General features: G+C 72.8%; 47 protein-coding genes and 3 pseudogenes. 25 read left to right on the top strand and 25 right to left on the bottom strand.

What is annotated here, in order from left to right; genetic code table 11:
• Positions 1-687 (top strand): PP2C family protein-serine/threonine phosphatase (locus ACFWR9_RS27110; protein WP_383846491.1); only part of this gene is annotated, 687 nt, incomplete at its 5' end.
• On the opposite strand, the gene ACFWR9_RS27105 is transcribed toward ACFWR9_RS27110, so the two are convergent.
• Both ACFWR9_RS27105 and ACFWR9_RS27100 read right to left on the bottom strand, forming a co-directional pair.
• Entirely contained in the window at positions 659-1,624 is a 966-nt protein-coding gene (locus ACFWR9_RS27105; protein WP_383846509.1) for an MMPL family transporter, read from the bottom strand. The genes ACFWR9_RS27110 and ACFWR9_RS27105 overlap by 29 nt on opposite strands.
• Before the next feature lie 141 nt (positions 1,625-1,765).
• Positions 1,766-2,926: pseudogene (locus ACFWR9_RS27100) on the bottom strand (MMPL family transporter); the annotation flags it as partial.
• Positions 2,927-3,133: 207 nt separating this feature from the next.
• On the opposite strand from ACFWR9_RS27100, the gene ACFWR9_RS27095 reads away from it, so the two are divergent.
• Complete coding sequence (locus tag ACFWR9_RS27095; protein WP_383846490.1) at positions 3,134-3,355, top strand: hypothetical protein; 222 nt, start codon at positions 3,134-3,136, stop codon at positions 3,353-3,355.
• 34 nt (positions 3,356-3,389) lie between these two features.
• Here ACFWR9_RS27095 and ACFWR9_RS27090 read toward each other — a convergent pair whose 3' ends face one another.
• From ACFWR9_RS27090 to ACFWR9_RS27075, 4 genes are all read right to left on the bottom strand, one after another.
• Positions 3,390-3,899, bottom strand: coding sequence for a DUF5709 domain-containing protein (locus tag ACFWR9_RS27090; protein ID WP_383846489.1), 510 nt, complete (start codon positions 3,897-3,899; stop codon positions 3,390-3,392).
• Between the two features lie 72 nt (positions 3,900-3,971).
• Positions 3,972-5,447: a hypothetical protein gene (locus ACFWR9_RS27085; RefSeq protein ID WP_383846488.1), complete on the bottom strand. Its 1,476-nt coding sequence runs from the start codon at positions 5,445-5,447 to the stop codon at positions 3,972-3,974.
• 186 nt (positions 5,448-5,633) lie between these two features.
• Complete coding sequence (locus ACFWR9_RS27080; RefSeq protein WP_383846487.1) at positions 5,634-7,988, bottom strand: glycoside hydrolase family 65 protein; 2,355 nt, start codon at positions 7,986-7,988, stop codon at positions 5,634-5,636.
• On the bottom strand, positions 7,985-8,725 hold the full coding sequence (locus ACFWR9_RS27075; protein ID WP_383846486.1) for a beta-phosphoglucomutase family hydrolase: 741 nt from the start codon (positions 8,723-8,725) through the stop codon (positions 7,985-7,987). The genes ACFWR9_RS27080 and ACFWR9_RS27075 overlap by 4 nt, the downstream gene beginning before the upstream one ends.
• Before the next feature lie 54 nt (positions 8,726-8,779).
• On the opposite strand from ACFWR9_RS27075, the gene ACFWR9_RS27070 reads away from it, so the two are divergent.
• Positions 8,780-9,430, top strand: a complete 651-nt coding sequence (locus ACFWR9_RS27070) for a nucleoside/nucleotide kinase family protein (protein ID WP_383846485.1) — start codon at positions 8,780-8,782, stop codon at positions 9,428-9,430.
• 36 nt (positions 9,431-9,466) lie between these two features.
• Here ACFWR9_RS27070 and ACFWR9_RS27065 read toward each other — a convergent pair whose 3' ends face one another.
• Positions 9,467-9,628: a hypothetical protein gene (locus ACFWR9_RS27065; RefSeq protein ID WP_383846484.1), complete on the bottom strand. Its 162-nt coding sequence runs from the start codon at positions 9,626-9,628 to the stop codon at positions 9,467-9,469.
• Positions 9,629-9,855: 227 nt separating this feature from the next.
• On the opposite strand from ACFWR9_RS27065, the gene ACFWR9_RS27060 reads away from it, so the two are divergent.
• Positions 9,856-10,773 (top strand): MurR/RpiR family transcriptional regulator, encoded by a 918-nt coding sequence (locus ACFWR9_RS27060; protein WP_383846483.1) that lies wholly within the window; start codon positions 9,856-9,858, stop codon positions 10,771-10,773.
• Positions 10,774-11,113: 340 nt separating this feature from the next.
• Complete coding sequence (locus ACFWR9_RS27055) at positions 11,114-11,497, top strand: hypothetical protein (RefSeq protein WP_383846482.1); 384 nt, start codon at positions 11,114-11,116, stop codon at positions 11,495-11,497.
• A 14-nt stretch (positions 11,498-11,511) separates the two neighbouring features.
• Here ACFWR9_RS27055 and ACFWR9_RS27050 read toward each other — a convergent pair whose 3' ends face one another.
• The gene (locus tag ACFWR9_RS27050) at positions 11,512-12,000 is read right to left on the bottom strand and encodes a flavin reductase family protein (RefSeq protein WP_383846481.1); all 489 of its coding nucleotides are present in this window, start codon (positions 11,998-12,000) and stop codon (positions 11,512-11,514) included.
• Between the two features lie 10 nt (positions 12,001-12,010).
• Positions 12,011-12,871, bottom strand: a complete 861-nt coding sequence (locus ACFWR9_RS27045; protein WP_383846480.1) for a hypothetical protein — start codon at positions 12,869-12,871, stop codon at positions 12,011-12,013.
• 128 nt (positions 12,872-12,999) lie between these two features.
• Between ACFWR9_RS27045 and ACFWR9_RS27040 the strand changes: the two genes are divergently transcribed.
• On the top strand, positions 13,000-13,746 hold the full coding sequence (locus tag ACFWR9_RS27040) for a TetR family transcriptional regulator (protein ID WP_383846479.1): 747 nt from the start codon (positions 13,000-13,002) through the stop codon (positions 13,744-13,746).
• 137 nt (positions 13,747-13,883) lie between these two features.
• Positions 13,884-14,297 carry a Zn-ribbon domain-containing OB-fold protein gene (locus tag ACFWR9_RS27035; protein ID WP_125491774.1) on the top strand — a complete coding sequence of 138 codons (414 nt, stop codon included), beginning with the start codon at positions 13,884-13,886 and terminating at the stop codon, positions 14,295-14,297.
• A 7-nt stretch (positions 14,298-14,304) separates the two neighbouring features.
• Here ACFWR9_RS27035 and ACFWR9_RS27030 read toward each other — a convergent pair whose 3' ends face one another.
• Complete coding sequence (locus ACFWR9_RS27030; RefSeq protein WP_383846478.1) at positions 14,305-14,700, bottom strand: PPOX class F420-dependent oxidoreductase; 396 nt, start codon at positions 14,698-14,700, stop codon at positions 14,305-14,307.
• 58 nt (positions 14,701-14,758) lie between these two features.
• The gene (locus ACFWR9_RS27025) at positions 14,759-15,937 is read right to left on the bottom strand and encodes a MalY/PatB family protein (RefSeq protein WP_383846477.1); all 1,179 of its coding nucleotides are present in this window, start codon (positions 15,935-15,937) and stop codon (positions 14,759-14,761) included.
• Between the two features lie 153 nt (positions 15,938-16,090).
• On the opposite strand from ACFWR9_RS27025, the gene ACFWR9_RS27020 reads away from it, so the two are divergent.
• Positions 16,091-17,452 carry a S1 family peptidase gene (locus ACFWR9_RS27020; protein WP_383846476.1) on the top strand — a complete coding sequence of 454 codons (1,362 nt, stop codon included), beginning with the start codon at positions 16,091-16,093 and terminating at the stop codon, positions 17,450-17,452.
• Positions 17,453-17,538: 86 nt separating this feature from the next.
• Here ACFWR9_RS27020 and ACFWR9_RS27015 read toward each other — a convergent pair whose 3' ends face one another.
• On the bottom strand, positions 17,539-17,724 hold the full coding sequence (locus tag ACFWR9_RS27015; protein ID WP_383846475.1) for a hypothetical protein: 186 nt from the start codon (positions 17,722-17,724) through the stop codon (positions 17,539-17,541).
• A 150-nt stretch (positions 17,725-17,874) separates the two neighbouring features.
• Complete coding sequence (locus ACFWR9_RS27010) at positions 17,875-19,038, bottom strand: ROK family protein (protein WP_383846474.1); 1,164 nt, start codon at positions 19,036-19,038, stop codon at positions 17,875-17,877.
• Positions 19,039-19,201: 163 nt separating this feature from the next.
• Here ACFWR9_RS27010 and ACFWR9_RS27005 point away from each other — a divergent pair, with 163 nt between their 5' ends.
• The 4 genes from ACFWR9_RS27005 to ACFWR9_RS26990 all read left to right on the top strand — a co-directional run bounded on the left by ACFWR9_RS27005 (position 19,202) and on the right by ACFWR9_RS26990 (position 23,720).
• A complete protein-coding gene (locus ACFWR9_RS27005; RefSeq protein WP_383846473.1) occupies positions 19,202-20,101 on the top strand; it encodes a carbohydrate ABC transporter permease in 900 nt (299 codons plus the stop codon).
• 16 nt (positions 20,102-20,117) lie between these two features.
• Positions 20,118-21,089, top strand: a complete 972-nt coding sequence (locus ACFWR9_RS27000; protein ID WP_383846472.1) for a carbohydrate ABC transporter permease — start codon at positions 20,118-20,120, stop codon at positions 21,087-21,089.
• 10 nt (positions 21,090-21,099) lie between these two features.
• A complete protein-coding gene (locus ACFWR9_RS26995) occupies positions 21,100-22,443 on the top strand; it encodes an ABC transporter substrate-binding protein (RefSeq protein ID WP_383846471.1) in 1,344 nt (447 codons plus the stop codon).
• A gap of 74 nt (positions 22,444-22,517) precedes the next feature.
• Positions 22,518-23,720 carry a Gfo/Idh/MocA family protein gene (locus ACFWR9_RS26990; protein ID WP_383846470.1) on the top strand — a complete coding sequence of 401 codons (1,203 nt, stop codon included), beginning with the start codon at positions 22,518-22,520 and terminating at the stop codon, positions 23,718-23,720.
• Positions 23,721-23,751: 31 nt separating this feature from the next.
• Here ACFWR9_RS26990 and ACFWR9_RS26985 read toward each other — a convergent pair whose 3' ends face one another.
• The 3 genes and pseudogenes from ACFWR9_RS26985 to ACFWR9_RS26975 form a co-directional block, all read right to left on the bottom strand.
• The gene (locus ACFWR9_RS26985) at positions 23,752-24,447 is read right to left on the bottom strand and encodes a L,D-transpeptidase family protein (protein WP_383846469.1); all 696 of its coding nucleotides are present in this window, start codon (positions 24,445-24,447) and stop codon (positions 23,752-23,754) included.
• Positions 24,448-24,597: 150 nt separating this feature from the next.
• A pseudogene (locus tag ACFWR9_RS26980) lies at positions 24,598-24,999 on the bottom strand (SDR family NAD(P)-dependent oxidoreductase); the annotation flags it as partial.
• A gap of 187 nt (positions 25,000-25,186) precedes the next feature.
• A pseudogene (locus tag ACFWR9_RS26975) lies at positions 25,187-25,585 on the bottom strand (SDR family NAD(P)-dependent oxidoreductase); the annotation flags it as partial.
• Between the two features lie 49 nt (positions 25,586-25,634).
• On the opposite strand from ACFWR9_RS26975, the gene ACFWR9_RS26970 reads away from it, so the two are divergent.
• Positions 25,635-26,174 carry a hypothetical protein gene (locus tag ACFWR9_RS26970; protein WP_383846468.1) on the top strand — a complete coding sequence of 180 codons (540 nt, stop codon included), beginning with the start codon at positions 25,635-25,637 and terminating at the stop codon, positions 26,172-26,174.
• On the opposite strand, the gene ACFWR9_RS26965 is transcribed toward ACFWR9_RS26970, so the two are convergent.
• From ACFWR9_RS26965 to ACFWR9_RS26955, 3 genes are all read right to left on the bottom strand, one after another.
• Entirely contained in the window at positions 26,158-27,084 is a 927-nt protein-coding gene (locus tag ACFWR9_RS26965; RefSeq protein ID WP_383846467.1) for an SDR family oxidoreductase, read from the bottom strand. The genes ACFWR9_RS26970 and ACFWR9_RS26965 overlap by 17 nt on opposite strands.
• A 326-nt stretch (positions 27,085-27,410) precedes the next feature.
• Positions 27,411-28,040 carry an MBL fold metallo-hydrolase gene (locus ACFWR9_RS26960; protein WP_383846466.1) on the bottom strand — a complete coding sequence of 210 codons (630 nt, stop codon included), beginning with the start codon at positions 28,038-28,040 and terminating at the stop codon, positions 27,411-27,413.
• Entirely contained in the window at positions 28,040-29,128 is a 1,089-nt protein-coding gene (locus ACFWR9_RS26955) for an S-(hydroxymethyl)mycothiol dehydrogenase (RefSeq protein WP_376361461.1), read from the bottom strand. Before ACFWR9_RS26955 ends, ACFWR9_RS26960 begins: the two co-directional genes overlap by 1 nt.
• A 129-nt stretch (positions 29,129-29,257) precedes the next feature.
• Here ACFWR9_RS26955 and ACFWR9_RS26950 point away from each other — a divergent pair, with 129 nt between their 5' ends.
• A complete protein-coding gene (locus ACFWR9_RS26950) occupies positions 29,258-31,012 on the top strand; it encodes an ABC transporter ATP-binding protein (RefSeq protein WP_383846465.1) in 1,755 nt (584 codons plus the stop codon).
• A gap of 214 nt (positions 31,013-31,226) precedes the next feature.
• Positions 31,227-31,592 (top strand): nuclear transport factor 2 family protein, encoded by a 366-nt coding sequence (locus ACFWR9_RS26945; RefSeq protein ID WP_383846464.1) that lies wholly within the window; start codon positions 31,227-31,229, stop codon positions 31,590-31,592.
• Between the two features lie 87 nt (positions 31,593-31,679).
• Here ACFWR9_RS26945 and ACFWR9_RS26940 read toward each other — a convergent pair whose 3' ends face one another.
• The gene (locus tag ACFWR9_RS26940) at positions 31,680-32,180 is read right to left on the bottom strand and encodes a metallophosphoesterase family protein (RefSeq protein WP_383846463.1); all 501 of its coding nucleotides are present in this window, start codon (positions 32,178-32,180) and stop codon (positions 31,680-31,682) included.
• 39 nt (positions 32,181-32,219) lie between these two features.
• Here ACFWR9_RS26940 and ACFWR9_RS26935 point away from each other — a divergent pair, with 39 nt between their 5' ends.
• Positions 32,220-32,357, top strand: coding sequence for a hypothetical protein (locus ACFWR9_RS26935; protein WP_383846511.1), 138 nt, complete (start codon positions 32,220-32,222; stop codon positions 32,355-32,357).
• Here ACFWR9_RS26935 and rfbB read toward each other — a convergent pair.
• From rfbB to ACFWR9_RS26920, 3 genes are all read right to left on the bottom strand, one after another.
• On the bottom strand, positions 32,332-33,297 hold the full coding sequence (gene rfbB / locus ACFWR9_RS26930; RefSeq protein ID WP_383846462.1) for a dTDP-glucose 4,6-dehydratase: 966 nt from the start codon (positions 33,295-33,297) through the stop codon (positions 32,332-32,334). The two genes, ACFWR9_RS26935 and rfbB, sit on opposite strands and share 26 nt — an antisense overlap.
• 86 nt (positions 33,298-33,383) lie before the next feature.
• Positions 33,384-33,563: a hypothetical protein gene (locus ACFWR9_RS26925; protein ID WP_383846461.1), complete on the bottom strand. Its 180-nt coding sequence runs from the start codon at positions 33,561-33,563 to the stop codon at positions 33,384-33,386.
• A 114-nt stretch (positions 33,564-33,677) separates the two neighbouring features.
• Complete coding sequence (locus ACFWR9_RS26920) at positions 33,678-34,625, bottom strand: LysR family transcriptional regulator (protein WP_383846460.1); 948 nt, start codon at positions 34,623-34,625, stop codon at positions 33,678-33,680.
• A 154-nt stretch (positions 34,626-34,779) separates the two neighbouring features.
• On the opposite strand from ACFWR9_RS26920, the gene ACFWR9_RS26915 reads away from it, so the two are divergent.
• Complete coding sequence (locus ACFWR9_RS26915) at positions 34,780-35,475, top strand: type 1 glutamine amidotransferase domain-containing protein (RefSeq protein WP_383846459.1); 696 nt, start codon at positions 34,780-34,782, stop codon at positions 35,473-35,475.
• Between the two features lie 15 nt (positions 35,476-35,490).
• On the opposite strand, the gene ACFWR9_RS26910 is transcribed toward ACFWR9_RS26915, so the two are convergent.
• Both ACFWR9_RS26910 and ACFWR9_RS26905 read right to left on the bottom strand, forming a co-directional pair.
• On the bottom strand, positions 35,491-37,965 hold the full coding sequence (locus ACFWR9_RS26910; protein WP_383846458.1) for a SpoIIE family protein phosphatase: 2,475 nt from the start codon (positions 37,963-37,965) through the stop codon (positions 35,491-35,493).
• Between the two features lie 105 nt (positions 37,966-38,070).
• Positions 38,071-39,438 carry a S1 family peptidase gene (locus ACFWR9_RS26905; RefSeq protein ID WP_383846457.1) on the bottom strand — a complete coding sequence of 456 codons (1,368 nt, stop codon included), beginning with the start codon at positions 39,436-39,438 and terminating at the stop codon, positions 38,071-38,073.
• Between the two features lie 579 nt (positions 39,439-40,017).
• Between ACFWR9_RS26905 and ACFWR9_RS26900 the strand changes: the two genes are divergently transcribed.
• The 8 genes from ACFWR9_RS26900 to ACFWR9_RS26865 form a co-directional block, all read left to right on the top strand.
• Complete coding sequence (locus ACFWR9_RS26900) at positions 40,018-40,233, top strand: type A2 lantipeptide (RefSeq protein WP_383846456.1); 216 nt, start codon at positions 40,018-40,020, stop codon at positions 40,231-40,233.
• Between the two features lie 132 nt (positions 40,234-40,365).
• Entirely contained in the window at positions 40,366-41,172 is an 807-nt protein-coding gene (locus ACFWR9_RS26895; protein ID WP_383846455.1) for an HlyD family efflux transporter periplasmic adaptor subunit, read from the top strand.
• Positions 41,169-43,391: an NHLP family bacteriocin export ABC transporter peptidase/permease/ATPase subunit gene (locus tag ACFWR9_RS26890; protein ID WP_383846454.1), complete on the top strand. Its 2,223-nt coding sequence runs from the start codon at positions 41,169-41,171 to the stop codon at positions 43,389-43,391. The genes ACFWR9_RS26895 and ACFWR9_RS26890 overlap by 4 nt, the downstream gene beginning before the upstream one ends.
• Position 43,392: 1 nt before the next feature.
• Positions 43,393-46,215, top strand: a complete 2,823-nt coding sequence (locus ACFWR9_RS26885) for an NHLP bacteriocin export ABC transporter permease/ATPase subunit (protein ID WP_383846453.1) — start codon at positions 43,393-43,395, stop codon at positions 46,213-46,215.
• Between the two features lie 84 nt (positions 46,216-46,299).
• Entirely contained in the window at positions 46,300-47,310 is a 1,011-nt protein-coding gene (locus ACFWR9_RS26880; protein ID WP_383846452.1) for a Ppx/GppA family phosphatase, read from the top strand.
• A gap of 39 nt (positions 47,311-47,349) precedes the next feature.
• Positions 47,350-47,532 (top strand): hypothetical protein, encoded by a 183-nt coding sequence (locus tag ACFWR9_RS26875; protein WP_383846451.1) that lies wholly within the window; start codon positions 47,350-47,352, stop codon positions 47,530-47,532.
• Positions 47,533-47,585: 53 nt separating this feature from the next.
• Entirely contained in the window at positions 47,586-48,614 is a 1,029-nt protein-coding gene (locus ACFWR9_RS26870; RefSeq protein ID WP_383846450.1) for an iron-containing redox enzyme family protein, read from the top strand.
• A 30-nt stretch (positions 48,615-48,644) separates the two neighbouring features.
• On the top strand, positions 48,645-48,935 hold a 291-nt coding region (locus tag ACFWR9_RS26865), incomplete at its 3' end, for a methyltransferase domain-containing protein (RefSeq protein WP_383846508.1).

Raw genomic sequence — 48,935 nt, 5'->3', positions numbered from 1 at the left:
GGGGGGGGGGGGGGGGGGCGGTGCCCGGGGTTGTCCCGGCGGGCCCCGCCCGGGACGCTGGTCGGGGGCGACTTCTTCGACGTGCGGGACGGCCCGTTCGGCGTACGGGTCGTGACGGGGGACGTGCAGGGGCACGGGCTGTCGGCGGTGTCGACGGTCGCCTCGCTGCTGGGGGCGTTCCGTGAGGCGGTGCTGGACCGGCCGGACCTCGCCTCGGTGGCGGGCCGGCTGGACCGCAGGCTTCTGGTGGACTCGGCTGACGCGCGGCACGCGGAGCTGTTCGCGACGGCCGCGCTGCTGGAGTTCTCCGCCGACGGCCTGGAGGTGCGCGTCGTGGTCTGCGGCAACCCGCCGCCCCTGCTGCTGCGGGACGGGAAGGCCACGGAGCTGGAGGTCGCCCCGTGGACGCCGCTCGGGCTCGGGCTGGCGGACGCGGGGGCCATCGAGGCGTGCACGGTGCCGCTGCGCCCCGGTGACCGCCTCTTCCTGGCCTCCGACGGCGTGGTCGAGGCCCGCGGCGACGGCGGCGCCTTCTATCCGCTGGCCGAACGGCTGGCCGCGCTCGCGGGCGCCGATCCGTCCGCGCTCCCCGGGCTGGTCTGGGTGGACCTCCTGCGGTTCTGCCCGGACGTGCAGGACGACGTCACGATGCTGGTCCTCACTCCTTCGCCGCCCGCCCGGGGCTGACGCCCTCTTCGTGCTCGCCCTCCGCGTCGATGTGCGGGAGGATCCGGTCGAGCCACCGGGGCGTCCACCAGGCGTGCCGTCCGAGCAGTGTCATCACGGCGGGCACCAGGAGCAGGCGGACGATCGTGGCGTCGATGAGCACGCTCACGGCGAGGCCGAGGCCGAGCATCTTGACCACGATGTTGTCGCTGATGACGAAGGCGGCGAAGACGCTCACCATGATCAGGGCCGCGCAGGTGATGACCCGCGCGGTGATCTCCAGGGCGTGGGCCACCGAGTCCTTCGCGTTCCCCGTGCGCAGCCAGGCCTCGTGGACCCGGGAGAGCAGGAAGATCTCGTAGTCCATGCTGAGTCCGAAGATGATCGCGAACATCATCATGGGGACGTAGCTCTCGATGGGCACCGTGCCGGAGACCCCGAGCGCGGGTCCGCCCCACCCCCACTGGAAGACGGCCACCACGACGCCGTACGAGGCGGCGATCGACAGCACGTTGAGGACGGCGGCCTTGAGGGCGACCAGCGGGCCGCGGAAGACCGCCAGGATGATCAGGAAGGCCAGCGCGACCACGACGCCGATGATCAGCGGCAGGCGTTCGGCGACGATGTCGCGGAAGTCCACCTGGGAGGCGGTGGCCCCGGTGACGTAGCCCTCGGCGTCCGTGCCGGCCACGGCGTCGGGCAGGGTGCTGTCGAGCAGGCGGTTGGCCAGGTCGGTGGTGGCGGCGTTCTGCGGGGCCTCCTTCGGGTACACCGTGGCGAGCAGCACGTCGCCGTCCTGGGTGGGGGTCACCGGCGTGACCGCGGCCGTGCCGGAGACGCCGTCGAGGCTCTTGGTGACCTGCGAGGAGAGGTCCGAGCGCTGCGACTGGGGTACGCCGCTCTGGTCGACGACGACGGTCAGCGGGCCGTTGGAGCCGGGCCCGAAGGCGTCGGACATCAGGTCGTAGGCCCGCCGGTCGGTGAAGGACGTGGGGTCGGCGCCGTCGTCGATGTGGCCGATCTGGAGGGAGAACACGGGGACGGCCAGCACGACGAGCGCCGCCACGCCCGCGGCCAGGAAGCGCCACGGCCGCCGCTCCACCCGCCGTGCGTAGCGGTGCCAGGTGCCGTGGGGTTCGGTGCCGGGCTCGGCGTCGGTCTCGGCGACCGGGCGGCGGACCCGCAGCCGGTCGATGTGCCGGCCGACGAGGCCGAGGAGGGCGGGCACCAGGGTCAGGGCGCCCAGGACGGCCGAGACGACGGTCACCGCGGCGGCGATGCCGAGCTTGCCGATGAAGGACACCCCGGACGCGTACAGGCCCAGCAGCGCGACGATCACCGTGCAGCCGGAGACGAGGACCGCCCGGCCGCTGGTGCCGGTGGCGTGGCCGGCCGCCCGCACCGGGTCGGCGCCGTTCATCAGGTTCTGCCGGTGCCGGGTGATCAGGAACAGGGCGTAGTCGATGCCGACGCCCAGGCCGATCATGGTCGCCAGCGTCGGGGACACGGTGGCGAAGGTGAACGCCGCCGCGAGCAGGCCGAGGCAGGCCAGCCCGCCGACCACCCCGATCAGCGCGGTCACCAGGGGCGCGACCGCGGCGAGCACGCTGCCGAAGCCGATCAGCAGGACGACGATGGCGACGCCGAAGCCGATGAGTTCACTCACCCGGTCGTCGACCGCCGGACGGGCCAGCTCACCCAGCGATCCGCCGTACTCGACCTCGGCTCCCGCCGAGCGCAGCGGCGCGACGGCGTCGTCCACTCCGTCGAGGTAGCCGTCGCCCAGTTGCGCGGGCTGGATGTCGAAGCGGACGGTGATGTAGGCGGTGCGGCCGTCCGTCGAGACGGGGCCCACGTTCTGCTGGGAGGAACCGGACTGCGGCGTGGCGGTGAGCGGGTTCTGGGCGGACAGGACGTGCGGCAGCTTCCCCAGATCGCTCACGGTGGTGGACATCTGGGAGCCGAACGAGGTCAGCGCCTTGTCGTCGTCGTGCACCACGATCTGGCTGCTGTAGCCGCCGGCCGCCGGATCGTGCCGCTCCAGGACGTCCAGGCCCTGCTGGGACTGGGAGGAGGGCAGGTTGAAGTCGTCGGCGTAGTCGCCGCCGAAGGAGCGGTTCGTCAGGGTCAGCGCGACCAGTGCGGCCAGCCAGGCGACGACGACGATCACGCCGTGCCGGGCGCACCACTCGCCCCATCGCCGCAGTCCTCCCCCGCCGCCTGTCCCCCGTCTCCCGGCGCCGGTGCGCCTTCGTGCCATGGCCGTGGTCCTTCTGCCGGGCGACAGGTTCGATCGGTCCGATGTCGCGGGCTCTCATTACACGCCGGGGCGCCCTGGGCGGCACGTCGGATCGTCCGTCGCTCCGGATGCGCGGGCGGATTCCGCATTGAATGGTGTTATCGGGATATTCGGGACCGACAACAGCACGGCACCGAAGCAGCGATCCGGATCCGAGGAGCACTGATCATGTCGACGTCACAGCCCGACGCCTCCCGACCGTCCGAAGCCCGTACCGGCGACGACCGCGCCACGCCGGACGACCTGCTCCACGCGCGCACCGGCACGGAGGTGTCCCCGGAGGACGTCGTCCTGGCGGCCGGCCGGGACGTCACGCCGAAGAACCTGGAATGGGCCAGGCGGAAGCTGGCCGAGGAGGGCCCCGCGGCCCTCGACAAGCTGCTGCCCTGACCCCACGGTCCCGGGCCGGCCGGGCCCCGGCGGGTCAGCCCGTCCGGCCGGGGCCCGCCCCGTCGTCCTCGGGGTCCGGCAGCTCCGTCTCGTCCGGCACGACGTGCATGGCGGCCTCCTCGGCGCCGGCGGCTCCGCCGTCGATGCCCACGTCCTCGGCGACCGTCTCCTTGGTGGTGTCGGCGCGTACGCCCTCGTCGGGGGCGACCAGGCGCCCCGAGCGCTCCGTGCCCGCCTCCGGGTCGACCGGTTCGCCCTCGCCGCCGGGTTGGTCGCCTACGCCGTCGCCGTCCGGTACCGCGACGTCGGGCACCTCCTCGGCGAGCCGTTCGTCGAGGCTCTCGCCGTCGTGCTGCTCGGCGGCCGTGGTGCCGTGCCGGTTCACGCCGAGGGGCTTCTCCGGCGGGGAGTAGCCCTCGTCGAGCGTGTCGTCGTAGGTCCGCTCGTCGACGGCGTCCTGGAGGTCGAGGGGCGCGGCGTCGGCCTGTTCCTCGTTGGTTCCGGTGGGCTGGTAGGCGTCGTCGGCCATGGGGTCGGTGCCCATCGCTGCCTCCCTCTCGCGCTGCGTCGGCCAGGTCGTCTCGTTGCCCGGTTCGCGTTTCCCGATACGCGATCTCTAACCCGGGGGTGCGACGCGGATGCTCAGGTCGGTGATGCGGTGCGGGGTCCAGTCGCGGGCGTAGCCGGGCGGGGTGCCGCCCGGGCCGGTGATCGCGGCGACCGGGATCCTCGAGGCGGTGTCCACTATCTCGGCGACGGTGGTGTTCCCGTTGTTGCCGCTGGTCTCGCCGGACGAGCAGCCGGTGTAGTAGCCGATGGGGATCGACTCGTGGCCGGTGATCAGGCAGGGCGGGCGCACGCCGAGCCGGTGCAGCTCGTCGGCGACGCGGGTCCAGTCCTGGCGGCTGTCGACGTTGCGGTTGACGGTGCCCACGAGGACGGCCGTTTGGACCGCCAGATGCCCGGCCAGGGCGAGTGCCACCAGCGGCGCGAGCACCGGCCGCCACCGGCCGCGCCCGTTCCTGGCCAGGTGCCACAGCGCGTCGGCGACCGGGACGGCCAGCAGGGCGTAGGCGGGCTGGAGGAAGCGGGGGGCCGCGTACCCGATCATGAACAGGTACGGCAGCGCGGACGTCACCGCGCAGGCGAAGGGGACCAGGGCCGGGGCGGTCCGCCGGGCCCGGACCGCGACGGCGACTCCGAGGGCGGCGACCAGCGGGAGCGCCAGCCACCACAGGGTGACCAGCGGGTTCGGTATCGATCCGGTGCACGGGCGGCACAGCCCGCGTCCGCCCAGGCTGCGCATCTGGTCGTCGACGGCGAAGTTCCAGCCGAGGCCCCCCTGGATCTCGGAGGCCCGCGACAGCCTCTCCCCGAAACCCCCGTACCAGGCGTACGCCTCGATCACCCACTCCACTCCCCCGGCCGCCAGGCCCCCCGCCAGTGCGAGCAGCAGCGGCCAGTGGCGGCGTAAGAGGACGAGCAGCAGCAGGGGTACGGCCGCCCAGACGGCGTCGGTCGGCCGCATCAGGGCCATCAGGACGGCGCCGGCCGCCACGCCCCACAGCGCACGTCGGCCGGGCTCGCCCCGCAGGGCCCGGAGGAAGCAGCCCACGCAGATCAGGGCGCCGATGGCGACCCAGTAGTTGGGCATGGCCTGCGGACCGTAGAAGAGGGTCACCCACAGGGTGGCGAAGAAGGCGCCGGCCGTGGCCAGGACGTGTGACGGAAACAGGCCGCGCCAGGCGCGCAGCGCGAGATACAGGCCCAGGCCGGACAGCACGGCCAGGTAGACGCGCAGCAGTTCGGTGGAGGCCGACCAGGACGCGACGGGCGCCACCAGTAGGGGGACGCCCCGGGAGCGGGGTGCGCTGAAGAAGGCGGCGGGGTGATGGGTGGTGACCTGGCTGACGTACACCGTCTCGTCCCAGCCGAGGCCCATCGAGGGGTGGACCAGGACCAGTTGGGCGACGGTGAAGACGGCGGCCACCGCCGCGAGCAGGAGGTCCACGGGCGGGCGCCGGGGAGTGCCGGACGTCGCCGTCTCGCCCCGCCGTCCGCCGACGAGAATGGCGTTCGAGCCGTCGGCCATCGTGCACCCCTCACCCCCGCACCTCGCGGGGCCGCTCGGTCCTCACCTCCTGCCGCCCGTGGCGGGAGCCCGGATACCCGGAAAACAAGGTCAAACTAACCCGCGGCCCAGCGAAGTGCAGGGCGGAACTCGGCCGTTCGTGCCGTGTCGTCCGTCACTGGGGTCCGGGACCTCGCCGCCATCCGGTCAGAGTTCGTTGGGGCGGCGGTGCGGGGGCTGTTCGGGTGTGGGGCGCCGCTTCGGTGGGGCGACGGGGAGGGTGACGGGGCCGTCGCCGTTCACGTGTACCTCCGTCCCGTGGTGACGGATCGTCAGAGGATCGCCGGTCAGCAGCTTGTACGTCGCCCGGTCGGAGTCGATCTCCACGCTCAGGCACCGGCCGCGGAACTGGAGCCGAAAGGCGAGACGGCTGAACTTCTCGGGCAGTCGTGGCGTGAACCGGAGGCTGTCGCCGTCCCGGCGGGTGCCGCCGAACCCGGCGACCAGCGCCATCCACGTACCGGCCAGCGAGGCGATGTGGAGTCCGTCGCGGGTGTTGTGCTCCAGGTCGGCCAGGTCCATCAGGGCGGCCTCGGCGGCGTAGTCGTAGGCCAGGCGCAGGTGTCCGGTCTGGGCGGCGACGACGGCCTGGCAGGCCGCGGACAGGGAGGAGTCCCGCACGGTCAGCGGCTCGTAGTAGGCGAAGTTCGCGGCGATCTGGTCCTCGTCGCAGTGGGTGTCGAACCAGCTGCCGCAGGTGTACATCGCCAGCACCAGGTCGGACTGCTTGATGACCTGCTTGCGGTACAGGTCGAAGTAGGGGAAGTGCAGCATCAGCGGGTACTGGTCGGCGGCGGTGGCGGCGAAGTCCCAGCGCTGGTGCCGGGTGAAGCCCGCGTGCTGCTCGTGGACGCCGATCTCGTCGTTGTAGGGGATGTGCACGGACTCGGCGGCGTCCCGCCAGGCGGCGCTCTCCTCGTCGTCGACGCCGAGTTGGGTCGCCTCGTCCGGGTGGCGTTCGCAGGCGTCGGCCGCGGCGAGGAGGTTCGAGCGGGCCATGAGGTTGGTGTAGGTGTTGTCGTCGGAGATGGCGCTGTACTCGTCCGGGCCGGTGACGCCGTCGATGTGGAAGACGCCGTGGTGGTCGTGGTGGCCCAGGGAGCGCCACAGGCGGGCCGTCTCCACCAGGAGTTCCAGCGCGGTGTCGCGTTCGAAGTCGGTGTCGCCGGTCGCCGCCGTGTAGCGCACCGCGGCGTGCGCGATGTCGGCGGCCACGTGGAAGGCGGCGGTGCCGGCCGGCCAGTACGCCGAGCCCTCCGACCCGTCGATGGTCCGCCACGGGAACGCGGCGCCGCGCAGTCCGAGCTGGGTGGCGCGGTCCCGGGCGGCGGGCAGGGTGTCCTGGCGCCAGCGCAGCGCCTCGGCGACGGCCTTGGGGGCGGTGTAGGTGAGCACGGGCAGCACGAACATCTCGGTGTCCCAGAACGCGTGTCCGTCATATCCGGAACCGGTGAGTCCCTTGGCCGGAATCGCCCGCTGTTCGGCGCGGGCCCCGGCCTGGAGCACGTGGAACAGGGCGAAGCGCACGGCCTGCTGGATCTCCTCGTCGCCGTGCACCTCGACGTCCGCGCTGGCCCAGAAGTCGTCGAGGTAGGCGCGCTGTTCGGCGACCAGGCCGTCCCAGCCGCCGTGCGCGGCGGCGGCCAGCGCCGCCTCGACCTGGTCGCTCATCGCGGGCCGGGAGCGGGCGCCCGACCAGCCGTGGGCGACCGTCTTCTGTACCCGCAGCCGCTGCCCCGGCTCCAGGACGGAGGTGATGGTCAGCCGGGCGACGTCGTCGTTGCTCTCCACGCCGGTGTTGGTCTCCCCGGGGGCGTCCACCACGTGGTCGGCGGCGACGGCGACCCTGAGCCCGCTGCGCCGGGTGCGGTGGACCAGCCGCAGCCGGGACCCTTGGGCCAGGTGCTCCTCCGGCTCCAGCGGGGACTGGAGCGCCCTGGCCGCCCTGGGGTCGCCGTCGGGGTCGGGGAGGCTCTCGTTGGTGACGAGTTCGGACTGGATGACCACCCGGATCCGGCTGTCGAGGGGCTCGACCTCGTACTCCACGGCGGCGATGGCGCGCTGGGTGAGGGAGACCAGCCGGGTGGAGCGCACCCGGATGGTCGTACCGGCCGGGGAGGTCCACTCGCAGGTCCGCTCCAGGACGCCGCGCCTGAGGTCCAGGGTGCGTTCGTGCTTGCGGAGCCGCCCGTAGCGCAGGTCGAAGGGCTCGTCGTCGACGAGCAGCCGCAGCAGTTTGCCGTTGGTGACGTTGATGACGGTCTGGCCGGCCTCGGGGTAGCCGTAGCCCGCTTCGGCGTACGGCAGCGGGTGCAGTTCGTAGACGCCGTTGAGGTAGCTGCCGGGCAGGCCGTTGGGTTCGCCCTCGTCGAGGTTGCCGCGCCAGCCGACGTGTCCGTTGGACAGGGCGAAGACGGACTCGCTCTGGGCCAGGAGGTCGAGGTTGAGGGAGGTCTCGCGCACGCGCCACGGTTCCACGGTGTACGTCCGGTTGGTGATCACGCGCGGCCTCCCAGCTCGGCGAGGTCCTTGACGACGCGGTCGGCGCCGTGGGCGTAGAGGGCGTCGGTCCGGCCGACGCGGTCGACGCCGACGACGAAGCCGAAGTGGCCGGAGCGGCCCGCGTCCATGCCGGCCAGCGCGTCCTCGAAGACGGCGGCGCGGGACGGGTCGACACCGAGGTCGTGGGCGGCGGCGAGGAAGGTGTCGGGGTGGGGTTTGCCCGGCAGTTTCCGTTCCCGGGCCACCACGCCGTCGATCCGCACGTCGAACAGGCCCTCGGCGTCGATGGAGTGGAGCACGTCCCGGGTGTTGGCGCTGGAGGAGACGATCGCGGTGGCGAGGCCGGCGGCGCGGACCGCGTCGATGTAGCGCAGGGTGCCCTCGTACGGCTGCACGCCGTCGGTGCGGATCTTCTCCAGGAGCAGTTGGTTCTTGCGGTTGCCGACGCCGTTGACGGTGGGCGCGTCCGGTGGGTCGTCGGGTCCGCCCTCGGGCAGCTCGACGCCCCGGGAGGCGAGGAAGGAGCGGACGCCGTCGGCGCGGGGGCGGCCGTCGACGTACTCGTCGTAGTCGGAGTCGGTGAAGGGGCGGAAGTCCGCGCCGTCGCGCTCGCGCAGGAAGGCGTCGAACGTCTCCTTCCAGGCGGCGGCGTGCACCACCGCCGTCCTGGTGACGACCCCGTCGAGGTCGAAGAGACAGGCCTGGATGTCGTCGGGAAGTCCCAGCTGCGTACTCATACACCCCACAGTTCCCCGCCGGGGCACGTCCCTTCGGGTGACACACTGTGCGGTGTGCCGCTGACCTTCGACGACCTCCTCGCCCGTGCCCGTGCCCTCCCGTCCGGCGGACGGCGCGCGGTGCTGGGCATCGCGGGCTCTCCCGGCGCGGGGAAGTCGACGCTGGCCGAGCGTCTGGTGCGGGAGCTGAACGGCGCGGGCGAGCCCTGGGTGGCCCACGTCCCCATGGACGGCTTCCACCTCGCGGACGCCGAACTGGACCGGCTCGGCCGCCGGGACCGCAAGGGCGCGCCGGACACCTTCGACGCGGCCGGGTACGCGGCGCTGCTTGGCCGGCTGCGCGAGGAGGACGGCGACGGCGGCATCGTGTACGCGCCCGGCTTCGAGCGGGTGCTGGAGCAGCCCGTCGCCGGCGCCGTGCCCGTGCCGCCGTCGGCGCGGCTGGTCGTGACGGAGGGCAACTACCTGCTCCTCGAGACCGGCGCGTGGGCGCGGGTGCGGTCCCGGCTCGACGAGGTGTGGTTCTGCGGGCTCACCGAGGCGGAGCGGATCCGCCGGCTCGTCGCTCGGCACGAGCAGTTCGGCAAGTCCCCCGGACAGGCGCGCGACTGGGCCCTCGGCACCGACCAGCGCAACGCCGACCTGGTCGCCGCGAGCCGGCACCGGGCCGACCTGGTGGTGCCGGCGGGGGCGGTGGGCGGCTAGGGCCGGGGTCGCCGCCGGTCGGCCGGGCGGGGTGGGTCATTCTTCGGCGTAGTCGTCGGGGCGGACGTGCGCCTCCTCCAGGGCCTCGCGCAGGGTCCGGCCGGTGCCGCCCGGCGGGCGGGGCGGCTCGTCCTCGCGCCGGTCGGGGGTGACGTCGGCGGGGTCGGTCTTCGGCCGGTTCTCTTCCGGGACGGTCATGACGGAGGCTCCTCGTCCGTGTCCGCGTGCTGTTCCGCGTCCGCGGGCCGCACAGGCCCGTGGGTCCTTCCGTGGCGGCGGGCCGCACAGGCCCGTGGGTCCTTCCGTGTCCGCGGGTTCCCGGACGGCGCGCCGCTATCCCCCGTCGGGCGGGCTCGTCGGACCGCCGTGCCGACCACGGGGGGTGAGCTATGTTGACCTTCGTGGGAGACAAAGGAGGCGCACCCGTGCCATCGCCGCAGCAGGCACGCGCACAGGCATCGGCGATCACCTCGGGACGGGCGGCCCCGGAGGCGGCGGCCTCCCCCACCTCCCGGCTCCGGACGCTGTTCGACCGGCCCCGCCTCTCCCCGGGCCAGCGGCGCATCGCCCAGTACCTGATCGAGCACCTGCACGAGGCGGCGTTCCTGTCGATCACCGACCTCGCCGACCGGGTCGGGGTGAGCCAGCCCTCGGTGACGCGGTTCGCGTCGGCGGTCGGCTTCAGCGGTTACCCGGCGCTGCGGGAGCAGCTCCAGTCGATCGCGCTGGGCAGCCGCGGCACGGTCGCGGCCGAGGAGAACCGGGGGAACGAACTCCAGGCGGCCGTGGACGCCGAGATCGAGAACCTGGAGAACCTGCGGCACGACTTCGCCGACGCGGACCGGGTGATCGACGTCGGCCGCAAGCTGGCCGCCTCGGCGCCGCTGACCGTCCTCGGGCTGCGCATCTCCGTCTCGCTCGCCGAGTACTTCGCCTACGCGGCCCGCCGGGTCCATCCCGACGTTCGCCTGGTGACCCGGGGCGGCACCGTCGCCTACGACGCCCTGCTCCAGTCCCGGGAGGCCGGCGGCACCTGGGTGCTGGCCTTCTCCATGCCCCGGCACGCCCACGAGACGCTGGGCGCCGTACGTGTGGCACGCGGTGCCGGGCTCAAGGTGGCGCTGATCACCGACCTGGCGCTCGGCCCGGTCGTGGACGAGGCCGACGTCACCTTCGCCACCGGCACCGGTTCGCGGCTGGTCTTCGACTCCTACGCGGCGCCGGGCGTGATGTGCGCGGCCCTGCTCCAGGCCATGACCGACGCCGATCCGGAACGGACGCAGGCGCGGCTGGAGGAGTACGAGCAGGTCGCCGACCAGCACCACTTCTTCCTGCGGGACTGAGCCGCCGGGACCGAGCCGCCGCCTCGACGAGGGGGCGGCGTGGAGATTGGTCGGCGCATACGGGGGCCATCCCCGGCAAAGCAGGCATGAATGTTTCCATACGTCTTGCAAACCGGATGGCATATATAAATACTGCTCACGGATCGCGACCCGGCCGTCCCGGACCGCGTCCACACCTGCCGCGAACATCTCCGGACGCCGATTCCTACCCGCTCCGGCGCACCGGGATGTTCCGGTCGGGCATCGCCTGCGCGAGCGCCCGCGGCGGTCCCGGTCATCCCCTGGACCGGGACCGCCGACACCCGTCGCCCACCCCGTCGACGCCGCACACCCGGAAGCGATGATCATGCACCTGACGACCACGCGCATCAGCCCGGACTGGCCCTGCCAGGTCAAGACACCCGGCAGCTACGACTGGGAACGCTCGGCGGCCAAGTGGCTGCGTGAACTGGTGCCGGCCCGCTACGCCGGCTATCCGGCGCTGATCCGGCACCCCGTGCTGCTCGCCCGCCACGCGCAGATCCAGGTGCAGCACGAGATCCGGGTGGCCCGCACCGCGCTGCAGACCGCACGGGCGGACCTGCCGCGGCTCGGTCTGCACGAGGGGGTCATCGAGCACACCATCAAGCTGTACGCGGCGGAGGTACTCCAGTTGCAGCACATCGCGCGCAGCGTGCGGGCGGTCACCGAGGCCCTGGTCGAGCGGGGCTCCGCCGGACGCTGAACCCCGCGCCCGCGTCAGTCCACCGGATGGCCGGGGCGGATGGCGCCGGCGTCGCCGAGGCGCAGCAGCGGTCCGGCGGACGTCTCGCGCCCGCCCCACTCGACCGGTTCGAGGACAAAACCGACGTGGTCGCCCCCGGGGGCCCGCGCCACCACCCGCCCGACGAACCACGCCTCGGCGTCCTCCAGCACGACGGCCCCGGCGTACCCCTCGCGCCGGCGGACCCCCTGGAACTTGTCGACGTCGTCGCCGGTGCGCCCGCCGAACAGCTCGGCGGTCCCGAGCTGGTCGCGGGCGAGGAGATGCACCGCCAGGACGTCGGCGGACAACGCCACCCGGTAGGTCCGGTTGATTTCCGAGAGCCACACGACATAGCGGACGGGGTCGAGGGAGCACTGCGAGGAGAACCCGACCAGGCAGCCCGCCCGCTCCCCGCCCGCCGCGGCCGTCACCACACACATGTCGGGGTCGAGCCGGTGCAGGAAGACGTCCATGGCTGCCATGACCGCCATGCTAGGACCTGTCGGCCCCGGCGGGCCGGGTCGCCAGGAGGCGCCGCAGGGCGGTGCGCAGGGCGCCGACGAACGCGTCGCGGCCCGGTTCGTCCAGGGCGTCGAGCGACAGGTACGGGTTGAGGTCCTCCAGCTCGACCAGCAGCAGCTCACCACCGGGCGCCCGGCAGGCGTCCACGCGCTGGACGCCGTGGTCGAGGCCGTTCCATTCGATGAACCGCCGCGCGAAGTCGAGGTCGGCCACGGTGGCGCCGTACGGCTCCAGTTGCCAGCGGCGTTCGGGATGCGGCGCGTACAGGGCGTACTGGAAGTCGTGGTCGACGAAGTAGAAGGACACCTCGTACGCGAAGTCCACGCGCGGCTGCACGAGCAGGTCCCCGGCGCCGGCGCCCAGTGCCTCGCGCACCCGGCTCGCGGGCACCATCCGCAGTCCCGCCGAGTCCGCGCCGAGCCTGGGCTTGACGACGTACTCGTCCGCGGCGGGCAGCCGCTGCAGGTCCTCGGCCCGGTCGGCGGTGGGGATGACCGGGAATCCGGCGGCGGTCAGGTGGAGCAGATACTGCTTGCCGGCCATGTCGGCCCTGCCGGTGAGCTGGTTGTAGACGAGGGTTCCGCGCTCGGCGGCCCGCTCGCGGAAGGCGTCGTACGCGGCCTTGTGGCCCAGCACCGGGCCGCTGTTGCGGACGACGACGGCGTCGAAGGCGTCCAGCAGCGCGGCGGCGTCCCGCGGATGGCACAGGGCCAGGTCGAACTCCTCGCGCAGCCGGGAGGTCAGGAAGATGTCCTCGTCGCAGTAGCGCCGTCCGCGTGCCTCGTAGGCCAGGTCGGTGACGTACAGGAGGCGGGGGCGGGCGGACGGCATGCGGACTCCTCGTTGCTGATCGGAAGTGATCGTATGCGACCGAGACTGCCAGGTGATGAATGCACTCAGTTCCCTCTTCGAGCTGCACTCAGTGCCATGATCGTCGGTGAGCTGCTACGTTCCCCCTCATGAGCACCAGCAGTGCGGCGCCCCGCCGCGGGGACGGGACGGACGCGGCGGGTGCCCGGCCGCCGATGCGGGAGGCGCTGGTCGCGGCGGCCTTCCGGCTGTTCCTGGAGCGCGGGTACGAACAGACCACCGTCGGCGACATCGTCGCCCTGGCCGGCGTCGGACGGCGGTCCTTCTTCCGCTACTTCCCGTCCAAGGAGGACGTGGTCTTCCCGGACCACGAGCGGTGCCTGGCCGACATGACGGCCTTCCTGGCGGCCTCGCCCGACGACGCCGACCCGGTGCGGCGGGTCTGCGACGCGGCCCGTCTGGTGCTGCGCATGTACGCCGAGAACCCGGACTTCTCGGTGCAGCGCTACCACCTCACCAAGCAGGTCGCGGGGCTGCGCGCGTACGAGTTGTCGGTGGTGTGGCGCTACGAGCGGGCCCTCGCCGAGTATCTGCGCGGGCGCCTGGGCGGACGGCCGGACGGCCGCCTGCGCGCCGACGTGATCGCGGCCGCGGTGGTCGCGGCGCACAACAACGCCCTGCGGAGCTGGCTCCGTTCGGGCGGGCGGGACGACGCGGGCGCCGCGGTGGACCACGCGCTGGGCTACGCCCAGTCCACGTTCGGCGACGTCCCGGTGGCGCCCCGGGGCGGGTCGCCCGACGACCTGGTGATCGTGGCCGCGCGGCGCGGGACCCCCCTGTGGCAGGTCGTCCGGGAGATCGAGACGGCGTTCACGGGCGACCGACCGCTCAATTGAGGGTACGGAGTGCCTTTACGTGTGACACTGAGTGCCATACGCTCTGTGGCGTGCGCGGTGGCACGGCGAGCCGCGCACACGCGTGCCCGGTGACCGCGCACGCGGGATTCCGGCCCGAGTGCAGGGAGTTGACCAGCGTGTACCACCACTCAGGAAACGTCGCTCAGCGGACAGCCGGCTCCCCGACGGGCGTGCTCGACCCGCAGGCGCCCGACACCGAGGCCGTCTTCTTCCAGCGCTGCACCTGGTGCGGCACCGCGATGTACCACCGGGTGCTGTGCCCGGTCTGTCGCGGCAGTGAGCTGCGGACCGAACGCAGCGAGGGCACGGGCACGGTGCGCCACGCCACGGTGGTGCACCGCAACAGCCCCGCCGCGCGCAACGTGTCCCTGATAGAGATGGCCGAGGGTTTCGTGCTGCGCGGCCGGGTCATGGGCCCGCTCATCGGCATCCACAGCGGCGACCGGGTGCGGCTGTCCACGGCCAAGGACCCGGTGCGGGGCGAGCCGGTCTTCCAGCTGGTCGACGAGCCGTACCGGGCCTGGACCTGAGGGCCGGTCAGGGCGCGGGCGGCGTGGGCGTGATGCGGATGCCCAGGGTGCCGTCCAGTCCCCGGCGCAGCCGGCTGCCGAAGAGGGTGAGCCTGCCGAGGACGCCGTACTTGCGGGCGAGCAGCTTCCGGTAGCGGGCGGTGGTGGCCGGGTCGCAGATCTCGGCCGTGCCCGGCACCTGGTCGCCGGTCGGCCGGCCGCGCACGTCGCAGGGGCCGATCAGGACGTCGGCGCGGTTGCGGACGCGCTTGACCTTCCAGGAGTCGGCGGCGGTCCAGACGCCGAGCCCGTCCCCGTCCCGTACGACCCACACCGGGGTGGCGACCTGGGTGCCGTTCTTCCGGTAGGTGGTGACCAGCAGGTACTTGCCGGCGCCGAGCAGGTCCAGTGACGCGTCGTCCATGGTCCCGAAGTCTAGGCCCAGGCCCCCTGTTCACACCGTCCACCCGTCACCCCGTCCCTCACTCCAGGGCCGCCCGCATCCGCTGCACCGCCTCCGTGATCACCTCCGGCGAGGTCGCCAGGTTGAGCCGCAGGTGCCCCGCCCCACCGGTGCCGAAGGGGATGCCGGAGCTGAGGGCCACCCGCCCCCGGTCGAGGAAGACCCGCGCCGGGTCGTCGCCCAGACCGAGCGCGCGGCAGTCGAGCCAGGCCAGGTAGGTCGCCTCCCCGGCACGGTGGACGACCCCGGGCAGCTGCTCGGCCAGCAGGCCGGTGAGCAGCCGCCGGTTCTCGTCGAGCCCCGCGAGCACGGCGTCCAGCCAGTCGGTGCCGTCGCGCAGGGCGGCGGTGTGGGCGAGCACGCCCACGTGGCTCGGGCCGTGGCCGACCTCCTCCGGCATCCGGGCCAGGTCGTCGGCGGCGCCGGGTCCGGCGAGGGCGAGCGCCGCCTTGAGCCCGGCCAGGTTCCAGCCCTTGGACGCGGACATCAGCGCGAGGCCGCGCCCGGCGCCGGGCACACTCAGGTAGGGCACGAACCGCGCGTCCCCGGTGACGACCGGCGCGTGGATCTCGTCGGCGACGACCCGGACGCCGTGGCGTTCCGCGAGGGCGGCGACGGCGGCCAACTCGTCGGCGGTGTGCACGGTGCCGGTCGGGTTGTGCGGGCTGCACAGCAGGTAGGCGGCCCGCCCACCGCCGGCCACCGCCTCCCGGAAGGCCTCCTCCAGTCCCCCGAAGTCGATCCGCAGGTCCGGACCCAGCGGCGCCTCGACAACCCGCCGGTCCATGTGCGTGACGAACGGGTAGAACGGCGGATACACCGGTGAGTTGACGATCACCGGGTCGCCGGGCCCGGTGACGAGCTTGAGCATCTCGACGATGCCCAGCATCACGTCGGGCACGATCGCCGTGCGCTCCACCGCCAGGTCGTCCCAGCCCCACCTCTTGCCGGCGAAGTCCGCGAGGGCCTCGGCGTAGGCGGTGCCGGCGGGGTAGCCGGTGTCGCCGAGTTCCATGGCGTCGGTGACCGCGCGCACGACGGCGGGGGCGAGCGGCACGTCCATCTCGGCCACCCACAGCGGCAGTACGTCCGCGGGGTGGGTGCGCCACTTCATGCTGGTACGGCGGCGCAGCTGGTCCAGGGTGAGCGCGTGCAGCGGGTTGGGGTCACCGGGCCGGTCGTGCGGGATGCGGGTCATGGGCACAAGATAGGGCGCCGTGACGGAACGGGGAAAGGTGACCACCTGCCCGGGTGAACACCGTGGTGTCCGCCCTCGTATGGGAGGAGGGCGCTCGACGTCCGGAGGCCCCCGCGGTGGTGACACCGCGTGTCGGGGTTCGGGAGCGCACGCATGAGGCACGCACGACGACGCATGGTCCGGCGAGTGGCACGGCTGGCGGCAGTCGGCGGACTCCTGGTCGGGGGGACCATGGTCACCCGGGCCGTGGCGAGCGAACCACCCGACGTGTCAGCGGCGCCGCACACCCTGGCGCAGACGGCGTCCGGCGCCGGTGCCGGCCTGGTGTCGGAGCTGGGCACCGAGCGCACGGCGGGCCACTGGGTCGGCGCCGACGGGCGGCCGGTCGTCGCGGTCACCGACGAGCGCACGGCCGAGACGGTGCGGCGGGCCGGTGCCGAGGCGAAGGTCGTGCGGCACAGCATGTCGGAGCTGAGGTCGGCGACCTCGACGCTGCGTTCGGCACCCCGGGTGCCGGGCACGGCGTGGGCGCTCGACTACCGGTCGAACGAGGTGGTGGTGCGCGGTGACCGCACCGTCTCCACGTCGGACTGGTCACGGCTGACGGGGGCGGCGGAGGGCATCGGCGGTTTCGTCCGCATGGAGCGCACCGAGGGCACGTTCACCACGCGTCTGAACGGCGCGGAGCCGATCCTGTCCACGGCGGGGCGCTGTTCGGCGGGGTTCAACGTGACCGACGGGCGCAGCGACTTCATCCTGACCGCCGGTCACTGCGGGCCGACGGGGTCGGTGTGGTTCGGTGACGGCGGGGGTGACCGGCAGGTCGGCAAGACGATCGCGGGCAGCTTCCCCGGGGACGACTTCTCCCTGGTGGAGTACGCGAACGGCAAGGCGGGGGACGGCGCCGACGTGGTGGCGGTGGGCGACGGCAAGGGGGTGCGGATCACCGGCACCGGTGAACCGGCCGTCGGGCAGCGGGTGTTCCGCAGCGGCAGCACCAGCGGGCTGCGCGACGGGCAGGTCACGGCGCTGGACGCGACGGTCAACTACCCCGAGGGCACGGTCACCGGTCTGATCGAGACCGACGTGTGCGCCGAACCCGGGGACAGCGGTGGGCCGATGTTCTCCGAGGGTGTGGCGCTGGGAGTGACCTCGGGCGGCAACGGCGACTGCGCGAAGGGCGGTACGACGTTCTTCCAGCCGCTGCCGGAGGCCATGGAGTCGCTCGGCGTCCGCCTGATCGTCGCCGGGCAGCAGGGGTCCGGGCCGGGCGCCGCGCCCTCGGCGCCGGCCGCCGGTGGCGGCGCGCCCGGTGCCGCGGCACCGGGGGCGACGGCTCCCGTGACGGGCGTCGACGGCTCGACGCTGCTCGCCCGGCTGACGGACCGCCGCAACGTGGGCCCGGGTCTGCTGGTCGTGGCGGGCAGCCTGCTGGCCCTGGTGGCCACGCGGTGGATCCGTGCCGAGGCGGACCGCAAGGCGTACCGGCGGCACTACTCGGCGACGTGGGGCTGAGCCGGGGGTGCAACGAGAAGGGCGTCCGCTTGGTGCGGATGCCGCGGGCCGGGGGCTCCGATGCGCCGAGGAGCCTCAGACGGCGGTCAGGCTGCCTTCACGGACTCAGGGGCCGCGCCGGCCCACTCCGTGACGAGCCGCTGGTACTCCGCGCGCTGCTCGACGCTCAGTGTCCCGCCCGACCGGAGCCAGAGGGCCCGGATCTCCTCGTTGACCTCGGCAGCCGATCGCTCGGAGGAGGGTTCAACAGTGGTGGACATGCTGTGAAGCATACGGCGCCGGGCGTGAAGACGATGTGAGTAATCGCGAGCCAAACGGACATATCGGACCGTGTTGCTGGTCACGTCGATTTACTCATCTGTCAAGGCCCACCTGCGAGTTCGTTACCGCCGCGTGTGTTCCACCGCACACGGGTGCCGACTTCAGGCCTGCGCGGCCCCCAGCACCAGTACCTGGATGGCCAGCACGGCCGCGCCGCGCGCCCAGTCGTGGAAGTCGGACACCTTGGTCTCCAGGGCGACCGGTGCGGCCTGCGGGTGCCGGTTGTCGCGGACGGCGTCCTCCACCGCCTTTCCGGCCACGTCCATCAGCCCCACCCCCTCCCCCGCGAGCAGGATCTTCTGCGGCATCACGAAGTTGGCGATCTGGGCCACCAGGGTGCCCAGGGCGCGTCCGGCCTCCGCGATCACCCGGGCGGCCATGCGCTCCCCAGCGGCGGCGGCCGCGAGGATCTCCTCCCAGGTCAGGTCACGTCCGGTGGCCGCCCGGACCTGGTAGCGGATGTTGGGGATGGTCAGCAGCGACACGGCGCTGCCGCGCCGCCCGTCGGGGGTGAGCGGGCCGTGCGGGTCGACGATCCAGTGCCGCCCGAAGCCCCGGTCCTCGTCCCCGGCGTACGGCACCCGCCTGCCGCCGAGCACGAGCCCGTAGCCGATGCCGGCGCCGATGGTGAGGACGACGAACCGGTCCAGACCGCGCCCCGCCCCGAACCAGGTCTCGGCCTCCACGAAGGCGGCCGTGTCGTTCTCCACGACGACCGGCAGCCCGGTCCGCTCCTCGACGAGTGCGGCGAGCGGCACGCCCCGCCAGCCCAGAAAGGGTGACTCGCCGACCACGGCACGGTCCTCGACGAGTCCGCCGACGCCGATGCCGATCCCGGCGACCCCCGGGCGCCCGCGCGACAGCTCGTCGGTCATCCGGGCCAGCAGCGCGGCGGCCTCGCCGGGGTCGCGGGTGGTCAGCGGGCGGTCGTGCCGGGCGACGATCTCGCTGCGGAGGGTGGTGACGACGCCGTAGACCATGTCCTGGGTGATCTTGAAGCCGACGAAGTAGCGGGAGTCCGCGACCACGTCGAGCGGCTGGGAGGGGCGCCCCTGCCGCACCCCGGCCACGGCGCCCGCCTCGGGGACCTCCACCAGCAGGCGCGACTCGATGAGCGGCTTGGTCAGCCGGGTGAGGCTGCCGGGCGACAGACCCAGCCGCCGGGCGATCTCGGTCCGGGACAGCGGGCCGTGCACGAGCACCTCGATCGCCACGGAACGCTCACCGGGGCTCAGCGGAGGCCAGCTGGAGGCGGCTACGGTCATGACGATCGAACCCCTTTTTTCTGCACCGGAAACAACGTGGCCAGACTACGACCGAGATGTTGGCCCGCAAAAGATGGTTGCCCACCTCTTGACGAATTAATTGTTCCGCACCAAAAGTAAGTGGCGCCAGGACGAGCCGCCGCCCCTGCGAGGGAGTCCCACGATGACCGTCGTCTCCAACAGTCCGCCGTCCCGCCCTCGGGGTGACGGACGCCTCGCCGCCCTGTTCGTCGCACCGGCGCTCCTGGGCTTCGTGGTCTTCCTCCTCTGGCCGACCCTGCGCGGCGTCTATCTCAGCTTCACCAGCTTCAACCTGCTGACTCCGGCGGAGTGGGTGGGCCTGGACAACTACGTACGGATGGTCCACGACCCCATCTTCTGGGACTCGCTGCGGGTGACCGTCGTCTACGTGGTCATCAACATCGGCGTGCAGACGGTCTCGGCCCTGGCCATCGCCGTCCTGCTCCAGCGGCTGACGCAGTCCTCGGTGCTGCGCGGGATCGTGCTCACGCCGTACCTGATGTCCAACGTGGTGGCCGGCATCGTCTGGCTGTGGATCCTGGACACCCAGCTCGGCATCGGCAACGAGATCATCGCCGGCCTGGGTCTCGACCGCATCGCGTTCCTGGCCGACGAGACCTGGGCGGTCCCGGTCATCGCGCTCATCAACGTGTGGCGGCACGTGGGCTACACCGCGCTGCTGCTGTTCGCGGGGCTCCAGGCCATCCCGAACGACATGTACGAGGCCGCGAAGGTGGACGGCGCGAGCGAGTGGCGGATGTTCTGGCGGATCACGATGCCGTTGCTGCGGCCGGTCCTCGCGGTCGTCCTGATCATGACGGTGATCGGTTCGTTCCAGGTCTTCGACACGGTCGCCGTGACCACCGCCGGCGGCCCGGCGAACGCCACCAACGTGCTCCAGTACTACATCTACGGCGCCGCCTTCGGCCGCTTCCAGTTCGGCTACGCCTCGGCCATGTCCGTCGCGCTGCTCGTCGTGCTGAGCGCCATCACCTTCGTCCAGTACCGGCTCACCCGGGCCGGACAGACCGACCTCGGCTGACGGAGAGGAGACCGAGATGACCGAGACGACCGAGACGACCTCCGTGGCCGGCACGCCCCCGGTGGCCCGGACGGCCCCCGCGGCCGGCCCGGCGACGCCACGGCGCGACGGGCGCCGCCTCGCCCCCGGGCGGATCGTGGCCTGGACGGTGCTGGCCGCGATCGTGCTCATCACCCTGCTGCCGTTCTACTGGATCCTGCGCACCGCGCTGTCCACCAACACGGGACTGGCCGCGCACCCGGCCGACCCGCTGCCGGTCGACCCGACCACCGGCGGCTTCGAACGGGCCCTGGGCCTGCAGTCCGCCGAGGAGGCGATCGCGCAGGGCGGAGCGGGCGGCGGGCTCAAGTTCTGGCGGTACCTGCTCAACTCGGTGCTCGTCTCGACCCTGATCACCGTCTCCCAGATCCTCTTCTCCGCGATGGCCGCCTACGCCTTCGCCCGGCTGCGCTGGCGGGGCCGGGACAGGGTGTTCGCCCTGTTCCTGGCCGGGCTGATGGTGCCGGCCATCTTCACCCTGCTGCCGAACTTCGTACTCATCAAGGAACTCGGCCTGGTGGACTCGCTGCTGGGCATCGCCCTGCCGACGATGTTCATGACGCCCTTCGCGGTGTTCTTCCTGCGGCAGTTCTTCATGAACATCCCCCGGGAGGTGGAGGAGGCGGCCCTGCTGGACGGCGCGGGCAAGGTGCGGGTCTTCTTCCGGGTCCTGCTGCCGATGGCCTCGACACCCGTCCTGACACTGTCCGTACTGACGTACATCACGTCCTGGAACGACTACTTCTGGCCGCTGATGGTCTCCTACAGCGACAGCTCACGCGTGCTGACCGTGGCGCTGGCCGTCTTCCGCGCCCAGAGCCCGCAGACCGGCACCGACTGGTCGGGGCTGATGGCGGCCACGCTCATCGCGGCACTGCCGATGCTGCTGCTCTTCGGCGTCTTCGCGCGCCGCATCGTCAGCACCATCGGCTTCACCGGCATCAAGTAAGGGGACGGGCATGCGATTTCGTACGGTCGCGGCGCTGACCGGGGCGCTGACACTGTCCCTGGTGAGCGGCTGCGCGCAGGGCGGCTCCACCGGGGCCTCCGGGAACACGGTCACGTACTGGCTCTGGGACGCCAACCAGCTGCCCGCGTACCAGGCGTGCGCGAAGGGCTTCGAGCGGCGCAATCCGGGCCTGGACGTGAAGATCACCCAGATGGGCTGGGACGACTACTGGACCAAGCTCACCGCGAGCTTCATCGCGGGCACCCAGCCGGACGTGTTCACCGACCACGTCCAGAAGTTCGGCCAGTTCGCCGACCTGGAGGTGCTGGAACCGCTGGACGGCCTCGGCATCGAGGACGCCGACTACCAGCCGGGCCTGGCCGCCGGCTGGCTGGGCCGGGACGGTCACCGCTACGGCGCCCCGAAGGACTGGGACACCGTCGCCCTCTTCTACAACGAGCGGATGGCGAAGGACGCGGGGCTCGGTGCCCAGGACCTGAACGGCCTCTCCTGGAACCCGGAGGACGGCGGCACCTTCGAGAAGGCCGTCGCGCACCTGACCGTGGACGAGCGGGGCAGGCGGGGCGACGAACCCGGCTTCGACAAGGACAACGTCAAAGTCTACGGCCTCGCCTCGGGCGGCGGCGGGGACGGCGACGGCCAGACCACCTGGAGCACCTTCGCCGCGTCCGCGGGCTGGACCTACACCGACAAGGAGCGGTGGGGCACCGAGTACCGGTACGACGACGCCACCTTCCAGTCGGTCGTCGACTGGTACTTCGGGCTGGCGGACAAGGGCTACATGGCCCCGCTCAGCGACTACAGCTCCCAGTCCAACCCGGCCAACGCGCAGGTGGCCGCGGGCCGGGCGGCGGCGGCCTTCGACGGGGCGTGGATGATCTCGACGTACGCCGGTCTCCCCGACATGGACATCGCCACCGCCGTCAACCCGGCCGGCCCGACCGGCGAACGGGCCACGATGATGAACGGCCTCGCGGACTCCGTCACCAAGAACGCCCGCAACAAGCCGGGCGCCCTGAAATGGGTGAAGTACCTGGCCTCCGACGAGTGCCAGCGCACCGTGGGCCGGTACGGCATCGTCTTCCCGGCCACGCCGGAGGGCACCGACGCGGCCGTCGCCGCGTACGAGAAGAAGGGCGTCGACGTCTCGGCCTTCACCCGGCCCGTCGACGACACGGAGAGCTTCCGGACCTTCACCTACCCGATCACGGACAACGCCGCGGACGTGCTGGCCCTCATGCAACCCGCCATGCAGGACATCTACGGCGGCGGCAAGCCGGTCGGCAGCCTCGACGCGACCAACGACCAGATCAATCTCATCCTCGACCAGTGACGCGACCAGTGACGCGACCAGTGACGCGACCAGATATACGACCAGATATACGACCAGTGAAGGGCACGCCATCCATGACGTTCTCCCTCGGCATCGTCGGTGCCGGCCAGTTCTCCGGCCAGTTCGCCAGGCTGTTCCTGGCCCACCCGGGCGTGCGCGACGTGTACGTCACCGACCTGCTGCCGGAGCGGGCCGAGCGGCTCGCCGCCGCCGAAGGCCTCGCCGGCACCTTCCCCGGCTACGAGGCGATGCTGGAGTCCCCGGCGGTCGACGCCGTCGCGGTCTTCACCCAGCGCTGGACCCACGGCCCGCTGGTCCTCCAGGGCCTGGCCGCGGGCAAGCACGTGTACTCGGCGGTCCCCATGGCGATCAGTACGCAGGAGATCGCGGAGATCATCGACGCGGTCAAGGCGACCGGGCTGGCGTACATGATGGGTGAGACCAGCCAGTACAACCCGGCGACCGTGCACGCCCGCAACAAGATCGCCGAGGGTGCCTTCGGGCGGCTGTTCTACGCCGAGGGCGACTACGTCCACGACATGGACCTGGGCTTCTACGAGGCGTACCAGTACAGCGGTGGCGAGGGGTGGAAGGCCACCGCCAGCTATCCGCCGCTGCTGTACCCCACGCACTCGGTGGGCGGGGTGCTGGGCGCGTGGGGGACGCACGCGGTGAGCGTCTCGGCGCTCGGTGTGGTGGACGAGCGGGGCGACGGTGTCTTCGACCGGTCGGTCAGCCGGTTCGACAACGACGTCTCCAACGCGACGGCGCTGTTCGAGGTGGCCGGCGGCGGGTCGTTCCGCACCAACGAGTTCCGCCGGGTCGGCTACCCCTCGCACATCCGGGAGTCCCGTTTCCGGTTCTTCGGCACGGAGGCGAGCATGGAGCAGCTGGCGACCGTGGCGCTGTGGCAGGACAAGACCGGGGTCGAGGACATCAGCGAGCTGCTGGAGCCCAAGCCGACCATGGCGCCGGACGACCCCTCGCTCCAGCACATCGCGCCGGAGCTGCGGGCCGCCTTCACCTCGGGTTCGGCACCGGTGCACGACCGGGCGCGGCTGCCCCGGGCGTTCGACCACATGCACAACGGCCACGAGGGCAGCCACCACTTCCTGGTGGACGACTTCGTGACCGCCGTGAACTCCCGGACCCTGCCGTCCGTGAACGCGTGGGCCGCCGCCCGCTACACCCTGCCGGGCATCGTCGCGCACGAGTCCGCGCGGCAGGGCGGGGTCAGGCTGGAGATCCCGGACTTCGGGGACGCGCCCCAGCCGTGAGGCCGCCGCGCGAGCCGGGTGCCCGTCCCTCTCAGGTGCCCGGCTTGCGGCCGTACACGTAGACGTCGTCGTTCTTCTTCAGCAGCGACCAGTACTTCTTGGCGTCGGTCTTCGTCATGTTGACGCAGCCGTGCGAGCCCGGCGGGCTCCACACACTGACGCCCACGGAGTGGAAGGCCTGGCCGCCGTCGAAGAACTGGCTGTAGGGCATCGGCACGTCGTAGATGGTCGAGTGGTGGTTGAGATTGCGCCAGTAGACCTTCTTCAGGCCGGTGCGGGTCTCGTAGCCGTTGCGCCCGGTGCGGACCGGCACCGGGCCGTACACCAGCTTCTTGCCGTCCTGGATCCAGCTCAGCTGAAGGGTGAGGTCGACGCAGGCGATACGGCCCTTGTTGACCGGGCATTTGCCGGATTTGTTCGGGTTCTTGCCGACGGCCTTCTGCTTCGTCATCAGGTCCATCACGCCCCAGGTGATGGGTCCCGCGTAGCCGGCGTTCGGCGTGATGCCGTGCTTGGTCTGGAAGGCGCGGATGGCCTTGCAGTCGGCGGTGGACTGCTTGCCGTCGGCCGGGCGGCCGAGGAACTTCTCCACCTTCTTCTGGTGCGTACCCGTCGTCGCGGTGCAGCTCGCGGCCTGGGCCGGCGCGGCCGTGAGCACGAGTGTGAGCGGTGCCACCAGTGCGGTGACCCCGAGTGCGACGACTGCTCGTCTGCGTATGTCCCCCATGGCCGGCCTTTCGCGAAGAAGCGGTGACGTGGTGGGAAGTCGCCGTGGTGCGCCCCCGGTCTGATAGACAGCCGCCGGGCGGATTCGGTTGCCCTGGCGCGCCCACTCGCCACGAAAGCGTGACAAACGCCACCGGGGTTCCGGCGCCCGTCAGTCCGTCTCGCCCCACTCGCGCATGGCCTGCCGGAACCCCGTGTTGACCGCGGTCAGGCCGCCGTCGACCGCCAGTGTGGTGCCGGTGACCCACGACGCGTCGCGCGAGGCCAGGAAGGCGACGGCCGCCGCGATGTCCTCCGGCTCGCCGACCCGGCCCAGCGGGTACAGGTCCCGTACCGCCGCCAGTTCCTCGTCCCGGCCCTCCCAGGCCGTGGTGCGCACCGTGCCCGGCGTCACGAGGTTGACGCGGACGCCGCGCGCGGCGGCGTGTCCGGCGAGGGTGCGGGTCAGCGAGCCCAGGCCGGCCTTGGCGGCGCTGTAGGCGTGGTTGCCGAAGTCCTGGACGCCGTTGACCGAGCCGACGCTCACGATCGCGCCGCGTCCGGTGGCCGCCAGGGCCTGTCCGGCGGATCAGGTCGCAGGAAAGCCGGGGCACCTCTTCGACGTCCGTGAGCGGGGTCTGGTGCGTCCATCTGCAAGGCGGAGGAGGGCGGCAACGCGGAGCGTTGACAACCGACGACAACGCCGCAGATGGGCGTGCCAGACCCCGCGTCTGCGGCATGATCCGCCGGACAGGCCCTGGGTGGGGCAGTGCGGCCCGGCAGCAGCGGTAGGCGCCGGTGAGGGTGACGTCGAGGTCGCGGGCCCAGACCTCGTCGGGTTCGTCCTCGAAGAGCGGGGCGTCGGGGGTGCAGGCGTAGGCGTTGTTGACCAGTACGTCGAGTGCGCCGAACGTGTCCACGGCGTGCGCGACGGCCGCTTCGACGGACGCCCGGTCGCTCACGTCGCAGGCGAACGCCTCGGCGGTGAGCCCCTGTTCGGTCAGCGCGTCCGCCGTGCGCCGGGCCGCGGGCAGGTCGACGTCGGTCAGCAGCACCTTCGCCCCCTCGGTGGCCAACCGGCGTGCGGTGGCCGCACCGATGCCCCGGGCGGCGCCGGTGACGAGTACTCCGTGGTCCGTGAAGCGCCTGATGTCCGTCATGGGCCCGACCGTAGTACCGCGGCGATCATCGGGCGGCTACCGTGCCGCCATGTCCGAATTCCTGCAGCAACTCCCCGCGCTCCTGGGCGTCGTGATCGGCGCGCTCGGTTCGTATCTCGCCGTGGTCCGCAGCGACCGGGCCCGGCTCCGGCGGGAGACCGAGGCCCGCTGGGAGGAGCGCAGGCTGGCGGTGTACGCCGACTACGCGCGGGTCCTGAAGACCTCGGTCACGCTGACCTACCGGATAGCCGCCCACCTCGGCAACGACCCGCACCCGCACCCCCTCGCCCCGCGCGATGCCGCCGCCGCGCAGGCCGAGGCGGCGCTCTCGCGGGATCCCGCCGGGGAGGCGCTGCTTCTGCTGGGCAGCAGGCAGGTGGTGGAGAAGGCGCGGGTATGGGTCGTCGCGGTCCTCGACATGGAGCGTTTCCTGCGCGAGGAGACGCGCGACCCCGCCGCCTGGGAGACGCTCCTTGAGCGGCACCGTGGCGCGCGGGAGGGCTACTACGCTGCTGTGCGCGAGGATCTGGCCCTGCCGCCGGGTCACGGGGCCCGGTGGCCGCTGCCGCCCGTCAGCGATACCCGGTGACGTCGGCCGGCCGGTCGGCGTCCTGGACCTCGACGAGGTAGCGCCAGGCGTCCGGGCGGCTGCCGTCGAGGTCGGTGAAGCCGTACTCCTGGGCGAGGCCCCCGCTGGAGAGGGAGCGGCCGTTGAACCGCGCCACGTCCGGGTCGGCGGCCAGCGCGGCCACGGCGCGGCCCACGTAGCGGGGCGTCTCGGAGATGGCGAAGTGGGGGACGCGGTCGAGGGCGTCGCGCCAGTTCTCCTCGCGCACGCCGAAGTGGTCGAGCATGAGCTCCGAGCGCAGCCAGCCCGGGGTCAGCGCCACGGCCGTGGCGCCGCGCGGTCCGAGTTCGTGGCCCAGGGCGAAGGCCATGCGCAGGACGGACGTCTTGGCCAGGTCGTAGAAGAAGGAGACTCGGTAGTGGTCGCGGTTGTAGTCGTCGGTGCCGTCGGTGACCTCTACGACCAGTCCGCCGGAAGCGCGCAGCAGCAGCGGCAGGGCGTGGTGGCTGGTGACGGCGTGCGTCTCGACCGCGAGGCGCAGCAGCCGCAGCCCCTTGTCGAGGTCGTGCTCCCACACGGGGCTGTCCCATTCGAAGAGGTTCTCGCCGCCCCAGATGTCGTTGACCAGGATGTCGAGGCGGGCCTGCTCGCGGGCGATGCGGTCGACGAGCCGGGCGACCTGCTCCGGGTCGAGGTGGTCGGCGGGCACCGCGATGCCGTGCCCGCCGGCCTCGGTGACCAGGTCGGCGGTGTCCTCGATGGTCTCGGGGCGGTCGTACTCCGAGCGCCGGGCGCGGGTGCTGCGGCCGGTGACGTAGACGGTGGCGCCCGCCGCGCCCAGTTCGACGGCGATGCCGCGTCCGGCGCCCCGGGTGGCTCCCGCGACGAGTGCGACCCTGCCCGCCAGCGGCCTGTTCGGTGACCCTGCCATGTCCGTTTCCTGTTCCTCTCCCGCACGAGTGCTGTCGTGTTCGAGAGTGCACGGGAAGCCGGACATCTTCTGTCACCTTTTCCGCGTGTCCGCTAGGGCCTGTCTGACAATTCCCGTCGTCGCCCGGAGGGCGGCCTCGCGGCGTCAGGTGCGTGCTCTGGGGGTCCCCCCGGCCGGAGGCTGGGGGAGTGCCGGGCGTAGAGCCTCGTACTGGATGTACTTGGCTCTGCGCCCGGTGCGGCGAGAGTGCGTGCATGGCGTCGCGAGGCTGGGGGCACCACCCGGCCGGAGGCTGGGGGAGGGAATTGTCAGACAGGCCCTAGGGGTCAGTGCCCCCGGTCGATCCACTCCTTCAGGTGCGGTGCCTCGGCGCCGATGGTGGTCGGGTCGCCGTGGCCGGTGCGGACCTCGGTCTCCGGCGGGAGCACCAGCAGGCGGTCGCGGATCGAGTCGATGATGGTCGGGAAGTGGGAGTAGGACCGTCCGGTGGCGCCGGGGCCGCCCTGGAAGAGGGTGTCGCCGGTGAAGACGGTGCCGAGACCGGGGTCGTACAGGCAGACCGCGCCGGGGGCGTGTCCGGGGGTGTGCAGGACGGTCAGGTCGGCGCCTGCGGCCTCGATGACCTGGCCGTCGGTCAGCCAGGCGTCGGGGTCCCGGTCGGGGTGGGTCTGCCGCCACAGCGGCAGGTCGTCGCGGTGCAGCCAGATGGTGGCGCCGGTGCGGTCGGCCAGGGCGGGCGCCGCGCCCACGTGGTCGTTGTGGCCGTGGGTGCAGACGATGGCGGTCAGGCGCCGGTCGCCGACGGCCTCGGCGATCGCGTCGGCGTCATGGGCGGCGTCGATGACGACCACCTCGTGGTCGTCGCCGACCAGCCAGACGTTGTTGTCGACGTCCCAGGTGCCGCCGTCGAGCATGAACTGGCCGGAGGTGACGAGGCGTTCGATGCGGGCGGACATCAGAGCACCACCACCGAGCGGAGCACGTCGCCGGCGTGCATCCGGTCGAAGGCCTGCTCGACCTCGTCGAGCCGGATGGTCTCGGTGACGAACTTGTCCAGCGCGAGGCGGCCCTGGAGGTGCAGGTCGATGAGCATCGGGAAGTCGCGGGAGGGCAGGCAGTCGCCGTACCAGGACGACTTCAGCGAACCGCCGCGCCCGAAGACGTCCAGCAGCGGCAGTTCCAGCTTCATCTCGGGCGTCGGTACGCCGACCAGGACGACCGTGCCGGCCAGGTCGCGGGCGTAGAAGGCCTGCCGGTAGGTCTCGGGACGGCCGACCGCCTCGATGACGACGTCGGCGCCGAATCCGCCGGTCAGTTCGCGGATCGCCTCGACGGGGTCGGTCTCGCGGGAGTTGACGGTGTGGGTGGCGCCCATGGAGCGGGCGGTCTCCAGCTTGCGGTCGTCGATGTCCACGGCGATCACCTTCGCCGCCCCGGCCAGGTGGGAACCGGCGATCGCCGCGTCGCCGACGCCGCCGCAGCCGATGACGGCGACGGTGTCACCGCGGCCGACGTTGCCGGTGTTGATGGCGGCGCCGATGCCGGCCATCACCCCGCAGCCCAGCAGACCGGCCACCTGCGCGGAGACGGCCGGGTCGACCTTGGTGCACTGTCCGGCGGCGACCAGGGTCTTCTCGGCGAAGGCGCCGATGCCGAGGGCCGGGGACAGCTCCTGGCCGGTCGAGGCGAGGGTCATCCTCTGCTCGGCGTTGTGGGTGTCGAAGCAGTACCAGGGGCGTCCGCGCAGACAGGCCCGGCAGGTGCCGCACACGGCACGCCAGTTGAGGATCACGAAGTCGCCGGGGGCCACGTCGGTGACGCCGGCGCCGACCGACTCCACGACGCCCGCGGCCTCGTGGCCGAGCAGGAAGGGGTAGTCGTCGCTGATGCCGCCCTGCTTGTAGTGCAGGTCGGTGTGGCACACCCCGCAGGCCTGTACCTTGACCACGGCCTCGCCCGGGCCGGGATCGGGCACGACGATCGTCTCGATCCGGACCGGCTCGTCCTTGCCCGGTGCGATCACGCCGCGTACTTCCTGCGCCATGCTTGTGACCCTTTCCTCGGCCGTTCAGCGTCCCTCCCGACCCTACGCGCAACAGATCGGTGAGGGGCGCTTCGGCGGCGTGCCGGGCCCACGTAGCCTGAGGCGTCGCCCGCCTGCCGAAGGAGTCCCGTGAGCGCCGCCGATCCGGAAGCCGGTCCGCCCGTCTGGCGGCTTCTCCTGTCGTACGTACGGCCGCACCGGCGCGCCCTGTTCGCGGGCGCCCTGCTCTCGCTGGTCACGGGCGGCACGGGCCTGCTGCTGCCGCTGGTGGCGCGGGAGCTGATCGACGACCTGGCGCACGACCGGGCCATCACCGGTGCGCTGCTCGCCATGTCGGGGCTCGTGGTCGCCAACGCGGCGCTCGGCGCGCTCGGTTCGTACGTGCTGCGGCGCACCGCCGAGTCGGTGGTCCTCGGGGCGCGGCGCACGCTGTCGTCGTATCTGCTGCGGCTGCGCGTCCCGGCGGTGGACCGCACCGAGCCCGGCGACCTGATGGCGCGGATCACCTCCGACACCACCCTGCTGCGCGAGGTCACCACCGACTCCCTGATCGGCCTCGGCACCGGCGGGCTCACGCTGGTGGCGACGCTGGTGATGATGGGCGTGGTCGACCCGGTGCTCCTCGGGGTCACGCTGGCGGTGGTCGTGGGGGCCGGCATGGTGCTGGGCCTGATCGTGCCGCGCATCAACCGGGCGAGCCGGCAGGCGCAGGACGCGGTCGGGGTGATGGGCGCCGCGCTGGAGCGGATCCTGGGCGCGCTGCGCACGGTGAAGGCGTCCGGCGCCGAGCCCCGGGAGGAACGGGCGCTGCACGAGGCCGCCGAGGAGTCGTGGCGGCAGAGCGTGCGGGCCGCCAAGTGGTCGGCCGCCGCGGGCAATACCGCGGGGCTGGCGATGCAGATCGCGTTCATCACGGTGCTCGCGGTGGGCGGGGCGCGGGTGGCGACGGATGCGATCGACGTCGGCACGCTGGTGGCGTTCCTGCTGTTCGTCTTCTATCTGATGTCACCGATACAGCAGGTCGTCGGCGCGGTCACGCAGTACCAGACGGGGCGGGCGGCGCTCGCCCGGATCCAGGACGCGATGCGGCTGCCCGCGGAGCCGACGCTCCGCCCCGCCCCGCTGCCCTCACCGGGCGCGGAACCGGCGTCCGTCTCCTTCCGCGACGTCCGCTTCCGCTACGCCGAGGATCTGCCGTACATCCACCACGGGGTGACCTTCGACGTGCCGGGCCGGGGGCTGACGGCGTTCGTCGGCCCTTCGGGCGCGGGGAAGACCACCGTGTTCTCGCTCATCGAGCGGTTCTACGACCCGGGGTCCGGGGAGATCACGCTGGACGGCCGGAACCTGGCGGAGTGGGAACTGGCCGCGCTGCGGGCCTCGATCGGCTATGTGGAGCAGGACGCCCCGGTGCTGTCCGGCTCACTGCGGGACAACCTGCTGCTGGGCAGTCCCGAGGCGGACGAGGACGCCGTCCGTACGGTCCTGAAGACCACCCGCCTCGACACTCTGGTCGGCCGGCTGCCGAACGGTCTGGAGACGCTGGTGGGGCATCGCGGCACCAAGCTGTCCGGCGGGGAGCGTCAGCGCGTGGCCATCGCCCGCGCGCTGCTGCGCCGCCCCCGGCTGCTGCTGCTCGACGAGGCCACCTCGCAGCTGGACGCGGTGAACGAGGCGGCGTTGCGCGACACCGTGGCCGAGGTGGCCCGGACGACGACGGTGCTGGTCGTCGCCCACCGGCTGTCCACGGTGACGACGGCCGACCGGATCGTGGTGATGGACGCGGGGCGCGTCCGCGCGGTCGGCACACACAGGGAACTGGTCACCGCGGATCCGCTGTACGCGGAGCTGGCGGCGACCCAGTTCCTGGCGGCCGGCGGCTGAGCGCGCCGGCCGCGGGGGGTCGGCCCAGGGCGGGGACGGCGCCGAACAGCGGCGAGACCAGGCCGGTGACCTGCTGAAGCTGCCCGGACCACTCACCCGTGAGGAGCAGTGGCCCGGCCGCGATTGCCCCGGGCGCCGGGACGGAGGAAGCTCGGAGGGGAGGGCCACGACGGCCCGTTCCCCCTTCGGGCCGCGTCCCTCGAAGGAGGTCGCCATGGGTACCACGGCAGGCCGGGGCTTCGACGCCGAAGCGCTGCGCCGGGGCATCGAAGGAGACACGGCGGCACCTCTCCTGTCCCTGTACGCGCGGGACGCCCAGGTCCGCGTCGTCGACCGGTACGACCAGCCGAGCCGTCCCAAGGTCCTGCACGGCCGGCAGGAGATCGCCGAGATGCTCGACGACGTCTACAGCCGCGACATGACCCACCGGATGGAACGCTGTGTCGTCCAGGGCGACCACGTCGCGTTCACCGAGGAGTGCACCTATCCGGACGGCGTGCGGGTCCTCGCCGAGTCGATGCTGTCGTTGCGGGACGGCGAGATCGTGGAGCAGACCACCGTCCAGGCGTGGGACGAGTAGCCCGGGTTCCGCGGTCAGCGTGTCCAGGCGCGGTAATGGAGGAGCGGTACCGGGCGCTGCGGCGGCGGTTGCCGGCCACGCGACGGCTCAGCGCCGGGGCAGCCGGTGCAGTTCCACGTGCCCGAGCCGGCCGTCGGCGGCCGTGGCCGTCATGTAGGTGCAGTACGGCTGGCGGCGTCGGTCCGTCGGCGAGCCCGGGTTCAGCAGGCGCAGGCCCCCGGGCGCGGTGGTGTCCCAGGGGATGTGACTGTGCCCGAAGACGAGGACGTCGAGGCCGGGGAAGCGGTCGGCGCAGCGGGCCTCGCGACCCTGGGCCGCGCCCGTCTCGTGGACGACGCCGAAGCGCAGGCCGCCGAGGTCGGCGTACGCCACCTCGGGGAGGCGGGCGCGCAGTCCCGGGCCGTCGTTGTTGCCGTACACCGCGACGAGCCGGTGGCTGCGGCTCTCCAGCAGGTCGAGGGTGGCCGTGTCGACCCAGTCCCCCGCGTGCAGCACGATGTCGGCGCGCGGGATCTCCGCCAGCAGGGGCGCCGGCAGTTCCCTCGCCCGCCTGGGCAGGTGCGTGTCGGACATGAGCAGCAGACGCACGGGTCCAGGGTAGCAATCAACAGGTAAAACTGTGCAGCCTTGGCTGTAGAAATTAGCGACATGGACGCGGAGGCGCACCGCAACAGCGTCGAGCGGATCTTCCCGCGCCTCGGGGAGACGGGCACGACGGCGGAGATCCTGGAGCTGCTCCTCACTCCGCGCCGGCGCGCCGCTTGAGCCAGGCCCGGTTGTCCCGGTACCAGGCGACGGTCCGGGCCAGCCCGGCCGTGAGGTCCGGGCGGGGACGGTAGCCCAGCTCGTCGCGGGCCTTGCCCCAGTCGACCGAGTAGCGCAGGTCGTGCCCCTTGCGATCCTCGACGTGCACGACCCGGTCCCACCCCGCGCCGCAGGCGTCGAGGAGCAGGCCGGTGAGGTCGCGGTTGCTCAGCTCGGTGCCGCCGCCGATGTTGTAGACCTCGCCGGCCCGGCCCCGGGTCCGCACGAGGTCGACGCCCCGGCAGTGGTCGTCGACGTGCAGCCAGTCGCGTACGTTGCGCCCGTCGCCGTAGAGCGGCACGCTCAGCCCGTCCAGGAGGCGGGTGACGAACAGCGGCACGATCTTCTCGGGGAACTGGTGCGGGCCGTAGTTGTTCGAGCACCGGGTCACCCGTACGTCCAGGCCGTGGGTGCGGTGGTACGAGAGGGCCAGCAGGTCGCCCGCGGCCTTCGAGGCGGAGTAGGGGGAACTGGGCCGCAGCGGGTGCTCCTCGGTCGCCGAGCCGGCGTCCACGGAGCCGTAGACCTCGTCGGTGGAGACGTGCACGAAGGGGCCCACGCCGTGGCGCAGGGCCGCGTCCAGCAGGGTCTGGGTGCCGACGACGTTGGTGAGGACGAAGTCCGCGGCGGCGTCGATCGAGCGGTCCACATGGGACTCGGCGGCGAAGTGCACCACCTGGTCGGTGTCGGCCATCAGCTTGTCGACGAGTCCGCCGTCACGGATGTCACCGTGCACGAAGTGCAGCCGGGGGTGGCCCACTTCGAGGTTGGTGAGGGTGCCCGCGTAGGTGAGGCCGTCCAGCACCGTGATGTGCGGCGCTCCGGGAGAGTCGGAGGCGAGGAGCGTCCGGACGTACCGGGAGCCGATGAAGCCGGCGGCGCCGGTGACCAGGAGGTTCATGGACGGTGCCTTGCTGTGGTCGAGAGGCGGTGCGGGACGGTACCGACGTTACCCACGTGTCCCGTGCGGCTCGCGGCCGGGCGGCCTCAGTCCTCGCCCCGGACGATGTTCCACTCCTGGCCCGTTCGCGGTGCGCGGGGAACGGCGCGGTCCTCGACGGCGGGTACGCAGGTGCGCATGGCCCCCCTGGCGCGCAGCCGACGGGCCTTCGACCAGCCCGTCTCCGGCCTCCGGACGACGGTGTGCTCGCTGGTGTCGGTTCTCACGGGGTTTCATCCTCCTTTGGTGCGTTGCCTACGTTCTTCGGGTCCCCGGGCACGGCACGGCGAAACACCGGGCACACGGGCCACACGGCCGCCCCCGGTCCGTGCGGCGCGGTCTCACCAGTCGCGTGCGGCGTGCAGCAGGTGGTCGCGGACGAGGGGCACGTGCGGGTTGTCGAAGGCGCCGGGGCGGTGCACCAGGAAGGCGGTGTTGATCGGCGCGTCCTCGGGTTCGTCGAGAAGGGCGAGCACGCCGGAGGCCAGTTCGGCGGCGCACAGGTAGCGCGGCAGGACGCTGAACCCGGCGCCGGCGGCGACCATGGCGACGACCGCCCGCAGGTCGGGGACGGAGACGGCGGCCCGGCAGTTCAGGCGCCGGCCGAAGACGTGGCGCCAGTATCGGCGGACGATCGGAAGGTCCTCGGCGTAACTGATCAGCGGGACCTCGTGCAGGACGCCGGGGCCGTCGGCGGCGAGGGCCGGCCGCAGCCGGTCGGCACGGGCGGGGGCGGCGACCAGGACGAACTCCTCGTCCGCCAGGGGCACCGCGGACAGACCCCGGCCTCGGGGGCGGCTCGTGGCGATCACCAGGTCGTGCCGGCCGGCCCGCAGTTCGTCGAGGAGCGGGTCGGTCAGGCCGGCACCGACCCGCAGCCGTACGCCGTCGGCGACGAGGCCGGAGAGCGCGGGCAGGGCGCGAGTGGAGAGCAGCTCGGCGGGCCCGGCCAGGTGGACCGGTCCGGGCCGGGTGCGGCCGGTCGGGTCGTGGCCGGCGGCCGCCGCGAGCGCGTCGAGGGGTGCGGCGACCCGCGCGGCGAGTTCGTCGGCCACCGCGGTCGGGGCGACTCCGCGCGGCAGTCGCTCGAACAGTTCGCGGCCGGTCTGCCGCTCCAGGGCGCGGATCTGCGTGGTGACGGTCGGCTGGGACAGGCACAGGAGCTGGGCCGCGGCCGTGAAGGACCCGGAGCGGTGGACCGCGAGGAAGGTCCGCAGCAGGTTGAGGTCGGGCGGCGCGGCGGCCGGGGTCGCGGCCGCGGGGTCCGCCGAGGGGGCGCTGTCTCGCACTCCTGAACCCTACGGCGGTACGGCAGGACGCTGCCATACGGATTCCTATGGCTGTCATCGGCCGTGGCATTGGCGATACGAAGAGGTCGGGTCCTAGTTTCGGACGCAGCGCCGCGTACGACGGATCGCGGCCCGTCCTTCCGGGAGACCTCACATGTCGAAGATCCTCTTTGTCCTCACCGGCGCCGACCACTGGACGCTGGCCGACGGCACCCGGCACCCGACGGGCTTCTGGGCGGAGGAGGCCGTGGCACCGTACGAGGCGTTCACGGCCGCCGGTCACGAGGTCGTCGTGGCCACGCCGGGCGGAGTGGTGCCGCCCGTCGACCGGGCGTCGCTGGCCCCCGAGGTCAACGGCGGTCAGGAGAACGCCGACCGGATCGCCCGCGCGCTGGACGGCTTCACCCAGCTGCGGCACCCGGTGAGCCTCTCCGACGTCCGGCTCCAGGACTACGCGGCGGTGTTCTACCCCGGCGGCCACGGCCCCATGGAGGACCTGGCCGTCGACGCCGGCTCCGGCCGGCTGCTGACCGAGGCGCTGCGCGCCGGGACTCCGCTCGGGGTGGTCTGCCACGGCCCGGCCGCGCTGCTGGCCGCCGTGGACGCCGACGGTGCCAACGCCTTCGCGGGCCTGAAGGTGACCGCGTTCACCAACGACGAGGAGACCCAGGGCGGTCTGGCGGAGCGGGCCTCGTGGCTGCTGGAGGACCGGCTCGGCGAGGCCGGGATCGTCGTGCGCGCGGCCGAGCCGTGGGCCCCGCACCTGGTCGCCGACCGGAACCTGGTCACCGGCCAGAACCCGGCGTCCGCCGCCCCGCTCGCCGAGGAGCTGCTGAAGCGGCTCGGCTGAACCGGCCGGGGACGCTCACGGCTCCAGCGGGATCTCGCTCCAGACCAGCTTGCCCCCGCCGACCGGCAGCGTCCCCCACGCCGCCGACATCGCCTCGACCAGGAGGATGCCGCGCCCGCCCGTGGCCTCCCAGCCGATGCTGGTCGGTTTGACCGGCGTACGCGGTGAGGCGTCGGCGACCGCCACCCGCATCCGGCCGCCGATCAGGGCGAGGTCGAGCCGGACCCGGCCGTCGGTGTGCACCAGGGCGTTGGTGACCAGCTCGGAGACGATCAGGAGCACCGCGTCGATGCCGTCGTCCGGCACGCCCCAGGAGCGCAGGGTGCGCCGGGTGAAGCGGCGGGCGTGCCGCACGGCCTCCGGCAGCCGCCACACCGACCAGCTCTCCCGCAGCGGGCGCAGGTCCATGCCGTCGTAGCGGACCAGGAGCAGGGCGACGTCGTCGCTGCGGCGGGCGTTGCCGAGCAGCGCGTCGGCGACGAGCCCGAGGTGGACGGGGTCCAATACGGCCAGCGCGTGCGCGAACCGGTCCATGCCCTCGTCGATGTCGGCGTCGGGGGACTCCACGAGGCCGTCGGTGGTGAGGGCGATCAGCGTGCCGGGCCGCAGCCGCAGCGGGCTCATCGGGAAGGCAGCCTGCGTCAACACGCCGAGCGGTGGGCCGCCCGGCACCTCGGCGATGTCCGTGCTGCCGTCGGGGTGGCGCAGCACCGGCGGCAGATGACCGGCCCGGACGCACCAGGCGGAGCCCTCCTCCATGTCGAGGTCGACGTAGACGCAGGTGGCGAAGAGGTCGGTCTCCATGCCGGTCAGCAGCCGGTTGGCGCGGGAGACCACGACGTCCGGCGGGTGGCCCTCGACGGCGTAGGCGCGCAGGGCGGTGCGCATCTGGCCCATCAGGGTGGCCGCGCCGGCGCTGTGGCCCTGGACGTCGCCGATCACGAGGGCGACGTGGTGGTCGGGCAGCGGGATGACGTCGTACCAGTCGCCGCCCAGCTCAAGGCCGGCCGTGCTGGGCAGGTACCGGGCGACGGCGACCGCGCCGGGCAGTTTCGGCAGCCGGCGCGGCAGCAGCTGGCGCTGGAGCATGCCGACGAGTTCGTGTTCGGCGTCGAAGGCACGGGCGCGGGTCAGGGCCTGTCCGGCGAGGCCGGCGGAGGCGGTGAGCAGGGCGCGTTCGTCGGGGCCGAAGTCGTGCGGGGTGTCCCAGCCGATCAGACAGGCGCCGGCCATGCGGCCGGCGGCGGGCAGCGGCAGTACGGCGAGGCCGCCGGGGCCGACGTCGGCCAGGGCGGGTTCCAGGTCGCCGGTGCCGGCGGGCCAGATCCGGGCGCGGCCCTCGCGCAGCGCGGCGGCGAGGGTGGGCATGGCCCGGACCGGCGCGTCCGGCCACTCGGTGCGCCACTCCAGCCGCCACAGCTCGGGCCAGGACTCCGGTTCGGGCGGGTCGAGGACGGTGACGACGAGCCGGTCGTTCTCCAGCTCGGCCAGGGCGATCCGGTCGGCGCGCAGCGGTCTGCGCAGGGCGGCGACCACCGCCTGGCTGACGTCGCGGACGGTACCGGCGGTGGCCAGCGCGGCGGCGAGCCGCTGCACGCGGGCCACGTCGGTCACGTCGGGGCGCAGGGTGGAGGCGTCGGCGACGGTGCCGACCAGACGGGTCGGACGCCCCTCGACGCCGGGCAGCAGGCGCCCGCTCAGGCGCAGCCACTTCGGCGGGCCGGCCGGTTGCAGCACCCGGAACTCCAGCTCGCGCTCGCCGATGGTCATGTGGTCGGACTCGGTCACCGACATCAGGGACGGCAGGTCCTCGGGCACGGTGAGGCCGAGCAGCGTCTCCACCTTGCCGTCGAACTCGCCGGGGGCGAGCCCGAACAGGCGCAGGATGTCGTCGCCGACCTCGACCCGGCCGGTGTCCATGGCCAGGCTGAAGGACTCCGGCAGCAGCTCCTCGTCCTCGGCGGCCTCGGCCGGGGCGGGGCAGGTCAGTGCCGCGGCGACCAGTTCGAGGCAGGCCCGGTCCTCCGCGTCGAACCCGTCGGGGCGCTCGGTCAGGGCGAGCAGGCAGCCGCCGCCGTCCCCGCGGACCGGCAGGGTGGCGAGGGAGAAGCCGCTGGACGGCACGTGCCGCGACTCGGCCGATCCGGCGAACTCCTCAGGGCCGATCCACACCGCCTCGCCGCCGCGGTGGGCGTCGGCGACCGGGGACCCGCCGGACGCCGGGTAGCTGTCGCGTACTCCGTACAGGGTCCGCGGCACACCGGCCGAGGCGGCCAGGCAGAGCAGGTCGCGGTCGTCGCCGGGTGTGTAGAGGGCGGCGAGGGAGGCGCCCGCGAAGACCAGCGCCTGTTCGAGGATCCGGCGGGGCCGCTCCTCCTGCTCCGGGCCGGACGCGATCGCCTTCAGGGCACCCTCGGCACGCAGCGTCCTCGATCCGCGTTCCGCAGCGCCCTGTCCGACCACCTCGCCATTACAGCGCTTATAGGACATCCGCGCAGCCCCTACGGGCCGGGTAACGGCGATCAGCGGCCCCGAAACCCACGACGGGCGGTCCGATCCTCCCGCCGGAGGTCCGGACCGCCCGTCGGTATGCGGTCAGCCGGTCAGGCCGGAGCCGTCCTCGGCGCCGACGCCCGTGCCGTCGTCCGAGCCGCCGACGCCGGTGCCGGTACCGTCGCCCGCGTCACCGGCACCCGCGTCGCCGCCGGCCTCGTCCCCGGCGCCCGCGTCACCACCGGCCTGCTCGCCGCCCGCCTCCTCACCACCGCCGACGGCGTCGCCGCCCCCGGCCTCCTCGCCGCCGGCCTCCTCGCCGCCGGCCTGGTCGCCCGCGCCTCCCGCCGCGTCGCCGCCGAGGGTGGCGCCGACCGCCTCCAGGGCGGTGGTGACCGGCTGGAAGAACGTCTCGCCGCCGACGGTGCAGTCACCGCTGCCGCCGGAGGTCAGGCCGATCGCCTGTCCGTCCTGGGTGAACAGGGAACCGCCGCTGTCGCCGGGCTCGGCGCAGACGTCGGTCTGTATGAGGCCCGTGACCGTGCCCTCGGGGTAGTTGACGGTGGCGTCCAGGCCGAGGACCTGACCGTCCGCCAGCCCGGTCGTGCTGCCCATGCGGAAGACCTGCTGACCGACCGTCGCCTCGGCGGCCTGGCCGATCTGGAGGGTCTGGTCGCCGAGATTGACCTCGCTCGGCGCCTCGGTCGCCGGGTCGTCGTACTTGACGAGCGCGAAGTCGCCCTCGCCCGGGAAGACCGCCTGGTCGACGGTGCCGATCGGCGCCCCGTCCTGGGCGTCGGACCACTGTTCCGTGGCGACCCCGCAGTGACCGGCCGTCAGGAAGGCCGGGGTACCGTCGCCTGCGGTGACGTTGAAGCCGAGTGAGCAGCGCGCGCCGCCGCCGAAGACGGCGTCGCCGCCCGACACGAAGGTCCGGAAGGTGCCGGCCGACTTCTCCAGGGTGGCCATGCCGGAGCCGAGGCCCTCGACGGTGGACTCCAGCCGGTCCCATTTCTCGCCGGTGACGGTGGAGTCGGCGGTCACCAGGATCTTGTTGGTGCGGGGGTCGATCGCCCAGGAGGTGCCGGGGATGGTCGCCTCGGACTTCAGCGTCGTCGCGCCGCCGCGCAGCTCGCCCATGCTGTTGTCGACCTCGCGGACGTCCGCGCCCGCCTTCTTCGCCTCCACGATGACCTGGTTGTTGTCACCGGGTACGACGTTCACCACGAGCTGCTGCTCGCCGGTGTCGTAGTACGAGCCGGCGAAGGCGTCGCCCAGCATCCCGGCGAGTTGCGAGGCGAGATCCGACGCGTCCGCCGCCTTGAGGGTCCTCGGCGCCGCCGCGGCGTCCGAAGGCCCGCCGTCCTGTGAGGCGTTGGCGTTCGGGAGGAGGATGGCGGCCGCGCCGAGCGCCACCACACCGCCCGCCGCCATCGCGGCCCTGCGCTTCGGAATTCGCTTGTGACTCAACCTACTCGACCTCCTGGGACCGGGACGGTGCCGCGGTCCGGCAGCTGTTGGGGGGCGCCCGGACGGCTGTTGGTACGCACGGACCCGCCGGGGCGTTCAGCCGGGCCGTCCGATCCCGCCCTGTCGGCACCCTCCGCGCCCGAGCGGCCACGCACTGTGCCGATCGCGGAGCGGAATCCCTGCTTCAGCGAATCTGCACATCGCATGCTCAACCCGGTCACCCCGGTTGGGGGATCTGCACAACCGCACGGCGCCCCGTACACCTTTGGGGCGGGAGTGTCCCAATCGGTCCGGTGCGGGCAAGGGGTCGCGCGGGCCGATGTCGCCCACCGTGTGAAGAAGTGGCCGAGAAGCCGTGCGTACGCCTGCACCTTTGGGTGCCCCTTCGTCGCAAGAGCCCTGGTGGGAGGGGGTGAGTGATTGGAAGCCCGGACCGGCCGCATGCTTTGATCCGTCGCACCGCGGGAGCCGCGGAGGCTCCGGAAGCGGGCGTCCGGCACCTGCGGTCGCGGCCGTCATCTGTCCCCAGAGGGGGCCGCTCCCCCCTTGTGAAATGGCTATACGAAGGGAAGTTCCCTCATGAACTCCACCCCCCAGGTCGAGACCGCCGAGATCTCGGACGCGGACCTCGACAACGTCTCCGGCGGCCTGAGCCTGAACGCCGTCGGCACCGTCACCGGCCTGGTGGACGGCGTTGCCCCGGTTTCCGGTCTGCTCAACACGGCCGTCGGCACCGTCGAGGGTGTCACGGGCATGAACACCGCCCCGGTCACCGGCCTGGTCGCCGGTCTCTGATCGCGCCCTTGTGCCGCTGAGTCCCGGAGCCACCCAGGCTCCGGGGCTTTTCGGCCGTTCTTCTCAAGCATCTCGAGCCTCTTGGGTCTCCCCTCGCAGGCTTTCTCAGGGAATCACTGGGGTACGTCCGACGTGCAGTTCCGCCAGCAGGCCCTCTCCAAGCTCCAGTCACCGGAGGAACTAGACCTTCCGGTGCGTTTCGCCCGCCCGCAGGGCTGGCTGGTGCTGTCCGTGACCGTGGTCGCGATGGCCGCCGCGTCCGTGTGGGCGGTGGGCGGCTCGGTGACCTCCACCGTCGGCGCACCCGCCATCCTCACCCACGGGCAGGGCAGTTACCTCCTGCAGAGCCCCGTCTCGGGGCAGGTCACGGCGGTCCTCGCGCGCCCGGGTCAGCGGCTGGCCGCCGACTCCCCCGTGCTGAAGGTGCGTACCGCCGACGGCGAGAGCGTGGTCCGCGCCGTCGACGCGGGACGGGTCAGCGCCCTCGCGGCGACCGTCGGGCAGATCATCCGGACCGGCGCGAACGTCGCCTCCGTCGAGAAGGTCGCCGACCCCGGCGATCCGCTCTACGCCACCGTCTACGTACCCGCCGAGAAGGCCGCCGCGATCCCCGCGCAGGCCTCCGTCGACCTGACCGTCCAGTCGGTGCCGACCCAGCAGTACGGCGTCCTGCACGGAAAGGTGAAGTCGGTGGACCGCTCGGCGCAGTCGGCGCAGACGATCTCCGCGTTCCTCGGGGACAGCCAGCTCGGCGAGCAGTTCACCGAGGACGGCAGGCCGGTGGCCGTGACGGTCCGGCTGGACACCTCACGGTCCACGAAGAGCGGCTACGAGTGGTCGTCCGCCGACGGGCCGCCGTTCGAGCTGACCTCCATGACCATGGCCACCGGTTCCATCCGGCTCGCCGACCAGCGTCCCGTCGATTGGCTGCTGCCGTGAGTACCGCACAGGAGACCCGGGGCCGGCGCCGGGCCGCCCCGCCCAGGCGCAGCGTGCCCAGGAGCCGCGCGAAGACCGTCCGCACGCCCACCGTGCTCCAGATGGAGGCCGTGGAGTGCGGTGCCGCCTCCCTCGCGATGGTGCTCGGCCACTACGGCCGGCACGTCCCGCTGGAGGAGCTGCGCATCGCCTGCGGTGTCTCCCGCGACGGCTCGCGCGCCAGCAACCTGCTGAAGGCGGCGCGCGGCTACGGCCTCACCGCCAAGGGCATGCAGATGGACCTGGCCGCCCTCGCCGAGGTGACGACGCCGGCCATCCTGTTCTGGGAGTTCAACCACTACGTCGTCTACGACGGCATCGGACGCCGCTTCGGCCGGCGCGGGGTGTTCATCAACGACCCCGGCAAGGGCCGCCGCTTCGTGACCCTGGAGGACTTCGACGGGTCCTTCACCGGGGTCGTGCTGACCATGGAGCCCGGCGAGGACTTCACCCGGGGCGGCCGCAAGCCCGGCGTGCTCGGCGCGATGCCCGCCCGGCTGCGCGGCACCGCGGGCACGCTGCCCGCCGCCGTGCTGGCGAGCCTGCTGCTGGTGGCGGTCGGGGCGGCGGTGCCCGCGCTCAGCCGCACCTACATCGACATGTTCCTGATCGGGGGGCAGACCTCGCTGCTCGGCGTGCTGTTCGCGTCGATGGGGGCCTGTGTGCTGCTGACGGTGGTGCTGACCTGGCTCCAGCAGGCCAACCTGCTGCACGGGCGCATCATCTCCTCCACCCTCTCCAGCGCCCGCTTCCTGCGTCATCTGCTGCGGCTGCCGGTGACGTTCTTCTCCCAGCGCAGTCCGGCCGACCTGGTGCAGCGGCTCCAGTCCAACGACGCCGTCGCCGAGACGCTGGCCCGCGACCTCTCCGCCGCGGGCGTGGACGCGATCGTCGTCGTCCTGTACGCCGTGCTGCTGTACGCGTACGACCCCCAGCTCACCTTCGTCGGCATCGGGGTGGCGCTGCTCAACATCCTCGCGATGCGGATCGTCATCGGGCTGCGCGCGACCCGTACGGCGAAGCTGCGGGCGGACACGGCACGGCTGACCAACACCGCGTACACCGGTCTCCAGCTGATCGAGACGATGAAGGCGACCGGCGGCGAGGACGGCTACTTCCGCAAGTGGGCGGGGCAGCACGCCACCACGCTGGAGGAGCAGCAGCGGCTCGGGGTGCCGAGCGCCTGGCTGGGTATGGTCGCGCCGACGCTGGCGACGCTCAACAGCGGTCTGATCCTGTGGATCGGCGGCATGCGGGCGGTCGAGGGGCACATCTCGGTCGGTCTGCTGGTCGCGTTCCAGGCGCTGGTGGTCCGCTTCACGGCCCCGCTGACCCGGCTGAACGGCGTCGCGGGCCGCATCCAGGACTTCGCGGCCGACGTGGCCCGGCTGAAGGACGTGGAGAACTTCCGCACCGACCCGCTCTACGACCGCCCCGGCGGCACCGACTCCACCCGCCGGCTGCGCGGTCAGGTCGAGCTGCAGAACGTCTCCTTCGGCTACAACCCGCTCGACAAGCCACTGCTCACCGGCTTCGACCTCACCGTCGGTCCGGGGCAGCAGGTGGCCCTGGTGGGCGGCTCGGGCAGCGGCAAGTCCACGGTGTCCCGGCTGATCTCGGGGCTCTACTCCCCCTGGGACGGTGTCATCCGCATCGACGGGCAGCGGCTGGAGGACATCCCGCGCGGGGCGCTGGCGTCCTCCGTCTCCTTCGTCGACCAGGACGTGTTCCTCTTCGAGGGCTCCGTCCGCGACAACATCGCCCTGTGGGATCCGTCGGTCCCCGACACCGCGGTGGTGGACGCGCTCCAGGACGCCGCGCTGTACGACGTCGTGATGCGCCGGCCGGGCGGCATCCACAGCCCGGTCGAGCAGGACGGCCGCAACTTCTCCGGCGGGCAGCGCCAGCGCCTGGAGATCGCGCGGGCGCTGGTGCGCCGGCCGAGCATCCTCGTCCTGGACGAGGTGACCAGCGCGCTGGACGCGGAGACCGAGCAGAGGGTCATGGACAACCTGCGCCGGCGCGGCTGCGCCTGCGTGGTGATCGCGCACCGGCTCAGCACCGTGCGGGACAGCGACGAGATCGTCGTACTCCAGCACGGCACCGTCGTGGAGCGCGGACGGCACGAGGAGCTGGTGGCGCACGGTGGCGCGTACGCCGCGCTGGTCAGGGAGCGGTGAGATGACGACCGTGCACGAAGGACAGGGCGACCTCGTCCTCGGGGCGCTCGGCTCGCTGGGCACCCGCGTGGACTGCGCCGGGTTCAACCGCCTCGACCTGGAGGGCCCCCAGGTGCTGTGGCTGGTGGTGTCCGGCGCGGTCGACCTGTTCGCGGTCGACGCCGGGGAACAGGGCCACTGGCACCACCTCGGCCGCCTGGAGGCGGGCTCGGTGCTGCTCGGGCCGGTCGCCGGGCCGCAGCACACGCTGGTCGCGCGCCCGCTGCGGGACTGCGTGGTGCACCGCATCGGGCTGCGCGAGCTGTACCAGCCGGCGGACACGCAGACCTGGTCGTACGACGAGTACGGCAGCCCCCAGTACGTGCCGCCGACGACGAGCCCGCTGGAGTACGCGCTCGCCCTGGGGGTGGGCCGGGGACTGACCGTGCTCTTCCAGGCGCCGATGGCCACCGAGGGGGCGGCGGCGCCCACCGACGACGACGTGTTCTGGATGCAGGTGCCGCCGGGCAGCGTGCAGTACGGGGCGCTGTACGGCGAGGAGGCCGCCGCCGACCTGCTGATGGACCCGGCGCTGTGGCAGAGCCTGGTCGACCAGCAGCACCGGCTGCTGACCACGCTCGACCGCTGGATCGAGCAACTGGAACGCACCCACGAGACCCGGACCGCGGCCGGCATCAAGGCCGGTGAGGCGGTGCGCGCACAGGCCGACCGGACGCTGCTGGCCTCCATCGGCAAGCGGTCGGCGGGGCGCACCACGGCCGCCGACGCCGACGCCACGTACGCGGCCTGCAGACTGGTCGCCCGTGCCGCCGGCATCGCGCTCGCCGAGCCCGCGCAGAACGGCACCGAGAGCGAGCGGCTCGACCAGGTGGAGCGCGTCGCCCTGGCCTCGCGCGTGCGCACCCGCGGCGTGCGGCTGGAGAACGGCTGGTGGCGGGACGACGTGGGGCCGCTGGTCGGGCACCGGACCCTGTCGGGGGCGCCGGTGGCGCTGCTGTGGCGGCGCGGCGGCTACGTGGCCGTGCATCCGGGGACCGGCCGGGAGACCCCGGTGGAGAAGGCGAACGCCGAGGAGTTCGAGCCGCGCGCGGTGATGTTCTACCGCCCGCTGCCCGAACGCCGGCTCAGTCCGCTGCGGCTGCTGCGGTTCTGTCTCCAGGGCACCCGCCGTGATCTGACCGGTCTGCTGCTCGCCGGTCTTGTGACGGTGGCGCTCGGCGCGCTGGTGCCGGTCGCGACCGGCAAGGTGCTCGGCGAGTTCGTGCCGAAGGCGCAGACCGGGCTGATCGCGCAGGTGTGTCTCGCGGTGATGCTGAGCAGCGTCGTCGCGGCGGCCTTCATGCTGATGCAGAACCTCACCATCCTGCGGCTTGAGGGCCGGATCGAGGCGACCCTCCAGCCCGCCGTGTGGGACCGGCTGCTGCGGCTGCCCACGAAGTTCTTCACCGAGCGGTCCACCGGCGAGCTGGCGAGCGCGGCCATGGGCATCAGCGCGATCCGCAGACTGCTGGCGGGCGTCGGCCCGACGGTGACCCAGTCGGTGACCGTCGGGGCGATGAACCTGGGGCTGCTGCTCTGGTACAGCGTACCGATGGCACTCGCGGCGATCGGCATGCTGGTGGTCGTCGCCGGTGTCTTCCTGGCGCTCGGGCTGTGGCAGGTGCGCTGGCAGCGGCGGCTGGTCAAGCTCACCAACAAGCTGAACAACCAGGCGTTCCAGACCCTGCGCGGGCTGCCGAAGCTGCGGGTGGCCGCCGCCGAGAACTACGCCTACGCGGCCTGGGCGGAACGCTTCGCGCACAGCCGCGAGCTCCAGCAGCGGGCGGGACGGATCAAGAACCTCAACGCGGTGCTGGGCGCGGTGTACCTGCCGCTGTGCACGCTGCTGATGTTCATGCTGCTGGCCGGTCCGGCGCGCGGTTCGATGTCGGCGGCGGAGTTCCTGACCTTCAACGCCTCGGTGACGATGCTGCTGACCTCGGTCACCCAGCTGACCGGCTCCTTCGTGTCGGCGGTGGCCGCGCTGCCACTGTTCGAGGAGATCCGTCCGGTGCTGGACGCGACACCCGAGGTGCGCACCGCGAGCACCCGCCCGGGGCCGCTGTCCGGCGGGATCGAGGCGCGGCGGCTGTCGTTCCGGTACACCGACGACGGGCCGCTGGTCCTGGACGACGTGTCCTTCGAGGTGCGGCCGGGCGAGTTCGTGGCGGTCGTCGGTCCCAGCGGATGCGGCAAGTCGACCCTGCTGAGGCTGCTCATCGGCTTCGACCGGCCGCTGTCGGGCAGTGTCCTGTACGACGGACAGGACCTGGCCGCGCTCGACCAGTCGGCGGTGCGGCGGCAGTGCGGGGTGGTGCTCCAGCACGCGCAGCCGTTCACCGGGTCCATCCTGGACGTCATCTGCGGTACCGAGCCGTACACGCCGGAGGAGGCGATGGCGGCGGCCGAGATGGCGGGGCTCGCGGAGGACATCAAGCGGATGCCGATGGGCCTGCACACCATCGTCTCGGGCGGCGGAGCCGTGTCCGGGGGCCAGCGGCAGCGGCTGATGATCGCGCAGGCGCTGATCCGCCGGCCGCGCATCCTCTTCTTCGACGAGGCGACCAGCGCCCTGGACAACGAGACGCAGCGCACCGTGATCGAGTCCACCAAGGCCCTCAACGCGACCCGGATCGTCATCGCGCACCGGCTGTCCACGGTGCTGGACGCCGACCGCGTGATCGTGATGGAGGACGGGAAGGTCGCCCAGCAGGGGCCGCCCGCCCAGTTGCTCGCGGACACCGGCGGCCGGCTGCACGAGCTGGTGCGGCGGCAGCTGGCCTGACCGGACCGGCCGGCGGGCCGCCCGGTTTCCGGCCGTACGCCTGGACCGCGTTGGACCGGCACTCAGATGGGTACGTGGCCCTTCATGCGTATCAGCGTGGTGGATGTGGGGTCGAACACGGTCCGGCTCATGGTGGCGGACGCGGAGGGCGGGGTCCCACTGCCGGTGCACACCGCGAAGTGGCGACTGCGACTGTCGGAGCAGGTCAAGCCGGGTGCCCCGATCCCGGGGGAGGCCGTGGAGCGGCTGGTGGCGGCGGTGGCCGACGCGAGCCGGACCGCGGACCGGTGGGGGGCGTCGAGCCCGCCGGCCTTCGCGACCGCAGTGGTGCGTGCCGCGCCGAACCGCCGGGAGGTGCTGCGCAGCGTCCGCGCCCGCACCGGCGTGGCCCTGTGCACGCTGCCCGGTGAGGTGGAGGCGGAGCTGACGTTCCTCGGGGCCCGGCGCTGGATGGGCTGGCGGGCCGGGCCGCTCGCCCTGCTGGACATCGGCGGCGGATCGCTGGAGGTCGCCTTCGGGCGCGGCCGGCTGCCCGGCTTCGTGGCGTCGCTGCCCCTGGGGGCGGCGCGGCTGACCCACGAGTTCCTGGCGGGCGGCCAGGACCCGGCGGCGCCGGAGCAGATCAGGGCGCTGCGCCGCAAGGTCCGGCATCAGCTGCGGGACGTCGCGGCGCGGATCCGCTGGGAGGGCCCGCGCACCGCGGTGGCCACCTCCCGGACCTTTCAGCAGCTGGGGCGGCTGTGCGGGGCCTCGCCCGGCCGGCACGGGCCGTTCGTGGAGCGGCGGATGCGCTGCGCGGACCTCGGGGGCGCCGTCGGCCGACTGGCCGCCCTGTCCGCCGCCGAGCGGTCCCGGCTGCCCGGCATCTCCGCACCGCGGGCCGCGCAGAGCCTGGCCGGGGCGGTGGTCGGGCACACCGCCATGAAGCTCACCGGAGTGGATTCGGTGACGCTGTGTCCCTGGGCGATCCGCGAGGGCATCCTGCTGCGCCACATAGAGGAGGGCCCGTCCTGGTGGAAGGAGGTCCTCCGCCTCAGTGACGAGGCCGCACACCGGACACCAGTGTCCCTGCGCCTCGCGTCCGAGTCCGGCTGACCGCGGTCCGAGGAGCGGGCCCGAGGAAAGGAGACATCCATGTCCGAGAAGGACGACCAGGGCCGGGAGCGGCCGGAGAGCGCGCTCGACGAGGTCCTGCGCGAGATCGAGGACGCCGAGACCCGTGATCCGGAGTCCGAGGCCGAGCGCCGTCACCGGGGCGAGGCCGGTGACGCCACCTCGCCGAACCCCGCCGCCCAGGAGGACACCGAGGGCGAGTGACGCGGTGCCGGACGTCCGTGTGGCACGGGCGTCCGGGTGGGTACTCGCGGCGCATGGAGTACGACGGCGAAGGACCACGGCTTCCGACGGCCCGGGGCCCGCTCTCCGCGGCCGTCGGTGCGTATCTGCGCGGGACCGGCCCGCTGCCCGGCCCGGAGGAGGCCGCCGCTCACGCGTACGGCGACGATCTCCAGCTCGCGCTGTACCAGTGCTACGAGCTGCACTACCGGGGTTTCGCCGGTGTCTCCCCCGCCCTGGAGTGGGATCCCGGGCTGCTGCGTGTCCGGGCCGCGCTGGAGCGGCGCTTCCTGACCGCGCTGCGGGCCGGCACACCGGTCCACGACAGCGTGGAGGACGCGATCGGGGCGCTGCTCGTCGAGCCCGTCCACGGGGAGGGCGTCAGCCACTTCCTGCGCGACGAGGGAGAGTTGTGGCAGCTGCGGGAGTACGCGGCCCAGCGCTCCCTGTACCACCTCAAGGAGGCCGACCCGCACGCCTGGGTGCTGCCGCGGCTGTGGGGGCGCGCGAAGGCGGCGATGGCGGCGGTCGAGTTCGACGAGTACGGCGGCGGCCGCGCCGACCGGGTGCACGCCCGTCTGTTCGCCGGCCTCATGACGGACCTGGGACTGGACACGACGTACGGACACCATCTCGACGCCGCCTCGGCCGAGTGCCTGGTCACGGTGAACATGATGTCGCTGTTCGGCCTGCACCGGGCCCTGCGCGGCGCCCTGGTGGGCCATTTCGCGGCGGTGGAGATCACGTCGTCGCCCGGCTCCCGGCGGCTCGCGGAGGCGATGCGCCGCACCGGCGCCGGGCCGGCCGCCGAGCACTTCTACGACGAGCACGTCGAGGCGGACGCGGTGCACGAGCAGATCGTGCGGCACGAGGTGATCGCCGGCCTGCTGGAACAGGAACCGCACCTCGCGGCGGACGTCGCGTTCGGTGTCGACGCCACCGCTCACGTCGAGGACCAGTTCGGGTCCCGGCTGCTGGCCGACTGGCGGGCCGGACGGTCGTCACTGCGCGTCCCGCTCCCCGAGTCGATTCACCAGGATTCCGAAATTTCCTTTACTTCATGACCTTCTGGGTACCTGGCGCACGTGCATTTCATGGTGCTGCCGGGCGTCTACGCCCCCCAGGAGGACACCGCCCTGCTGGCCGGGGCGCTGTCCGGCGAGTCGCTGCCCCCGGGCGCGGCGGTGCTCGACGTCGGGACCGGCACCGGCGCTCTCGCGCTGGCCGCGGCGGTGCGGGGCGGGCGGGTGACCGCGGTGGACGTCTCGTGGCGCGCGGTGTGGGCGGCGCGGCTCAACGCCGCCCGTGCGGGGCTGCGGATCCGCGTCCTGCACGGCAATCTCTTCACTCCGGTGCACGGCACGTCGTTCGACCTCGTGCTGGCC

The sequence above is a fragment of the Streptomyces sp. NPDC058534 genome (assembly GCF_042717365.1).
In the GTDB taxonomy this organism is placed as follows: Bacteria; Actinomycetota; Actinomycetes; order Streptomycetales; family Streptomycetaceae; genus Streptomyces.
The sequence above is the reverse complement of the archived record's forward strand: the minus strand, read 5'-3'. Positions and strand labels throughout refer to the sequence as shown.

Excerpts from the sequence above, each read along its gene's own strand:
- ACFWR9_RS27105 (WP_383846509.1), bottom strand. The coding sequence starts at position 1,624 with ATGTCCGACGCCTTCGGGCCCGGCTCCAACGGCCCGCTGACCGTCGTC.
- ACFWR9_RS27095 (WP_383846490.1), top strand. The coding sequence starts at position 3,134 with ATGTCGACGTCACAGCCCGACGCCTCCCGACCGTCCGAAGCCCGTACC.
- ACFWR9_RS27090 (WP_383846489.1), bottom strand. The coding sequence starts at position 3,899 with ATGGGCACCGACCCCATGGCCGACGACGCCTACCAGCCCACCGGAACC.
- ACFWR9_RS27085 (WP_383846488.1), bottom strand. The coding sequence starts at position 5,447 with ATGGCCGACGGCTCGAACGCCATTCTCGTCGGCGGACGGCGGGGCGAG.
- ACFWR9_RS27075 (WP_383846486.1), bottom strand. The coding sequence starts at position 8,725 with ATGAGTACGCAGCTGGGACTTCCCGACGACATCCAGGCCTGTCTCTTC.
- ACFWR9_RS27065 (WP_383846484.1), bottom strand. The coding sequence starts at position 9,628 with ATGACCGTCCCGGAAGAGAACCGGCCGAAGACCGACCCCGCCGACGTC.
- ACFWR9_RS27055 (WP_383846482.1), top strand. The coding sequence starts at position 11,114 with ATGATCATGCACCTGACGACCACGCGCATCAGCCCGGACTGGCCCTGC.
- ACFWR9_RS27050 (WP_383846481.1), bottom strand. The coding sequence starts at position 12,000 with ATGGCAGCCATGGACGTCTTCCTGCACCGGCTCGACCCCGACATGTGT.
- ACFWR9_RS27045 (WP_383846480.1), bottom strand. The coding sequence starts at position 12,871 with ATGCCGTCCGCCCGCCCCCGCCTCCTGTACGTCACCGACCTGGCCTAC.
- ACFWR9_RS27040 (WP_383846479.1), top strand. The coding sequence starts at position 13,000 with ATGAGCACCAGCAGTGCGGCGCCCCGCCGCGGGGACGGGACGGACGCG.
- ACFWR9_RS27030 (WP_383846478.1), bottom strand. The coding sequence starts at position 14,700 with ATGGACGACGCGTCACTGGACCTGCTCGGCGCCGGCAAGTACCTGCTG.
- ACFWR9_RS27025 (WP_383846477.1), bottom strand. The coding sequence starts at position 15,937 with ATGACCCGCATCCCGCACGACCGGCCCGGTGACCCCAACCCGCTGCAC.
- ACFWR9_RS27020 (WP_383846476.1), top strand. The coding sequence starts at position 16,091 with ATGAGGCACGCACGACGACGCATGGTCCGGCGAGTGGCACGGCTGGCG.
- ACFWR9_RS27015 (WP_383846475.1), bottom strand. The coding sequence starts at position 17,724 with ATGCTTCACAGCATGTCCACCACTGTTGAACCCTCCTCCGAGCGATCG.
- ACFWR9_RS27010 (WP_383846474.1), bottom strand. The coding sequence starts at position 19,038 with ATGACCGTAGCCGCCTCCAGCTGGCCTCCGCTGAGCCCCGGTGAGCGT.
- ACFWR9_RS27005 (WP_383846473.1), top strand. The coding sequence starts at position 19,202 with ATGACCGTCGTCTCCAACAGTCCGCCGTCCCGCCCTCGGGGTGACGGA.
- ACFWR9_RS27000 (WP_383846472.1), top strand. The coding sequence starts at position 20,118 with ATGACCGAGACGACCGAGACGACCTCCGTGGCCGGCACGCCCCCGGTG.
- ACFWR9_RS26995 (WP_383846471.1), top strand. The coding sequence starts at position 21,100 with ATGCGATTTCGTACGGTCGCGGCGCTGACCGGGGCGCTGACACTGTCC.
- ACFWR9_RS26990 (WP_383846470.1), top strand. The coding sequence starts at position 22,518 with ATGACGTTCTCCCTCGGCATCGTCGGTGCCGGCCAGTTCTCCGGCCAG.
- ACFWR9_RS26985 (WP_383846469.1), bottom strand. The coding sequence starts at position 24,447 with ATGGGGGACATACGCAGACGAGCAGTCGTCGCACTCGGGGTCACCGCA.
- ACFWR9_RS26970 (WP_383846468.1), top strand. The coding sequence starts at position 25,635 with ATGTCCGAATTCCTGCAGCAACTCCCCGCGCTCCTGGGCGTCGTGATC.
- ACFWR9_RS26965 (WP_383846467.1), bottom strand. The coding sequence starts at position 27,084 with ATGGCAGGGTCACCGAACAGGCCGCTGGCGGGCAGGGTCGCACTCGTC.
- ACFWR9_RS26960 (WP_383846466.1), bottom strand. The coding sequence starts at position 28,040 with ATGTCCGCCCGCATCGAACGCCTCGTCACCTCCGGCCAGTTCATGCTC.
- ACFWR9_RS26955 (WP_376361461.1), bottom strand. The coding sequence starts at position 29,128 with ATGGCGCAGGAAGTACGCGGCGTGATCGCACCGGGCAAGGACGAGCCG.
- ACFWR9_RS26945 (WP_383846464.1), top strand. The coding sequence starts at position 31,227 with ATGGGTACCACGGCAGGCCGGGGCTTCGACGCCGAAGCGCTGCGCCGG.
- rfbB (WP_383846462.1), bottom strand. The coding sequence starts at position 33,297 with ATGAACCTCCTGGTCACCGGCGCCGCCGGCTTCATCGGCTCCCGGTAC.
- ACFWR9_RS26915 (WP_383846459.1), top strand. The coding sequence starts at position 34,780 with ATGTCGAAGATCCTCTTTGTCCTCACCGGCGCCGACCACTGGACGCTG.
- ACFWR9_RS26910 (WP_383846458.1), bottom strand. The coding sequence starts at position 37,965 with ATGTCCTATAAGCGCTGTAATGGCGAGGTGGTCGGACAGGGCGCTGCG.
- ACFWR9_RS26900 (WP_383846456.1), top strand. The coding sequence starts at position 40,018 with ATGAACTCCACCCCCCAGGTCGAGACCGCCGAGATCTCGGACGCGGAC.
- ACFWR9_RS26885 (WP_383846453.1), top strand. The coding sequence starts at position 43,393 with ATGACGACCGTGCACGAAGGACAGGGCGACCTCGTCCTCGGGGCGCTC.
- ACFWR9_RS26880 (WP_383846452.1), top strand. The coding sequence starts at position 46,300 with ATGCGTATCAGCGTGGTGGATGTGGGGTCGAACACGGTCCGGCTCATG.
- ACFWR9_RS26875 (WP_383846451.1), top strand. The coding sequence starts at position 47,350 with ATGTCCGAGAAGGACGACCAGGGCCGGGAGCGGCCGGAGAGCGCGCTC.
- ACFWR9_RS26870 (WP_383846450.1), top strand. The coding sequence starts at position 47,586 with ATGGAGTACGACGGCGAAGGACCACGGCTTCCGACGGCCCGGGGCCCG.